The organism is Saprospiraceae bacterium (genome assembly GCA_016716185.1).
In the GTDB taxonomy this organism is placed as follows: domain Bacteria; phylum Bacteroidota; class Bacteroidia; order Chitinophagales; family Saprospiraceae; genus Vicinibacter.
The window spans coordinates 1-57,671 of the sequence record JADJWV010000001.1; the positions used below are offsets into that span (position 1 = coordinate 1).

Annotated in this window: 40 protein-coding genes, 2 pseudogenes and 1 CRISPR repeat array (1 of these 43 running past the window's edge); of the genes and pseudogenes, 16 read left to right on the forward strand and 26 right to left on the reverse strand. The window is 38.7% G+C overall.

What is annotated here, in order from left to right; translation table 11 throughout:
- The 15 genes and pseudogenes from IPM34_00005 to IPM34_00075 form a co-directional block, all read right to left on the reverse strand.
- Positions 1-1,111, reverse strand: a 1,111-nt coding sequence (locus IPM34_00005) for a hypothetical protein (GenBank protein ID MBK8953927.1), incomplete at its 3' end; no start/stop codon positions are given.
- Positions 1,112-1,169: 58 nt separating this feature from the next.
- Complete coding sequence (locus IPM34_00010) at positions 1,170-1,757, reverse strand: AraC family transcriptional regulator (protein MBK8953928.1); 588 nt, start codon at positions 1,755-1,757, stop codon at positions 1,170-1,172.
- Between the two features lie 840 nt (positions 1,758-2,597).
- Entirely contained in the window at positions 2,598-3,410 is an 813-nt protein-coding gene (locus IPM34_00015; GenBank protein MBK8953929.1) for a hypothetical protein, read from the reverse strand.
- 2 nt (positions 3,411-3,412) lie between these two features.
- Positions 3,413-4,294 (reverse strand): annotated as a pseudogene (locus IPM34_00020) (DUF488 family protein).
- A gap of 84 nt (positions 4,295-4,378) precedes the next feature.
- Positions 4,379-4,633 (reverse strand): hypothetical protein, encoded by a 255-nt coding sequence (locus IPM34_00025; GenBank protein ID MBK8953930.1) that lies wholly within the window; start codon positions 4,631-4,633, stop codon positions 4,379-4,381.
- The gene (locus tag IPM34_00030; GenBank protein MBK8953931.1) at positions 4,630-4,878 is read right to left on the reverse strand and encodes a hypothetical protein; all 249 of its coding nucleotides are present in this window, start codon (positions 4,876-4,878) and stop codon (positions 4,630-4,632) included. The genes IPM34_00025 and IPM34_00030 overlap by 4 nt, the downstream gene beginning before the upstream one ends.
- The gene (locus IPM34_00035) at positions 4,875-6,839 is read right to left on the reverse strand and encodes a restriction endonuclease subunit S (GenBank protein ID MBK8953932.1); all 1,965 of its coding nucleotides are present in this window, start codon (positions 6,837-6,839) and stop codon (positions 4,875-4,877) included. Before IPM34_00035 ends, IPM34_00030 begins: the two co-directional genes overlap by 4 nt.
- Positions 6,836-8,260: pseudogene (locus IPM34_00040) on the reverse strand (N-6 DNA methylase). Before IPM34_00040 ends, IPM34_00035 begins: the two are co-directional and overlap by 4 nt.
- Before the next feature lie 7 nt (positions 8,261-8,267).
- Positions 8,268-10,667, reverse strand: a complete 2,400-nt coding sequence (locus IPM34_00045; protein ID MBK8953933.1) for a DEAD/DEAH box helicase family protein — start codon at positions 10,665-10,667, stop codon at positions 8,268-8,270.
- A 460-nt stretch (positions 10,668-11,127) separates the two neighbouring features.
- Positions 11,128-12,837 (reverse strand): DUF262 domain-containing protein, encoded by a 1,710-nt coding sequence (locus IPM34_00050; GenBank protein ID MBK8953934.1) that lies wholly within the window; start codon positions 12,835-12,837, stop codon positions 11,128-11,130.
- A 145-nt stretch (positions 12,838-12,982) separates the two neighbouring features.
- Complete coding sequence (locus tag IPM34_00055) at positions 12,983-14,056, reverse strand: tyrosine-type recombinase/integrase (GenBank protein MBK8953935.1); 1,074 nt, start codon at positions 14,054-14,056, stop codon at positions 12,983-12,985.
- A 1,327-nt stretch (positions 14,057-15,383) separates the two neighbouring features.
- Positions 15,384-15,947, reverse strand: a complete 564-nt coding sequence (locus IPM34_00060) for a DinB family protein (protein ID MBK8953936.1) — start codon at positions 15,945-15,947, stop codon at positions 15,384-15,386.
- Between the two features lie 16 nt (positions 15,948-15,963).
- Positions 15,964-16,521: a thioredoxin family protein gene (locus IPM34_00065; protein MBK8953937.1), complete on the reverse strand. Its 558-nt coding sequence runs from the start codon at positions 16,519-16,521 to the stop codon at positions 15,964-15,966.
- 70 nt (positions 16,522-16,591) lie between these two features.
- Positions 16,592-17,269, reverse strand: a complete 678-nt coding sequence (locus tag IPM34_00070) for a M15 family metallopeptidase (protein ID MBK8953938.1) — start codon at positions 17,267-17,269, stop codon at positions 16,592-16,594.
- Positions 17,270-17,317: 48 nt separating this feature from the next.
- Entirely contained in the window at positions 17,318-18,436 is a 1,119-nt protein-coding gene (locus IPM34_00075) for a hypothetical protein (GenBank protein ID MBK8953939.1), read from the reverse strand.
- A gap of 148 nt (positions 18,437-18,584) precedes the next feature.
- Between IPM34_00075 and IPM34_00080 the strand changes: the two genes are divergently transcribed.
- Complete coding sequence (locus IPM34_00080) at positions 18,585-19,769, forward strand: M20/M25/M40 family metallo-hydrolase (GenBank protein MBK8953940.1); 1,185 nt, start codon at positions 18,585-18,587, stop codon at positions 19,767-19,769.
- A gap of 559 nt (positions 19,770-20,328) precedes the next feature.
- Here IPM34_00080 and IPM34_00085 read toward each other — a convergent pair.
- The gene (locus IPM34_00085; GenBank protein ID MBK8953941.1) at positions 20,329-21,939 is read right to left on the reverse strand and encodes a choice-of-anchor B family protein; all 1,611 of its coding nucleotides are present in this window, start codon (positions 21,937-21,939) and stop codon (positions 20,329-20,331) included.
- A gap of 30 nt (positions 21,940-21,969) precedes the next feature.
- Here IPM34_00085 and IPM34_00090 point away from each other — a divergent pair, with 30 nt between their 5' ends.
- The 3 genes from IPM34_00090 to ccsA all read left to right on the forward strand — a co-directional run bounded on the left by IPM34_00090 (position 21,970) and on the right by ccsA (position 26,279).
- Positions 21,970-22,572: a DNA-3-methyladenine glycosylase 2 family protein gene (locus IPM34_00090; protein MBK8953942.1), complete on the forward strand. Its 603-nt coding sequence runs from the start codon at positions 21,970-21,972 to the stop codon at positions 22,570-22,572.
- A gap of 6 nt (positions 22,573-22,578) precedes the next feature.
- A complete protein-coding gene (locus IPM34_00095; GenBank protein ID MBK8953943.1) occupies positions 22,579-23,046 on the forward strand; it encodes a hypothetical protein in 468 nt (155 codons plus the stop codon).
- A gap of 107 nt (positions 23,047-23,153) precedes the next feature.
- Positions 23,154-26,279, forward strand: coding sequence for a cytochrome c biogenesis protein CcsA (gene ccsA / locus IPM34_00100; GenBank protein ID MBK8953944.1), 3,126 nt, complete (start codon positions 23,154-23,156; stop codon positions 26,277-26,279).
- Positions 26,280-26,430: 151 nt separating this feature from the next.
- Here ccsA and IPM34_00105 read toward each other — a convergent pair whose 3' ends face one another.
- The 7 genes from IPM34_00105 to IPM34_00135 form a co-directional block, all read right to left on the reverse strand.
- Positions 26,431-26,613 (reverse strand): hypothetical protein, encoded by a 183-nt coding sequence (locus tag IPM34_00105; protein MBK8953945.1) that lies wholly within the window; start codon positions 26,611-26,613, stop codon positions 26,431-26,433.
- An 83-nt stretch (positions 26,614-26,696) separates the two neighbouring features.
- Complete coding sequence (locus IPM34_00110) at positions 26,697-27,143, reverse strand: hypothetical protein (protein ID MBK8953946.1); 447 nt, start codon at positions 27,141-27,143, stop codon at positions 26,697-26,699.
- 57 nt (positions 27,144-27,200) lie between these two features.
- Positions 27,201-28,847 carry a hypothetical protein gene (locus IPM34_00115; GenBank protein MBK8953947.1) on the reverse strand — a complete coding sequence of 549 codons (1,647 nt, stop codon included), beginning with the start codon at positions 28,845-28,847 and terminating at the stop codon, positions 27,201-27,203.
- A complete protein-coding gene (locus IPM34_00120; protein MBK8953948.1) occupies positions 28,844-34,306 on the reverse strand; it encodes a hypothetical protein in 5,463 nt (1,820 codons plus the stop codon). The genes IPM34_00115 and IPM34_00120 overlap by 4 nt, the downstream gene beginning before the upstream one ends.
- Complete coding sequence (locus tag IPM34_00125; GenBank protein ID MBK8953949.1) at positions 34,285-36,138, reverse strand: cytochrome c family protein; 1,854 nt, start codon at positions 36,136-36,138, stop codon at positions 34,285-34,287. Before IPM34_00125 ends, IPM34_00120 begins: the two co-directional genes overlap by 22 nt.
- A gap of 66 nt (positions 36,139-36,204) precedes the next feature.
- Entirely contained in the window at positions 36,205-37,554 is a 1,350-nt protein-coding gene (locus IPM34_00130) for an NAD(P)-binding domain-containing protein (protein ID MBK8953950.1), read from the reverse strand.
- On the reverse strand, positions 37,542-38,411 hold the full coding sequence (locus IPM34_00135) for a hypothetical protein (protein MBK8953951.1): 870 nt from the start codon (positions 38,409-38,411) through the stop codon (positions 37,542-37,544). The genes IPM34_00130 and IPM34_00135 overlap by 13 nt, the downstream gene beginning before the upstream one ends.
- 188 nt (positions 38,412-38,599) lie before the next feature.
- Here IPM34_00135 and cas9 point away from each other — a divergent pair, with 188 nt between their 5' ends.
- The 7 genes from cas9 (at position 38,600) to IPM34_00170 (ending at position 47,163) form a co-directional block, all read left to right on the forward strand.
- Positions 38,600-42,082 carry a type II CRISPR RNA-guided endonuclease Cas9 gene (cas9, locus tag IPM34_00140; GenBank protein ID MBK8953952.1) on the forward strand — a complete coding sequence of 1,161 codons (3,483 nt, stop codon included), beginning with the start codon at positions 38,600-38,602 and terminating at the stop codon, positions 42,080-42,082.
- Positions 42,079-42,270, forward strand: a complete 192-nt coding sequence (locus IPM34_00145) for a type II toxin-antitoxin system HicA family toxin (protein ID MBK8953953.1) — start codon at positions 42,079-42,081, stop codon at positions 42,268-42,270. Before cas9 ends, IPM34_00145 begins: the two co-directional genes overlap by 4 nt.
- A 9-nt stretch (positions 42,271-42,279) precedes the next feature.
- Positions 42,280-42,492: a type II toxin-antitoxin system HicB family antitoxin gene (locus IPM34_00150; protein ID MBK8953954.1), complete on the forward strand. Its 213-nt coding sequence runs from the start codon at positions 42,280-42,282 to the stop codon at positions 42,490-42,492.
- A 52-nt stretch (positions 42,493-42,544) separates the two neighbouring features.
- Positions 42,545-43,447, forward strand: a complete 903-nt coding sequence (gene cas1 / locus IPM34_00155; GenBank protein MBK8953955.1) for a type II CRISPR-associated endonuclease Cas1 — start codon at positions 42,545-42,547, stop codon at positions 43,445-43,447.
- Between the two features lie 36 nt (positions 43,448-43,483).
- Positions 43,484-43,789, forward strand: coding sequence for a CRISPR-associated endonuclease Cas2 (cas2, locus tag IPM34_00160; GenBank protein ID MBK8953956.1), 306 nt, complete (start codon positions 43,484-43,486; stop codon positions 43,787-43,789).
- 150 nt (positions 43,790-43,939) lie between these two features.
- A CRISPR array of direct repeats spans positions 43,940-45,658; the repeat unit is 46 nt; unit sequence GCTGTAGCAAATATAATCAAAGAACAAATTGAAAGCAATTCACAAC.
- 120 nt (positions 45,659-45,778) lie between these two features.
- Positions 45,779-46,549 (forward strand): hypothetical protein, encoded by a 771-nt coding sequence (locus IPM34_00165; protein MBK8953957.1) that lies wholly within the window; start codon positions 45,779-45,781, stop codon positions 46,547-46,549.
- A gap of 2 nt (positions 46,550-46,551) precedes the next feature.
- Positions 46,552-47,163 (forward strand): outer membrane beta-barrel protein, encoded by a 612-nt coding sequence (locus IPM34_00170; GenBank protein MBK8953958.1) that lies wholly within the window; start codon positions 46,552-46,554, stop codon positions 47,161-47,163.
- 42 nt (positions 47,164-47,205) lie between these two features.
- On the opposite strand, the gene IPM34_00175 is transcribed toward IPM34_00170, so the two are convergent.
- Together IPM34_00175 and IPM34_00180 are read right to left on the reverse strand one after the other, a co-directional pair.
- On the reverse strand, positions 47,206-48,489 hold the full coding sequence (locus IPM34_00175; protein ID MBK8953959.1) for a hypothetical protein: 1,284 nt from the start codon (positions 48,487-48,489) through the stop codon (positions 47,206-47,208).
- A gap of 41 nt (positions 48,490-48,530) precedes the next feature.
- Positions 48,531-49,349, reverse strand: a complete 819-nt coding sequence (locus IPM34_00180; GenBank protein MBK8953960.1) for a mechanosensitive ion channel — start codon at positions 49,347-49,349, stop codon at positions 48,531-48,533.
- Positions 49,350-49,780: 431 nt separating this feature from the next.
- Here IPM34_00180 and IPM34_00185 point away from each other — a divergent pair, with 431 nt between their 5' ends.
- From IPM34_00185 to IPM34_00205, 5 genes are all read left to right on the forward strand, one after another.
- A complete protein-coding gene (locus IPM34_00185) occupies positions 49,781-50,212 on the forward strand; it encodes an Rrf2 family transcriptional regulator (protein ID MBK8953961.1) in 432 nt (143 codons plus the stop codon).
- A 13-nt stretch (positions 50,213-50,225) separates the two neighbouring features.
- The gene (ric, locus tag IPM34_00190) at positions 50,226-50,960 is read left to right on the forward strand and encodes an iron-sulfur cluster repair di-iron protein (protein MBK8953962.1); all 735 of its coding nucleotides are present in this window, start codon (positions 50,226-50,228) and stop codon (positions 50,958-50,960) included.
- Positions 50,961-51,179: 219 nt separating this feature from the next.
- Entirely contained in the window at positions 51,180-54,083 is a 2,904-nt protein-coding gene (locus IPM34_00195; protein ID MBK8953963.1) for a CHAT domain-containing protein, read from the forward strand.
- 172 nt (positions 54,084-54,255) lie between these two features.
- Complete coding sequence (locus IPM34_00200; protein ID MBK8953964.1) at positions 54,256-55,425, forward strand: acyl-CoA dehydrogenase; 1,170 nt, start codon at positions 54,256-54,258, stop codon at positions 55,423-55,425.
- A gap of 332 nt (positions 55,426-55,757) precedes the next feature.
- A complete protein-coding gene (locus tag IPM34_00205) occupies positions 55,758-56,843 on the forward strand; it encodes a site-2 protease family protein (GenBank protein MBK8953965.1) in 1,086 nt (361 codons plus the stop codon).
- Positions 56,844-56,943: 100 nt separating this feature from the next.
- Here IPM34_00205 and IPM34_00210 read toward each other — a convergent pair whose 3' ends face one another.
- Positions 56,944-57,671: the final stretch of a caspase family protein gene (locus IPM34_00210; GenBank protein MBK8953966.1), read on the reverse strand. 1,288 nt of this gene lie beyond the right edge of the window; the window shows 728 of its 2,016 coding nt (coding positions 1,289-2,016); its start codon lies beyond the right edge, outside the window; its stop codon occupies positions 56,944-56,946.

Below are 57,671 nucleotides of genomic sequence, written 5' to 3' on the forward strand. Positions count from 1 at the left end.
ATTGGATAAGTTCTACTTTGGATTGCTGAGAAAGTAAAATCATTGATTTAACAAATAAAGTGTCAACGCTTTCCCAATAGTCAAATCCATCTCTCGAATAAACAAAAGCGCTTGTAGCAACAGGGTCTGTAATATCAACCATTTCAAAATTTGTTGCTTTGTAGCACCACGATTCACCGATAACTAACTTTTTATTATACACATCGGCAATTGAATCTATCTTAAAAGCAATGTTATCAATGTAATTAAAATGTGGTGGGTAAATATGATAATCTATGTAATCAATGTTTGTTTGTGCAATTTCTTCAAAGAACTGAATATTGTCCCATGTTCCAGCACCTGCACCTATTAAGGTTGATGAAACAGCCAAATTAGACGTAAAAAAGTTAATTAAAGAAATCGTGCTGTCAACGCTATAATCAATTAAATTAAAGAGATTAATCTCTTGCGTTTGAGGTTCCATTTCCAAAGTGAGATAGTCGGGTTGCAACGAATCAAGTATAGTTTGCATCATTTGTAATTTTTCTTGCTTATAACGAACTAATTCCAATGTGTCATCAGTTGATGGGTTGCCGTCAGGGTTGTAATAGTGCTTTTGGATGTCTGAAACCATTTTGGGTTCTCCAAAAGCTTCATCAACAAATGCTGCTTGGCATCCAATTATTAGCTTAAATCCTTTCTGTTTTATTTTTTGTGCAACGGTCATATAAAAGTCTAGATAGTACGTTGAGTTAGTGAATGAATCTACAAGCATAGGATATTGAACTGTTAAGTCAACAGACTTAAACCCAAGAGTGTCAAATGCCATAAGCATAGTATCAATTTTTGCATATAATGCATTCTGGTAAAGAATATTAGGGTACGGATAAGCTGTGTCTGGTGTAAAAAGTGCATAACCGCGGTTGCTGTTTGCAAGCATTAAATTACCTGTAAAATCAGTACAGTATTGTTGATTGTCCCATTTGTTAAGGATTTCTGAATTAACTTGATTAAGTTTTAAAGTTAATTGAACTTTTGCCGTATCCCATTGAGCTGGAACTTGACCATTTAATGTTAGCGAAATTGGGAATAGAAGCAGTAACGCTAATTTTTTGTAGATTTCTTTTTTCATTGTCATTAATATTTTAAAGATTACAAAGCAAAAGTCTGTTATTGTCCTATGAAATCAGTCATAGTTTATATTCCGAGACCTCTTTTCCCAAATTTTTATACCTTGAAGCATAGACAGAAGGCGTTACTCCTTTAAATTTCTTAAATGCCATATAAAAACTATTTTTGTTGTTGAAGCCAGAGTCATAGACAATTGCTAAAATTTTCACATCAGGATCTTTGGCAATTAAATCACAAGCATATTCCACTCGTTTTTGGTTTATAAAACTGTTAAAATTAAGTCCTGATTTCTCATTTATGACTTGTGAAACTTTTTGAGGAGAATAATTAATCAATTTTGCAAACTGTTCCAATGTAATTTCAGGATTGGTAATAACTTCACTTTTTTCAGATGTTGCCATTATCTTATTTTCGATATCTTGTTTTTCTTTGTCATTTAAGGTTGATTTGATGTATTTAGATTTTTGAATTTTAAGTATTTCTATGATTTGTGGTTGTTTAAATACCAAAACGACAGTAACTAAAACCAATAAATTTAATACAGATGAAATAATGAAACTCTCAAATTTATAGTTGATGTTATGCCAAAATCCAAATAAAATTACAAATGCAGCCAAGACTGTCCAAAATGACAGATTGACCTTCATAATTGGAGAATTCAAGTTCTTCAGGGTTTTGCTAAGAAATTTGAGCATTAGGATTGTGTAAACACTAAACGCGATAATATATATTGTCTGGTTAAAATGATGCCATTGTGCAATTAGCAAAAAAACTATTGAAAGTACTTGAATTGAGTATAAAAACCTGTTGTTATATCTTTTTTCATTGGAAAAAATATGATACAAGAGCAAAATGTTAGCTGGCATTAAGTAAGATATAGGGAAGGCGTTACTGTAATCAGGAATCCAATTACACCAAACAAAAATTGAATAAAAATGGACGGTTGAACTAATAAGAATGAAATAGCTTAAAAGACGAACATTACACTCTCTTTTGTTTCTTTCAAGATAAAGACTCAAAGTTGTAATGAGTTGTAAAAATGCAACCAGTAAACTAAAAATAAAATATATTTTATATCCTGTCACGTTCTATGTTTTTGTCATTCTAATATAGCCACTAACGGTTTGCAGCTATACGCAGGCAGGGCATTTTACCACTAAACTTCCTACGAAGAACTGAACTTCAAATATACCTCTTTCCTGTCCTACGAAGCACGAAACCCCTGCTTGCGTATAGGTGATGTTGGGTGCTGGTGTTCTGTCCGCTCGTCTTTGTAAACCATTGTCAATGTTCGGTTTGAGTGTCATTGTCTGTTTGCTTTTTTGTCTGTCTGGGTCGGGTTGTGCGTTGCGTTTTTTATTTTTTTTGAAGGGTCGGGATTTTTTAAAAACAATTTTTCTTGCGTTGGCTTTGCAAGCTCTTTGACATAGCTTTGGTTTGAGCGTTGGCTCGTGGGGCTTTGGCAATGTGCTTGCAAATAGCGTGGGCTAAAACAACTTTCCTTGTAGGTCAATTTTTGGTTGAAATGTTCCAATAATCATAAACGGATTTAATGAAACGTGATGATGTGCTTGGGTTGTCCCTAAAAAGAAATGCAAGTCTTTTGTTTTAGCAAAGTCGTCAAAATATTTTTTTCTTACATCTGCAATTGCTTTTTGTTCGTCTCCTTCGTGTCGAGCAAGGCAATTCCAATAAAGCTGTCCTGTTTCCCAATCTTCAATCATCATATTACTCTCTTTTCCTTGATTGTCGATTATTTTAAACTTGAATTTGTAAGGTAGTTTCTGAACAACCTCAAATTTACCTTCTTGATTAGTTTCAAATAAATTGAGTTGGTTCAACTTAGCTAATTTGTCTTTGTCCCATTCTCTTTCAACTGGCTCTGCGTAGAAATCCAAAATCTCTGTTGGTTTAAATACTGCCAATGATGTGCAAATATTTTTGTCCTTGGCTTCTGCTATCAATTCAGTTAGGTTGTAATAAATTTTCCCTAAGCAGATTTTCTTGCGTTCTTCCCAATTACTTTTGGTGTCAATGTGTCCAACTACATTTATCTCTGTGTCAATACTTTTAGGTCGATAACTTTCAGGACGGAAATCGCTTGTGTTTTTTACCAAATCAACTTCAATCCAATCATATTTTTTGTATTGTTCGTTATATGACTTTTTTCGGAACGGAACAGGGTAAAGACGTATCCAAGTCCCATCTTCACGAAACCCTGCTGTGCAAACCAATTCATCATATTTTGCCGAAAGTGTTGGATAAGTCTTTACAGTAATGAGAACTTTTGTTAGTGCCATTTTTAAATATGTTTTACTTCATAGTCAAATGCAGGAAGTTTTTCTATGGCTTCTGCTAAATGTTTACGATGGCACTGGCAAATATTAGCTTCAAAACAAGTTAGGGCAATACGCTTGTGTTCTTTCAATAAATCTAATATGTGTAATTGCGAATTGGTTGTTTTGGATAGATTGTTTTTACGGTAAATGGAAAAAAGTTTATCGTAATCGCTTTGTGTATTTAATTCTTGTCTTTGTTCTGATTGTATGCCAACTTCAGGAATATGAACATACTGTATGCCTAAGCTTCCGCAATATTTTTTTAACTGACTTTTGCTAAAGCCAAATTTCATACTTAATGGATTGTTCCGTACATCAACCAAAACTTTAACATCATTTTTAAGCAAACGAACCAAATATTCTTCCAACGAAATACCTTCATAACCAATAGTAAAAGCACGGTCTTATTTGCTCTTGGTTTGGACTTGTTTACTTTTTCCAACTCCTCTTTTGTTAAGATGTTTTCGGCAGCTTCACTCTTGATGGCGTAAAAGGAAATTCAAGTAAGTGTGTTTCATTAAAGCCGTTGCACTCAATTTGCCATAATGAGTTTTTACTTCCTGCAATAGTTTCAAGTCGGCAGGTTTTAGTTGTTTCAGGTAATCGGTTGAGTCTTTTTTTGTAAAGGACTTTTCATCTTCTGTTAAAAATCCTCTTGTTACCATTGCGGTCATATCTGCATTTGCAGAATAAGAGTAACAACCGAAGCGATAGGGAATAAAATCGTATTCACTTTTTACCTGTCTTTGGGTAAAAAGAAAAAGTAGTTTCTGTAAACGAATTTTATCTAATTGTCCGTCAAACAGTTGCAGTATTGCGAGTATTATTTTTCTTCGGTAAAACACTGTGCAAAGTTAAGAATATTAAATTATTGATTGTATTTAATTGAGCTTTTTCCTTTAACCTAAAATTGTTAATAGCGGACTTGTTTATTTTCCTTTAAACATTTCGCTTATTAAATATCCAATTAGTAAAACTGCCCCTACTGCCAAAGCGGCATTAACAATTTCATCTGTATTCGATTTATTTCCGTTGGCTAAATACTCATTATACTGATTTTGAGAAATTTTTCCATTTCTGTATAAGATAAGCATATACTCGTCTTTTTCTTGCTTTGTGGCAAGTCCTGCTCTAAGTCTGTCGCCTAAGTAGGAAAGTCTTTGAAAGTCTATTGTGTTGCTCATTTCTTAATTCTTTTTTGGTTCTGAATAGTTTCAAATGCTTCCTTTAAAAGAGGAAATAAGTCTTTTAGTTGGTCAATGGTCTGTTGTTGCAAATTATCTCTATGCTCTAAGTCTTTCATTTGCATTTTTAGGTCATTAACTTGGTCTTTAAAACTGTTTACTGTTTTAAAATGCCAATATATAAAACCACCCACAACCGAAATTAGAGTAAGTAGTCCTAATATTATTTGTAATGTTGGGTTCATTCAGTCAATATTTTATCATTTTTACTTTTGCTTTTAAGAATCAGTTTTTTATCCCAACCTTGTTTCAAAATCAAATCAATACATTCTTTTGTTTCTTCGGGTGTGAAGCTATCGGCTTTAGTTGGAAATTTCGCTTTTGGTGTTTTCCATAGCTTCATTGCTTCTCTAATAGTTGCTAAATCCAAAGACTGTGTATCTGAAATTACTTTAGAAACTGTGTTGAGCAATTCAATTAGTTTACTTCTTTCTTTAAACGGGAAAGTCGCATAAATTTTAAGTAAATCTTTCATTGATTGCTCTACTAAATCCAATTCAGGTTTATGATATTTTGGATTGAATAAATTTTCCGATTTTTCTCCAAGTGCTAAAACTTCATAACCCTTATTACCAACTTTCTCTTTTTTGAAGTATTTGTCTTTGCCGTTAATCAGTTGCCGTATTTTGTTGTCATAGGTTCCGTAATGCCAATTTTGAAATTGAAAGTGAGTATTAATTCCATAGAGTTTTTCGAGATGATAAAGGTCTTTGGCAATTACCATTTCACCCTGTTGCATTTTGTGTTCATTATGTTGCTTAACAATATGCCCGATAATCTGCTTTTGATAAAAGTCTAATAGGTTCTTTTGTGAAAAGTATGTTGGTCGTGGCTCTGCAGCAATGGCTAAATCTTCTTGTTTTACTTCAATTGTTTTTGGCTGCAATGCTTCTTTTAATGCCGTTTGGTAAAGCAAGGTTGTATATTCCTGATTGACTTTTACGCTTGTTTCCAATTCATCACACAAATTCATTAATTCCTCTATTTTGGAAACTATGCGTTTTTGTTCTGATAATGGTGGAAATGCAATGAAAAATTCGACTAAATCTCTTTGATATAAATGGGGTGTTGTTGCCCCCATAATTCTAGAATTAACTATTTTCTGAAAATGCTCGCTTAATAAATAATAATAAAGGAATTTTAATTGAACTTGCTTTGATGGTCGAATTAGAAGTAAAGATGAGTTTATTGTAGCGGGCTCCTGCAAATCTTTAATTATTCCAAGTTTTCCTATACCCGCACCATCCTTACATATCAAAATATCACCATTTCTAAGCATTATCTCAGGACTCTCGTCATATCTCTCTTTTGAAATATGATAAGCCTGTGAATAATCAACGTAATCTCCATAGTTAAGTGAATAAACGGATAAAAAAAGTGGGCCATTTTTTTTGTATTCACTTGCTGTCAGTCCTTTCCAACCAATTCTACCATTCAATTCTGCAATTTCTCCAAGTCTGCACCAAGACCAGTTTGAAGGAGTTTTAAATGGAACATCAGCCAAATTTATTTTGGGTAATGCTTTCTCTTTTTTGCCTGATTTTGCCTTCTCTACTTTTATCTTTTCAAGAAGTTTTGATGCTGGTTCGTCTTTTGGGTTTTGGGGAACTAATTTACCTTGCATTGCATCTTTCAAAATCTGCTGTCGCAGTTTTTTGATTAACTCTAACTGGTGTGATTGTTCATTTATTAATTCATCCTTATATGAATTGCCCACTATGAACTTTGATTTAACTTCAAGTTGTTGTTTAATGTCAAAATATGGCAGACGATAATTTCCAAAAGACTTTAATCCAATTGCTTCTTTTGATGTTCCTGCTTTAGTGTTTCTTACAATATCATCTTTCAAAACATTGAAAATAATATGATAAAATTGCAAGTCAATTGGATATTTCTCTTCATTCTTTGGGGTAAGAATAAAGCACAAATCGCTTGATATAAACTTGCCATTTACATAATGCGTTCTGCCTAATGAACCTGATGCAGCAGCAGCAAAAATTAATGCTTCACAGTCATATACATATTCATTATGAGTTTTCCATTCAGAAGAAGCTGTAATGAAAGTGTATTTCCCTGGTATGCACTTAGAACTTTGTAAAGTCCCTTTTTCAAACTGAAATAAATCTGATATTGGAACCAAACTCATTTAACCGCCTGTTTTAATTGGTTCAACAAGTTATTGCTTTTAGCAAAACTCTTATCTAAAAGTTGCATCAATTCCTGTGTGTTGTTTTCGTGTTCTTCCTCTTGTTTGGTGGGGTTCTTAATATCCAAATCATAATTACGCTCAATAATGGTTTTGATATTTACTTTCCAAGCTACCTCACTTTCTTTGCGTTTGTTCCACCATTTTTTAATCGGTTCAAGCTCTTTTATTTGAATTGGTTTAGTTTTGCTATATGCCTTTTGTCCTACAGGTAAACGATGTTCATAATACCAAATGTCTTTAGTAGATTTTCCTTTTTCAAAAAACAATAAGTTGGTTGCAACCGTTGCATAAGGTTGAAAAACTGAATTTGGCAACCTAATAATCGTGTGTAGATTGCAATCTTTTAATAATTTCTCCCTAATTCTTTGTTTTACACCTTCACCTGTTAAACTCCCATCAGGTAAAACAATTCCTGCTCGTCCTTCATTTTTCAAAAGATGAATCATCAAAATCAAAAAGAGGTCTGCACTTTCTTTAGTTCGGAAGCTTTGAGGAAAATTGTTTTCGTTGTTATTGGCTACTATTCCCCCAAATGGCGGATTTGCCAATATTACATTTACACGGTGCTTCTCAGTAAAGTTGCTCAAAGGTTGGTCTAAAGCATCACCAAATCGAATATTCGGCACTTCAATATCGTGCAAAATCAAATTGGTAGTTGCCAACAAATAGGGAAGTGGTTTATACTCCCAACCAATAATATTTTCTTCAATGGATTTTCTTTCTTTAACTGAATTAGCTTGCTTCTTCAAGTGTTCAATGGCACAAGTCAAGTAGCCACCCGTGCCGCAGGCAGGGTCCAATATTTTCTCGCCAATTTGGGGGTTGATAATATCGGTAATGAATTGTGTAATGGCTCGTGGCGTGTAGAACTCTCCACTTTTACCTGCACTTTGCAATTCTTTTAATATATTTTCGTAAAGCTCACCAAAAGAATGGCGGTCTTTGGCAACATTAAAATCTAGCTCATTTAACTTGTTCAATACCTTTCGGATATTGATTCCGCTTTTCATATAGTTGTGATTGCCCTCAAAAACCTCACGAACAATTAAAGCCCTTCGGTTTCCCGTGCTTACATCCACATTTCTCAATGCAGGAAACAGTTCTCGGTCAACGAACTCTAACAATTCATCACCTGTCATTCCTTCATCATCACCTGCCCAAGCATCCCAATGAAATTTTGAAGGAATCGGAGATTTGTATTTGTCATCTAAGATTTCAAGTTCCTTGTCTTTGTCTGAAAATATTTTTAAAAATAGCATCCACCCCAATTGTTCAATGCGTTGTGCATCACCGTTCAATCAAGTGTCCTGCCACATTATTTTTCTTATGCTATCTATTATGCCTGATATATTTCCCATTTATCTGTTACGCTATTTTATACAGTTCTTTTTCTAATTCTTTCACGGCTTCAAGGTATTTTTCCTTGCTGCCAAACTCATTGATAATTTCGATCGGTGAACCGAAATCAGTAAGCGGCTTTACTTTTAAAACTTCAATGCTTTCAATGTTTGTAATGCCTTCGTCTGCATACTTGTCAAGTAGGGTTTCTAAAACTTTTCTTGCCTGTTCACCATATTTTGTAAAGTAGTTTCGCTTTTTAACATTGTTGGCTCTTTCTTTTCGTGTCAATGGTGGTTGGTCAAAAGCGATATGACAAATAAGGTCGAACAAATCCACTTCTTTGTTTACGGCTTCTGTCAATGCTTCAATTAAAACCCCTTGCTCTTGCAATTCTGCTACAATAGCTTCTTTGCGTTCAGTTGTGTTCCATTTGTTTAAGAAATCATCTAATGAGGCAAATTGTCCTTTAATAATTTCTTTGGTGTGGTCTTTTAAACTAGTGGTAATTGGTTTGCCGTTATTATCAAAATACAATTCCCTACTCACCAAAACAGAAACATCAACTCCGTTTACATAGATTTTTTGACGGGGTTCTTTAGCAACCCAATTTCCGTTTGGCATTGTGCCATCAGGATAACGAATTTGTGCCTTTTCAAATTTTATTTCTTCTCCTGTTTGTTCGTCTAAAACTGTGAAGGTATTTTCTTCTTCCTCAATCACTACCAATGATAAATCTTCATCTTGTGAAACTGGTTTAACTCTAATCGGGTCGCCATCAAAATCTTTATCGGCAAACAAATCTGTTACATTTCTAAAATCAAGAATGGTGAAATAGAGTTTGTCAAATTCTTCATTGATACGTGTTCCCCTACCAATGATTTGTTTGAATTTGGTCATTGATTTTATTTCGCTGTCCAACACAATCACTTTACAGGTTTGAGCATCTACGCCTGTTGTCATCAATTCAGAAGTGGTTGCAATTACAGGATATTTTTCTTCGGGGTTTATGAAGTTGTCCAATTCTCGTTTCCCTTCGTCATTGTCGCCTGTAATCTGCATTACATATTTGTAGTTTTCTGCTACCAAATCGTGATTGTATTTGGCAATGGCTGAACGCATTCTTTCTGCGTGGTCAATGTCTGCACAGAAAATGATTGTTTTAGCGAAGCGGTCAAAACCTTTCAGAAATTCGGTTACTTTTTTTGCAACGGTGTCTGTTCGTTCATCAATAACCAAATTCCTGTCGTAATCTTTACGGTTGTAAACACGGTCTTCAATTTCGTTACCGTGTTTGTCTTTTTTTCCTTGTTCGGGTCGCCAACCTTCAAAGTCAATGTTTAAACCAATTCTTACCACTCGGTAAGGAGCAAGGAAGCCATCATCAATTCCCTGTTTAAGCGAATAAGTGTAAATTGGGTCGCCAAAATATTCGGTATTGCTTGTTTCTTTGGTTTCTTTTGGAGTAGCTGTTAAACCAATATGCGTAGCGTTATTGAAGTAGTTTAAAATTTCTCTCCAAGCACTATCTTCCTTTGCACTTCCTCTATGGCACTCGTCAATAACAATCAGGTCGAAAAAGTCAGGCGAAAATTGTTTGTAGATATTTTTATCTTCTTCATTTCCCGATAAACCTTGATAAAGCGACAAATAAATTTCATAACTTTTGTCAATCTGCCTATGTTTTACCACAGTCATTTTATCCTTGAAGTGTTTGAAATCGCCTCTGCGTGTCTGGTCAATCAAAGCATTTCGGTCGGCTAAAAACAGAATACGTTTTTTTGCTCCGCTTTTCCAAAGTCGGTGAATGATTTGAAATGCCGTATATGTCTTTCCTGTTCCTGTTGCCATCACCAAAAGCAATCTGTTTTGTCCTTTGGCAATTGCTTCAACTGTTCTATTTACAGCAATTTGTTGGTAGTATCTTGGTTTACGGCTTGTTCCATCAAAGTAATAGTCTTGTGAAGCAATTTTTTCAGCTACTGGAGTTTCAATACCCTTGTATTTTTTATATTTCTCCCAAAGTTGTTTAGGCGTTGGGAAGTTTTCTAAATCAAGTTCTGTTTCAATGTTTCCATCTGTTGCTGTTCTGTCGTGAAATAGAAAACCATCTCCGTTGCTACTGAATACGCAAGGTATATCAAGTATTTTAGCATAGTCCAAAGCTTGTTGAATACCTGCTCTTACTGAATGATTATTGTCTTTGGCTTCAATAATTGCAATAGGAATATTCGGTTTGTAATAGAGAATGTAGTCTGCTCTTTTGCCTTTGCCTCTTGCTGTCAGTTTACCCCGAACAAAGATTTTACCGTCAGTGAAAGAAACTTCCTCCAATAGTTGAATTTGCTTATCCCAACCTGCTTTCTCAAGTGCAGGAGTGATAAACTTGGTGCAAATATCTCTTTCTGATAAACTCTTTTTACTCATTTCCTTTCACTACATAAAAATTTGGTCAAAATACGAATTATTGTCGGTGCGTTGGCTAAAAAGTGGCTCTTTTGGTTTTGCGAAGGGTCGGCTTGCGGGTGGGGCAAAGCCAAATGTGCCACTTGCGGGCTGGCTAAAATTGTTTTTAAAAAATGTGCGGTGGGAAAAAAATAAAAAACATAGGGTCGGCAATGAGTGTCGGCTTACTCGTTGTCCGTTTGTAATTTCGTTTCTATATCTTTGGTCACCTGTCAAAATGGTTTACTTTTTTATTTCTGTCACTCGTTTATTTGTCGTGTCGCTGTCTTAATACACTTGCACCCAACGGGCCGCGTATTGGCGATGGGCGGGATTTTTAGCACTGAACTTTATACGAAGAACGAAAGTTGAATTTTGCATTTCCGTTGATACGAAGCCGTTCAGCCCGCCTATTGCCAATACGATGTTATCGGTTCGGGCATCATATCTTCCATATTTCCTTTGCGTTGTCATACAAGAATTTAGCTCGCTGTTCTATGGCTTGTTCGTTCCATTCGTCATAAAGCAAATAGTCGTTCATCGTTTCAAGTCCAGCTGAGTAATTGCTTAAACCTTTTTTGTCCTTTTTACCTTTTCGTTTTACAGTCCAGTTTGCATCTCGGATTGTTGAGTTTAATGCTTGGGTAATTATCGTTAAATTTCCTAATGTCAATAATTTACGATTTCGTTTTATTCTGTCTTCGTTGTTTGAAAGTTTACCCCAATTATTTTCCCATTTTTTAGGCATTAAATGTTCTAAACTGTATTTGTTTAATCCTAAAAGTTGGGTTGATTGTAGTCTTCTGTTTCTGATTTTAGATTCAATGAAATATAAAATTCCTGCTGACTGTTTATTAACGAGTTGAGCTGTGTCAAATCCTGTTTTTAGTTCTTCGTTTGTAGGTAAGAAGTTTACTTTGTCGGATTGTCCGTCTAAATAATCAACAAATTGTTGTTTCGTTAAAATTTCATTATTGATTAGTCTATCCGTAAATAATTGATTGTAATTTTTGGTGCTTGCGTGTACAACCATTCTACGCATTACATAGGTTTCAATAAATTCAAAAAGTTCGTTTCTGTCGTTGTCGTTAGAAACATTTTTAAGAATATAAAGTACATAAGGAATAAGAGTAGAAGTATCAAGTCCAAAAATTATAGCGTTTATTCTTTCAATTCCAGAATTTTCTGAAAGTTCATCTTCAATAATTTCGTAATCAAAGTTTTCTTGAAAAATTAAAGCATAATCTTTAATTTCTGCTAAAATTGATTTTTTGTCATTGTTTAAATATTCTTTAATGAACCTTTTGTAAGATTCAAAAAGTTGTTCAACTTTTGAAAATTCAATTTTATCTTCTGTTTTTACATTCAGATTTTTATCTTGTATTTTGATTTGTAAATACGAAAAGAAAAACAAATCAATAAATTCTCTTTTCAACCTACCTGCTGTAATTTCCCTATCCCAATAGTTTTTTGTGTCTTCGTCTTTTTCAAAAACATTTTTCCAATAAGTGTTGTATGTTGAAATTTCATCACGATTGAAAAAATAATTTTTTAAGAGTTCTGCTGTTGTGAGTTTAACACCTAACGAATTGATAGTGTCAAAAATTTGTTGCTCATCTTCGTTTTCATCAAGGTCAATTCCAACAAATAAAATTTTAGCTAAAATATTATTGATGTCTAATTTGTCTAAATTTAGATTTTGATTGAAGTATGTGTAGGCTCTTGTTATATTATCAGTGCCATTTAACTCTTTAAGTTCTGACAAGTTCATTATTAATTCGTAAGCATCAATATCATTGTGATTGTGCTGAATTGCAATTAAATCTCTAAGTTTAAACATACGGTTAAACTCATAATCATCTTTTGTTTTTAGAGCTAAAACTTTGAAAAAAATTGAGAGTGTTGTCAAACGCTGCTGTCCATCAATTAAAGTTCTTTTGTCTCCAACTCTGTTTCCTGTGTTTGTAGGTTGTTGTTTTAGAATAACAGAGCCTAAAAAGTAAGGTTTATTTGTTTGGCTAACGTGTTCCATATCTTCGAGAAGTCTTTCCCATTGGTCTGTATCCCAAACATAAGCTCTTTGAAAAAATGGAATTTCTAAAACTCTATTTCCGTTAAAAATGTCATTGATGGTTCTTTTCCCTGCGTCCATATATTTTTTATCTCAATTTTGTTTTTGTACTGTCGTTCTTGCCTGACCGATAACTTGTTTATCTCCGCTATAAACTTTCTGCTAGCTGTCCAATTAGGTTGGCTTTACGAAGGTTTTTATCGTTTGTATACAAAAATAATCAATTCTATAAATCCTCATAGGGTGTTTTGATTTTTGATATGCTCAGCTCGCTAACATGGGTGTAAATCATTGTTGTTTTGGGGGAATTATGTCCCAGCAGGACCTGTATATATCGCAAATCTGTCCCGCTTTCAAGCAGATGAGTGGCAAAACTGTGCCGCAACCAGTGCAATGTGACGGGTTTCTTGATTTTGGCGCGCCTTACTGCTGCTTTTAACACCAACTGCAAACTTCTGGCAGAATAGGGTTCTCCCTGAAACTGTCCTTCAAACAACCAGGTTTTGGGCCGATACATTTTGTAGTATTCCCTTAATTCAAGAATCAATTTGTCGGAAATAGGAATGCAACGGTCTTTTTTGCCTTTGGCTTGCCTGATCAATAGAAAATTTCTCTTCGAATCCACATCTCCCAATCGCAATTTAAGTAATTCATTACTCCTCAAACCACAGGCATATATGGTGGTCAACATCATTTTGTGTTTCTGGTTCCTGATGCCGGCCAAAAGAGTTCTGACTTCCTCTTTGCTCAGAACATTGGGCAGCTTGCGCTCTCTGAATGGCCGCTCAATCTGCTCCACCTGGATTTTCCTGTTTTCGATGCGCTCAAAAAATAATTTCACCGCATTCACCACCTGGTTCTGATATGAACTAGAAAATTGGAGCCTGATGATGTATTGATGGTTAAACAGGATTAAGTCATCCATGCTAACTTCGGCCAATGGCTTTCCCACCCAATTCAAAAATGTCGCTATCGCCTGACAATAGGTCTTTATCGTGTTGGGAGCATATCGCTTTTGTTCCAGATATATACGGAATAAAGCAATCTCGTTTTGGGCTGTCTTGCCGGATTCAGACGTATCTGTTGCCGACGGCAATTCAGGCTCAGATCGCAGTTGTTTGATTTCCTTCAAAAATTGCCTGGAATCCGCATAAATCGAATGCTGCCTGAAAAATTCCTTCAAGTCCTGAAAACCGGATAGTTGATATTCCAGATAATAACATCCTTGCGTTTTACTATACCTGGATGCCTTCCAATGTTTTGATCCTATCCAAAATGTATAAACATGGCTTGAACTCAAGCCCTATACAATCCATTTCCCTATGTTCAAAAAACCTGAATCTGACCTGGTATTTTGATTCCTTAAGGGCAAGCTGAGCATTTTCGTCAAAATGCACGGGGTGTTCTTTCATAATAAGTTATTTAAACCGCGATCACTCGCAGCGGGTGTTTCATCTAATTGACCTTCAGTTTTAAAACGGCTTCGCCTTGCCCAGTCCCATATCAATTGGTGGAAAGGGCATAAATTTTAGGGTGCTGCCGACTTCCATTCGTCAAATAAAAAATGGCCTGCCTGTTGACCTGCCACTTACAGATGTTAGATCCGATGATTTTCGAAGTCGGTTGGCCAGATCAAAATTAATGAAAATTATATCCCAGATAAGGATTTTGTTAAAATTTTACTTCGCTGGTATTTAAATTTAAATGAATAAATTCAGCGATAAGAGGCAACTGAATAACTTCATATTGACTATCTCTTTTTTTCTAAAGAGCATTTTCTTTTGTCTTGATATATGCCTACATAGATCAATATCACCGGAGGGTGTATAAATTCCGACACAGCTTATAAATATTCAACTCTCCTTTACTGAAGATGCATATTATTTTAACCGCAAAGAGCGTAGAGAAGACGAAAAGAACGCGGAGTATTCCAGAATCGCATTAAATGTATTTTACGCTATTGGTTTTCTAATTTGTGCCATCTCTCTCCGAACTTTGCGATAATCTTTGTGCACTTAGCGGTTAAATAAGAGACCTTCTATTTTATTCTGATCTCCTTTTGATAATGTACTTATTAAATGTACTCGCCTGACTGAAATAATGAGACATAATTTAGGGTCAGGTAAAATATATGGGGATTAAGTTGAAATGAAGCAATTTTGGCATCTGAAATAAATAAAATCAGTATGTCCAATTAGTAAACAGATCAGAAATTCAGATCGGCCTTTTTCATTTTAGCGTTAAGAAATGAAAACATATATAATAATAACAGGTCAGCCGCTTCGCGGGTTCCTTCACTTCGATGTCCTTTGTGGACATCGATAGGCCTTACGGCGTAATCGTTCAGTCATGTATCAAGACAAAAAAGAACAATGAATCTTAGGAATAAGAGAAAGTCAATTAGATAATTTTGGGCTTTTTGAATCCGTGAATTTATTTAAGAATTGACGTCAAAGCTGATTTCTCCCCATATTTTTGATTTGATCCATAATTTATAAAATCATTTCATTCTGACGTAGATGCTACTCACGAACACAAAGAAATTTATTTGTAAGTTGTGAAGTATGGCGCGTAAAAAATCAAAAATGAAAAAGGTCGGATAAAATACAGAATTTGAAGAATTCAAATTATTGTTGCTTTTGGTTCGCTTTCATTCTCATGGCCTGATTGAGATGTCTCCATTCGTGCTCGATGATGATGTTCCAGGCATCTTCAATGCGATATCGAATCAAGCCATTCGCCGGAGATGCGATCACCAGCCCTTTTTCTATCCAGGCAACGCTCCACTCCAGATATGTTTTAAGCAAGCCCTGGTGGTGTTCAAAGTCTTCTACCACGGAACCCGGTTTCGAATATTGAACCGGCTCCCAAATGGAAAAAGTTTTCATTTTATGATCTCCGCTGCGTTTGACCCTTTTGAGAATCCAATGACCCATTTTATGGGCAAACCATCTGGAAATCAAATTTGAATTCTGAGAATTGTTTTTATTACGGAGTGCTTCGAAACCTGGAAAATAACTTTCATTGACGACCATAAGGTGTTTTAAATTTTCTGCAATGCTCCAGGTACCAGGCCCAGCTCTTTGATTTAACAAATCCGGAGGCATCTTGCCGAAATGTACATTTACGAATCGGGTAATCTCATCGATTTCTGCACAGCCATTTCGTACAAATTGATTCGAATCAGTCATAATTTCCTCTTGATCCCTATTTCTTCCATTTGATGTTGCATCCCATACTTGGATATTGCACTTCATCGACTGTCTGTCCGTTTAAAACAGCATCCAGTGCTTTGCGTAAATCTCTGCCTGTAACCGGAATACCTGACTGCGGACGGCTTTCATCCATCCTGCCGCGATATACCAATTTCTTGTTTCGGTCGAACACATAAAAATCAGGCGTACAGGCCGCATCGTAAACTTTGGCAATCTCCTGAGTCTCATCGTACAAATAGGGAAATTTAAATTCCTTCGTCAAGGCCAGTTCTTTCATTTTATCCGGCCCATCCTGCGGATAGGAATCTACATCGTTGCTGCTAATCGCTGCAATAAAAATATTTTTCCCGGAATAGTCCTGCAGTAATTTCAGCAATCCATCCATAATATGAACCACATACGGGCAGTGATTGCAAATAAACATAATGAGGTATCCATCGCGATTGGTCTCCGAAAAGAGATGCACGATTTTTCCGCTCACGACATCCGGGAGTGCAAAATCGGGTGCTTCGGTCCCAAGTCTGAGCATATTAGATTCTGTCAATGCCATTTTAAAATTAGATAATTGTTAGTTAAAACTAAAGGATCAATTCGGGGCTCAAACAATCTATCTAAAAAACTTATTTTTCTGAGATAAGTTCACTGCAATGATTCACATTTTTGATGTATTCAAGCAAATTGATTTGGTTGAAAATTTCCGATCCTAAAAACGGTCCGATTTGCAAGTGATCCAATTGCTTGATTTGGGTTGACCAGATCTGATAAGAAATCGGTTCATAAGACCAATGCCATTTTTCTTCGCGGAACCCACCGGGTCTTAATGCATTGTATGCGGTGTATGTCTGACAAAAACCAAATTTCCCGGCATGAATAAGCAGCCATTGGTAAGTTCTGAATCCCTCTTCTGTATCAAAATAATCAGGTTCAACCGAATTGATATCGATATCCGTACCCCAATGATGCCTGGAGAAACCGGGAGGAGCCGTGTATTCCAGAATTTTTTGGGCTTTGGCCATCGGATCATTGGTAAATATATTCAAATCCATGCCGTCTACCGGCAGGCTTCCCTGCCATTTGCCTTCCCAGATTTCCTGCTGCCGCTCATAACTCCGGAATGCAGATACAATGGATAACTGAATTGAATCTTTAGTCGCAAATTCCTTCATCCGCAAAAAAGCAACATAAACATCCAACTGAAGATACAAAAGATCTTGATCCAAATCCGATTTGAATTCGATAAATTCGTCTCTGGTAACAGGATCAAATTTGCCCGAGATCAAAAAGTTATCTATATTCATGAATTTCGGATTGTTTATAAATTTATTTCTGCGATTGCAGAATATTTTTTATTCGTATCGGATCATCGATTCGATGATCTTCTTTCTTCTTTCTGCTTCTTCTATCTTGATCACATCTTCCAGGGTATATCGGTGTTCAAGTGATTTGGAATACCCGCCCGTATTGTCAAACAAATAAAAAACGTTGGTCAGCCATTTTGAAGTATCCGGTTCCTGTGATGGCGAAGTTACATATTCTTCAATGATTGGTGATCCCAATATATACGGAGAGTTATCCATGATGTAAGCCAGCTTGGTATGCGCATTTCTCAAACTTGCATAACTTCCATAATTCTCCAACTTGTAACATTCGGTAGATTTTATGGTATAAGAAGTATACCCTGTATAATTTTTCATGGCTTGTTCCACAGGCAAGGCTGCCATGATAAGTACCTGCCCCAATAAGGCATCCCAGTCGAAGATCAAACCCACTGGCGGACCTGCAGGTGTTAAACCCATAGAGTCCAGGAAATTGTAGACTTTGGGTAAGTTCTTTGCATAATACTGTGGAATTTTGGTATTGGGGATGATGTCGAGGATTCCGAAATAATGTTTCTCCGTAAAGCTTGTTTTCTGAATTCCAAATTCAGTCTTAACAAGACCTTCAACGTAAGTCTTGATTCCATTCAAATCATTTTGTAGAGTCTCGTCGAGCATGGCTGGAAAGCCCAGATACCAGGCCCTTTTCAAAAAATCAACGCGACCCGGGATGCGTGCATTCAATTTCAGGAACAGGCTTTTCGTGCCTTCTGGAATGATTTGCCAGTTGAGGTGTAGCTGTGAAGGCAGCTTGGTCGATTTTATCTTGGCGGTGATGAAACTATCCTGAAATGATTCCTCAATCTCAACATAACCTTCGTCAAGTTTTCCCCCTTCAAAAGTAAAATTGGCACCGATATACCTTTCGCGTCCGCCTTTTTCTAATTTAAAGTACTTATCGCCTTCTCCCCAGCTGATCCATCTCGGCCAATCTCTGATGTCGTTGATCGCAAGATATGCCATTTTGTAAGGTCCGTCAATTTTGACTTCGCCCACAAATTTGTAACTCGCCGGACCAAAAAAACAAGCCAGGAAGTAAGCAGCAAACACTAAAGCCAAAACAGCGGTTATCAACCATTTACGATTCATATTCTAAACTTAGGGCCGTAAAATTACGGTTTTGAACCCGCATGTGGTTAGTTTGTTACTTAGCTTTGCGCTTCATTTACAAAAAATCCACTTCATGTACCTGCCTCATTTCGCATCTCCGTCTCAAATAAAGAATTTCATCATCTTCATGTTATTGAGTTTCAGTTCGATGAGCTTTGCTCAATACGATCCCCATTTAAATATAAAGGTCGATGTGGTTTACCTCTCTTCTGATTTACTCGAAGGCCGTGAAACAGGGAGCCCGGGCGAAACTCTGGCCGCTGAATACATCGCTCACAGAATGAAACAAATTGGTCTGAGTCCGAAAGGCAACGACGAATGGTATCACGAATTTTCTTTTTCGAAAAATCCACATGGTGGTGCCCAAATGGATGGAAAAGGGAAAAATGTCCTTGGTTTTCTCAATAATAAAGCAAAGAAAACGGTGGTCATCGGTGCCCATTACGACCATCTGGGTTATGGGGCCATGGGATCGAGAAGCCCCAATGAAAAAGCCATCCACAATGGTGCCGACGACAATGCAAGCGGAATCGCTGCCATGTTATGGCTGGCAGAAAATCTGAAGCAAGAGAAAAAATTAAAATTCAATGTGCTTTTTATTGCATTTTCCGGAGAAGAAATGGGACTGTTGGGATCGAAAGCCTTTATGGAAAATCCCACTATTCCACAGGAAAGCATGTTAGCCATGATCAACCTGGATATGGTGGGCAGGCTGAATCCGGAAAAAACCATCGCCATCAGTGGAGTAGGAACATCACTGGAATGGAAATCTCTTTTGGATAAGTGCAGAATGCCCGGTTTTACTTTTAACTACAGCGAGGGAGGCATAGGTCCATCGGATCATACTGCTTTTTACCTGAAAAACATTCCTTCGATCCATTTCTTTACAGGACAGCATGAGGATTATCACAAACCATCCGACGACAGCCATCTGGTCAATTACGACGGAATCAGGGAAATCGGAGAGATCATCTGGGGTTTGATGATCCATTTGTCTGCAGAGCCCAAACTGACTTTCCAAAAAACCAAAGATGAAGACAAACAAAAAGCAGCAGCCTTTAAAGTCACCATGGGTGTCATGCCCGATTATGTATTCAACGGAGAAGGCATGCGCATCGATGCAGTATTAGACAACCGGCCAGCCCAAAAAGCCGGGCTGATGGGCGGCGATATCGTTATTAAAATCGGCACCTACGAGATCAAAGATGTATACCAGTACATGGAAGCCCTTTCAAAATTTGAAAAAGGCCAGAGTACAGATGTCACTGTGAAAAGAAAAGACGAAACGGTAGTGAAGCAGATTACGTTTTAACGGGTCAGGTAAACTATATGGGGATTAAGTTGAAATGAAGCAATTTTGGTATCTGAAATAAATAAAATCAGTATGTCCAACTAGTAAACAGAGCAGAAATTCAGATCGGCCTTTTTCATTTTAGCTAAAACTGACTTAAAAAGTGTTAAGAAATGAAAACATATATAATAATAACAGGTCAGCCGCTTCGCGGTTCCTTCACTTCGATGTCCTTTGTGGACATCGATACGCCTTACGGCGTAATCGTTCAGTCATGTATCAAGACAAAAAAGAACAATGAATCTTAGGAATAAGTGAAAGTCAATTGGATAATTTTGGGCTTTTTGAATCCGTGAATTTATTTAAAAATTGACGTCAAAGCTGATTTCTCCCCATATTTATGATTTGATCCTTTTTAACCCACAGGTAAGACCGTAAAGTAACACATCCATTGATTTTGCTAAATGCCCTTAAACTGAATGGTCCCGGAATTCGAAAAGGATATAAATTTTAATACTAACAACTGTTAGTTTTTTGAATCCCCGATAGATACTGCTGATCAAACAGATTTAACCTTCCTTTATTCAAACCATAATTTCTGAAGATGGATCCTTCCTTCGATATCCATAATTTCCAGAATGTGGTATCCATGATATTCTTCTGACTGCAATAAATACGGAAATGTAAGCTGTTGCTTGCATAACAATTCTCTTCCATCTACATTTAAAACCCTGAGCTGCCTGATCAAATCAACCTGACAAAGGGCAATGATGTACCCGGATGCACGATCGAATTCAAAACAGGAATTTGAAAACGTCGCAGATTGAATTTTAGAATATTGGTACTGGCCTTCGCGCTGCCACTTAAACCGGTAATAATACACACCCGGTTTTTTCAAAACATCTGTATACGCTCTATTCAAATTATGTGTTGAACTCATTGCGAGGTCTTCAAAATGCAGAGAAGAACCTGCCCGCTGCAATTTGAGATCCGATATACACTCCTTGTTTGAAATGCCCCAGTTGATTTCAACTTTGTTTGATTTTTGATGCAAACTAAAATCGACTTCACATAAACTCAATTGAAAATCCAGGAACAAAACAAACAATCCATTCTGGATGTCGGATGCCAGAATGCTTCCCGATGGCAAATAAGGATAAACACCCCATGCCCCTGCATAGTTCTGGTTGTAATTGGTGTTGGATGGTTCTGTGTCGTAATAAGCTACGATTTCAGGATTCAATGGATCACTGCAATTAAACACCACAACGCCATCGTGATAGTAACTTACAAAAGCATAATCCCCTAAAAAATAAGGATTGTGGGCAATGCTCGCCGTATCAACCGGAGCTTCGAGTGCCGATCGGAATAATTTGATTATGCGCGGATTCAAACGATCGCTTACATCCACCATTTTTAAACTGGTATTGTGCGTTTCGTCGGCCCAGATCAGATAACGCCCATTTTCGTGCAACCACGAACTGTGATTGTATCCTTGTTGCGGATAAATTTCAATAGATGACAATTCTGTATAAGAACCCGTGGGTTCTATTTTGTAAATATAAAATCCGTTAAAGCCATGTGAACAATACGCCGTATCGTTTCGCACAAAAAGATCGTGCACATAATGGCCGGGTAAATCAATTTTTTTGACCAGCCTCGGCATCGTGGGATTCCCCTGAAGGTCCATCATGATGAGGTCGACAGGACCAGAACTGTCTCGCGCACCGGCAATAAAGAGATGTGCCGTTGCTGTATCTATGAACAACATGTGAGAAGTCAACAAATTTGCCTGATCTCTGAAAACAAAGGCAATGGAATCCGGCGAATTTTTCAGATCAAAAATGCTCAGACCCTCGTTGGCTGCGTCCGTAATGGCATACAGATAGTTCTGATAGGTTTTAAATTCTCTCCAGATGGTCCTGAATCCTCCTGCAAAACTAAAGACCCTACGAATGTTGAATGGGTCCGTGACTTCGTAAATCCATATGCTGTCCAAAGTCCCGATGATTGCGATCTCCTTTCCATCCGGGTAAACATAACCCCAGACATCGTTGTAGGCGACTCCGCTTTGTTGAGGCAATTGATCGTCGTCGTAACGCGAAGCCAATTCCATATTTTTATAATTTTGGGCGGAGAGACTGTTCAAATAATGGCCGAACAGTATTATAAAAAGAATGAATAATCTCATGTGTCTAACAAAATTAATTCAATTTTCCATATGAATGCCCAAAAAATACTCTCTAAAGATCCAAAAATGAAAATGCTCGTCGACAGCATTCCTGCAAGTGATTTGCATGTACCGGGTCAAAAATCAGATCTCAGGGAATATCTCGTGAGTTCAATCATCTCACAACAGCTATCAACCAAAGTTGCTGCTGTCATTTTTTCTCGATTTATAGATCTCTACGATAAAAAATTTCCATCGAACCTGCAAATCATCCAAACGCCCTCCGACAGTCTGAGAGGTATCGGCTTGTCCGCACAAAAATCACAGTATATCAAAAATATCGCTGAATTCTTTGAGACCCACAAACTACAGGATCAAGCCTGGCCAACCATGTCTGATGAAGAAGTCGGAGAACTGCTAATAAAAATAAAAGGAGTCGGTAAATGGACAACAGAAATGGTACTGATGTTTGGGCTGTGCAGAGAAGATGTTTTCTCTTCCGGAGATTACGGGATCCAAATGGCTATGAAAAAATTGTATAAGCTCAATCTGGAAGGCAAAGAATTGCAACAGAAAATGCAACGCATCGCTGAAAAATGGAGGCCCCACCGTTCGCTGGCTTGTATGTATCTTTGGGCCTGGAAAGATCAATAAAATCAAATGATTACAAATCAGCAACTCGATGCCTGTGTTTTGAAATTTCAGAACCAGCCGAAAGACATCGACAAATTACTGGATGAACTGCAAACTGACCAGGTCATGCTCATGGACATCCTTGTTGGAAGCCATGCAGAAGTTCTGACCGAAGAGGAACTGGATTATTTATTGTTTTTATTTTTGGTATTGTACGCCACTTTCAAACAGGAAATCCAATTACCCGTATATAGCGAAGAAGAAATAATACTTGCAGAAGAATGGAGCTGGAAATTTGTCAATGAAGAAAATGATTACGACAAACTGGTCGAAATTTTTTACTGGGAACTGCCCAATGAGGAGGTGATGGAATTTATCGATCTGAGCATTGCCCCCGATGATGAAAACGAGATCGCAATTACACCCACGGGTCGCCTGATTTTATTGGCTGTTTTAACTGCCCTATCCAAATTATTGTTAACGACAAAATCCTGAACCATTGCTATCGTAATTTTGTTTTTAAACACATTTGCCCGATGACGAGGTCAGATCGTGTTCATTGACAGACTTCTTCACTCCGCATCCAAAATATTTTTGTAACCATGTTTTTTATCAACAAGCTGTTCCAGGTCATTTTCTCCACCAGAGCCGCGGGATTGTACATGCTCTTGTTTGCTGCTGCTATAGGTGTGGCCACTTTTATAGAAAACGATTTTGGAACGAGTTCTGCACAAAAACTCATATTCAAGGCCAGGTGGTTTGAATTTCTTTTGTTTTTATTTGGATGTTGCCTGATCTACAATGTCATCAAATTCAAATTCATCCAACAAAAAAAATGGGGAACGCTCATGTTTCACCTGTCCATGGTCATCATTCTCATTGGATCGGGTATCACCCGTTATTTCGGTTATGAAGGAATGATGCATATTCGCGAAGGCGGATCGAGTAACACCATCTTGTCTTCTGATACGTATCTGCAACTCCATGCGAATTTGAAAGGATTGCATTATAAAACGGAAGACCGCGTTTTGTTTGCAAGCAAAGGATCCAACACCTACAAAAAAGGATTTTTACTCGGAAATGAAAAATTAGATATCGAGTTGCAGGAATTCATTCCTAATCCTGCCGAAATACTCAAGGACGACCCGAAGGGATCTCCTTTTCTGAAAATTGTAATGGGTGGCGCGCAAGGTCGCGAAGAATCTCTTTTGAAATACAACAATCCAAGAACGCTCGGTGGAACTTTGTTCAACTTCGGCGATCGGCCCATGGAAAATGCAGTCAACATTCGTTTGGCTCAGGATTCCCTTCTGATCTCACATGACGCATCTTTCACTCAAATGGTGATGGCAACTCAACAACGCGATACCCTGGCAGGCCACCAGGAACACCTTTTGCGTTTCAGATCACTGTACGCCTCGGATGCTTTCACTTTTGTGGTGAGTGAATTCAATAAAAGTGCAGTGGTCGATGTTGCGTCTACAAATCAGAAAATGAGCAGCGAAAGCATGGCTGCACTCAAACTGAAAATGACGGTCAACAACCAGCCTACAGAATTTTACATTTCGGGAAGTGCCGGCAATGAAGGAAATCCCAGAACTATCAGTTTACCAGAAGGTGAATTCACCTGGAGTTACGGAGCCAGACAGATCCAACTGCCATTTGAATTAAAACTCCGGGATTTCATCATGGATCGTTACCCGGGAACCAACAGTGCTTCTTCTTATGCAAGCGAAGTGACTTTGATAGATCCGGAAAAAAATTTGAACAAGGATCTCAGGATCTATATGAACAACATTCTCGATCACAGAGGTTATCGGTTTTTTCAATCTTCGTTCGATAAAGATGAACTGGGCACTTATTTAAGTGTCAACAAGGATGCGCCGGGGACCTGGGTCAGTTACCTTGGCTATTTATTATTGACTTTAGGAATGCTGATCAGCCTGTTTGATAAAAACAGCAGGTTCCAGTATTTGAGCAGAAGGATAAGAGAGCTGCGGGTTAAAAATATGGGCATCTTGTTTTTTTGCATGCTGCTGGTTCCGGAACTCTTTGGTCAAGCGTCTGTTGCACAGGTGCAGGCCCAAATTCCTGTGATCGACAAAGCACATGCCGAATTATTTGGCAAGCTCATCGTTCAGGATGTAAACGGAAGGATGAAACCGATGAATACCCTGAGTCTTGAAGTCCTTAGAAAATTATCGCGCAAAGAGACCATGTTCGGAATGGATGCAGAGCAGGTGTTCATCAGCATGTCGGCATTTCCGGAGGTGTGGAATAAACTACCGGTGATTAAATTAGGTAAACACGAAAAAATCCTAAACCTTTTTAAAGGAGCTACGGGTTTTGTATCCTATCTTGATTTTTTCAATGCAGAAGGCAATTATATTTTAAAAGAAGATGCGCGCGATGCATTTAATAAAAAACCCGTCGACCGTGGCGTTTATGAAAAAGAACTGATCAAACTCGATGAGAAACTGAACATCACGCACATGGTATTTTCAGGAAGTCTATTGAAATTATTTCCTGTAGAAAATCATCCCAACGATCATTGGGATGCACCTTCCGGCCAGCATCTCCATCAACAACTGGATATCAGTGCTGAAGCTTTTCCCGATAGATTTTACAAAGCCTATATCGAACAGGTCAGGGAGGCTGTTCAAACAAACAACTGGTCGATACCCAATTCTTTGTTACAGGAATTGAGCATGTATCAGCAAAAATTAGGTCAGGAAATCATCCCATCCCAGACAAAATTAAGTGCTGAAATTTTGCTCAACGATTTAAATGTTTTTGGAAAACTGAGCAAGTATTACGGTCTGATGGCTTTGGTTTTTCTTGCGCTTCTATTTACAAATGTCTTTTCTCCAGGCAAGTCTTTAAGGTTTGCTTTAAACATAAGTTTGCTATTCCTCCTGGCAGGATTTTTATTCCAAACTTTTGGATTGGGATTGCGCTGGTACGTATCGGGTCGTGCCCCCTGGAGCAATGGATACGAGTCGATGATTTACATTGCCTGGACCACGGTATTGGCTGGATTGTTATTCTCCAGAAATTCGCTGGGCGGACTTGCGGCCACCAGTCTTTTATCTTCCATTGTTTTGATGGTTGCAGGACTGAGCTGGCTGGATCCTGAAATTACGCCATTGGTCCCGGTGCTTAAGTCTTATTGGCTGACGATACACGTTTCTCTTGAAGCAGGCAGTTACGGCTTCCTGGTTCTTGGAGCCTTGATTGGCGCACTCAATTTGATTCTCATGATCCTGACCACCCAAAAAAATCAGCAGCGCATAGACCGCATCATCGATGAGATGAGTTACACCAGTGAAATGACCATTATGGGAGGACTGGTCATGCTCAGCACGGGAACCTATCTGGGTGGAGTATGGGCCAATGAATCCTGGGGTCGCTACTGGGGATGGGATGCCAAAGAAACCTGGGCATTGGTTTCCATTCTGGTGTATTCGTTTATTCTCCACATGCGTTTGATTCCAGGACTGCAAAGCAGATTCGCCTACAATACGGCGACCTTATTTGGATTTGCATCCGTGATGATGACCTACTACGGAGTGAATTATTATTTGTCCGGATTGCATTCCTATGCGGCAGGTGACCCGGTCCCCATTCCGTCATTTGTCTATTATCTGGTCGTGATATTAGTGGCCATCAGTCTTGGAGCTTATTGGCGTAATAGGAGTTTTGAAAAAAGAAGTCAAGAAGTCCGTTAAAAAGAAACAGCTTCGTTTGAATATTATAAGTGCTTCACAAAACCTCGCTACCAAGGTTTAAACATTTTTCTTACCGCGGGTTTGCATGCAGGATTGAGGAGTTGTTCAAAATACTTTAAAAATAAGGTATCAGGAGTTTTTACCAATTCTCTTATTTTAAAATGGCTTCTTCCATGATTACATCATATTTATAACCTGCACCAAAATCTTTGTTTAATGTTATGACCCCTTCAAACGCAGCAGCCTTTCCGGGTTCTATGACAGCCTGACTGGTGATAGTTAAATTGGCTTTTGAACCGGATTCGTCTTCGAGATGAATCCAGTTTTTCCCCATGATCTGGTAATTGATTTTAATACACCGGCCGCTGACCAATATTTTTTTGCCCTGGTATTTTTCCGGATTGGAAAAAAGATCCGCTAATTTAACCGAGCCCGGTACAATTTGAATTTTTCTTTACTTACTTCTCCACTTCCTTTTTGAATTTGCTCAAACAAATTTTGGCTCTGTCCGCCAGCTAATTTTATATTGGACACCAACAACAATTCATCAAAAGTCCGATCCAATTCTGCACTGTGAAAAGCCCTCATTGTGAGTCCGCCGGTGTACACAATTTCAGCTCCTTTCGAAACATCTGCCTTTGAAATAGCAATCCATTTTTTTTGTTCTCCTTCCAGGATTTGCAGATAGGTGTACTTGCTTGTTTGAATCACCTCCTCTACGAAGGCTTTATGTGAAATTTCCGTTTGTGGTGTAGCTGTCATTCCGGTTGATTGTCCGGTTCCAACAGGCTCCACGACCTTGGGTTTTGTATCACAGGAAATGATGGCAAAAGCGAAGAGTAGTATTGAAAGGAAATGGTTCATATCATTTTATTAATATCTGTGCAAAGTTAACATTCTCAAAAGAGATTTATGCAGAAATCAGAAACGGTACATGGCCCTTGCGTTGATGCGGAGGTAGTTGGAAAACTGATCAATCGTTTCTTCCGCATAAACACCCAGACTGTGTTTTTTTCCAATCCGCCAATTGACACTCACTCCGCCAATGTGTTGCGTGGCAGTATAGGCATACAGCGAATAATCGTAATTCACCCATCTGTAATACAGCTCGTTAAATAATTTCCCTTTCAAAAAATCTTTATTCAGGTGAATTCCAATAACCTTTGAAACGAGAAAACTGTTTTTTAAATAATTTCCTGATAAACTCAACATACAATTCAGCAAAGGAACCCGGCTGTGCGAACAATAGGCATTAAAATTCAGGGATTCGTTGGCCCCACTTTGCTGATAGCGGTAATTGCTTCCAAAATTAAGCGAAATGTATTTCGCAGGTTGAATTTGAAACTGAAGTCGCAATCCTTGTCTTGTTTCATCCTCCAATAATCTGTCAATATCATTTTTGTAGGTTTCGTAGTAAATGATATTGGATCGGGCATCATAAGACAAGGACAAATTTACGCGTCTTGAAAAACGATAACGCCCCATCAGATAGATATTGGTAAGTTTAAAAACCGTTGTTGCTTCATTGGGAATATTCTGGTATAAATCGTATTCGGCCGAACAGAATAAACTCAGATTTCTAAAAAGGGTACTCGAATGCTGAAAATACATGAAACGCCGATCAATATTGCCGTTTCTGCGTTGCTCCATCAATGAAAGCGTCTGTTGACTGTTTATTTTTTGATCGACATTCCAGTTGTAATGAATAAATACACCTGCCTCCGGGTAATTAAAATTAAATCCATAGTCTCGTAAATCCGGCCTTGAACCTACAATTGCACCGGCTTCAAAATGGTTGAACTTCCATTCAGCCTGCACACCATCAATAGCGCCCAGACTGGATACTTTGTAGTTTATTCGCCTGCCAATGCTGATTTTGAATTTATCTTTTATCTCGTAACTTCCGGCAAGACTGTAAATTTTCAGAGCGTCATTCAGATTATCTGTTACTCTGTGCCATTCTCCCAAACGATGTCTGAAAGTGACATAAGACTCTAAAGAAAAGTGACCGTTGACCAACTCATTTCCCTGCACCGAAAATGTATATTGGAATCGGTGGGCATTGGAAGCTTGATTCGACCCAAATCCCGAATAAGATGCGGCGGAAATTCGCCCTTTCCATTTGGCGGGTGTTCGAAGAGCACTGTTTTTTTCTTCCGCTACCGGCTTGGTTTCTGTTTCCTGACTGAGATCCGGAATCCTGTTAACCTCTTCCAAAACATCGCTCTTTTCATCGATGAAATTGGTTTTTTTGAAAAATATGGGACCTGTTTTTTTGAAATCGAGAGAATCCAGAGGCTGACAAACACAAGACGTAGAAGATTTATTCAATACCTTTAAAACGGGTTTCCAATCATTTGTCGATGCAATAAAAAGTGTATCCCCAACTTGAATGGCTTTTGTGGATTTAAATTTTACATAAACATTTCTGGCCGAAGTGTAACTTACATTTCCTGCATTTGAAGTGTCCATAACTTGCGCTGCAAGGGTATAATGCAAACTCACAAAACCCAGGACCAGCAGAAATTTTGACCCAATGATTTTATGATTTAAAACGGCCTTCATCATTTTTTACCCATTGGGTGACAAGAATAACAGGCAGCACTGTTGTAAGAATATCCGGATACTCCATTGTGGTCGTCATCCACTTCATTTTTATTGTTGTGTTCGTGACAATTGATACAACTGAAAATATTATAATTGTTTGGATTGGTGTGACAATCTGAACAGGTATTCCATTCATCCTTATGTTTTCCAGTATAGATGGGGAAATACATTCCATCGTGATTAAAATTGGAGGGAACCCAGGCATTTACTGTATGACAAAGCTCACAGTTGGTTGGGAATTGAGCTACCTGATGGTCGGGATTGTTGGTATTGTTGTAGTCATCGATGTGGCAACCCGAACATGTGTTGGGTGTGTTGTTGTAATTGCCGTTGTGACATAGATTGCATTCATTTTTAATTGTCAGATGCGCCCCTAATAAAGGATAATAGGAATCATGATTGGGCATGAGTGCAGGTTCCCAACCCGGGTTGGTTGTGTGACAATTTTGGCATTCCTGTGGAAATCCCAGACTGACGTGATTGGGGTTTGTAGTTTGATTAAAGTCGCTGAGATGACAACCCTTACAAGTGTTAGGTGTATTTCCATAATTTCCATTGTGGCATAAAATACATTCGTCCTGAATGATGGCATGGCCTCCGGTAAGTACATAATAATTGTTGTGATCGAAATTGGATGGAATCCATGCTGTTTCTGTATGGCAACTTGCACAATCCTTCGGAAATTGTTGCGCCTCGTGATCGGGGTTTGAAGTTTGGTTGTATTCAGTCAGATGGCAGCCTACACAGGTATTTGGAGTATTGTTATAATTCCCGTTGTGACACAAATTACATTCCATGGCAATAAGTTGGTGTGCCCCATTCAGTGGATAGTAGCTGTTGTGATCCGGAAACAAAGCGGGAGCCCAACCGGGATTTGTGGTATGACAATCTGCACAATCCTTAGAGAGGTTCAAATTTTTATGGCTTGGATTGGTGGCCCCGTTGTAATCTTTCAAATGGCAACCTTCACAGGTGTTGGGGGTGTTGTTGTAATCTCCATGATGGCAGACAGCACAATCGTTGGCAATGCCTTGATGCGCGCCTGTTAATGGATAATAGCTGTCGTGTATAGGGAAAAAGGCCGGTTCCCAGCCGGGCTTGGTTGTATGGCACATTGCGCAGTCCAAAGGAAGAGCCAGCGTATTGTGATTTGGGTTTTTGGATTGTTGGTAATCCTTCAGATGGCAGCCATCGCAGGTGTTGGGTGTGTTGTTGTAATTGCCTTTGTGACAGGCTGCACAATCTCCGGAAATTTCCAGATGTCGCCCGGTAAGTGGGTAATAGCTGTCGTGTTCAGGAAATGTTGCCGGTTCCCAGCCTGGTTTGGTCGTATGACAAACCGCACAATCATACGATAAGCCCAGGGTATTGTGATTCGGATTTTTGCTGTTGTTGTAATCATTCAAATGACAGGCCTCACAGGTGTTGGGTGTATTGTTGTAATTTCCTTTATGGCAGGCTGCACAATCATTTGCAATTTCAAGATGTCTGCCGGTCAATGGATAATAGGCATCGTGTTCGGGCATCAAAGCGGGCTTCCAGCCAGGTGTGGTTGTATGGCATTTTGCACAGTCCATGTTGAAACCCAGGCTTCCGTGGTTCGGGTTAGTGGTCCCGTTGAAATCACCCAGGTGGCATTTTTCGCATTCCATGGGTGTGCCTTTGAAACCATTCAAATGACAAGCTTTGCATTCCACGGTCAAATGCGCTCCGGTTAATGGAAATGCAGTCGAATTGTGGTCAAACATATCGTCTTTGCTTCCTGTGGGATGACAGGCAAAACAAGCCTGGTTGTTATAGAAATATCCTGAAACACCCATATGCTTTTCGTCGGTTTCAGGATTCATATGACAAGAAATGCAAACAAATTCTTTATAGTTGCTGGGATTGGCGTGGCAATCTTTGCATTCCATCCATTCGTTTTTATGTTTGCCACTGTAGATCGGAAAATGCATTCCGTCGTGATCAAACGTAGATGGGACCCACGCATTTTCAGTATGGCAGGAAGCACAATCAGTTGAAAATAGTAAGGCTTTGTGATCGGGATTTTTTGTATTGTTATAATCCTCTGTATGACAAGCCGAACAAGTGTTAGGTGTGTTGTTGTAGTTACCCTGGTGACATGCCGCACAATCCGAAGCGATTTGCTTATGTGCCCCATTCAGCACATAATATTGATCGTGTTGCTCAAACTTAGCTGGTTTCCAGTCTGGATGGGTAGTATGGCAGGAACCACAATCCATTGGCAAGCCCAGATTGATGTGGTTGGGGTTTAAACTTGCATTGAAATCATTTTGATGACAAGCTGAACATTCGGTTGGAGTTCCTTTGAACCCAGACTGATGACATGAAATGCATAATGTTTGTGCATGGGCTCCGGTCAGCGGAAACGTCGTTGTGTTATGATCAAATTTATCTTCACCATCTCCGGTAGGATGACATGCAAAACAAGCCTGATCCTGGTAAAAGTATCCCGTGACCATTTGGTGTTCATCATCGGTTTCTTGCTTTAAATGACAGACAACACAACTAATAACTTTGATATCAGTCGGATTGATATGGCAATCCCTGCATTCCATCCATTGGCCTTTGTGTTTGCCGCTGTAGATCGGAAAGTGTTGGCCATCGTGCTCAAAAGTTGAAGGAACCCATTGATTTTCCGTATGACAAGAAGCACATTCTGTTGAAAATTTAAGTGCAAGATGCGCCGGATCCAGCGTGTTATTATAATCTTCGATGTGACATCCCGAACAGGTGTTAGGGGTGTTGATGTAATTTCCTTTATGGCAGGAAGCGCAATCTAAAAGTTTGTGGGCGCCATTGATCTGGTAGATCTGATCGTGTTGATCAAATCGCGCAGGTTGCCAGTCCGGGGCTGTCGTGTGACACTCGATACAATCCATGCTCAGTCCCAAATTATTATGGTTGGGATCGGTACTGTTTTCGAAATCCTGAAGATGGCAGGCCGCACATTCTGTGGGAGTACCCTTAAATCCCAGACTGTGGCATAATTTACAATCGGTAGTGAGGTGCGCCCCGGTGAGAGGGAAAACTGTACTGTTGTGGTCAAACCTGTCCAATTTGTCACCGGTAGGATGGCAGACAAAACAAGCCTGGTCATTGTACCAGTAACCCTGTACATTTTGATGTTGCGGATCGGTTTCATTGCTCAAATGGCAACCTGTACATTTAAACTCCCGGTAATTCGACGGATTGAGATGGCAATCCTGGCAACTCACCCACTCGCCCTGGTGTTTGCCTCTGTAAATGGGAAAATACATGTCATGCTCGAAGCTCGATGGGCTCCATGCCTGTTCTGTATGACACATGCTGCATTCCATCGGAATTCTTTGTTGCGCGTGCGGAGGAGCAACAGTCTGGTTATAATCTTCGACGTGACAAATCCTGCATTCGGTCGAAGTATTGATATAATCGCCTTTATGGCAGGCATCACAGTCCATTGCAACGGCACTGTGCCCACCTTTTAATTCATAATACTGGTTGTGGATATCGAAACGCGCAGGTTTCCAATCGGGATTTGTGGTATGACAAGCCGCGCAATCTTTACTGAGACCCAGCTGGGTGTGGTTGGGGTTTATACTTTGGTCAAAATGCTGCGTATGACAGTCGGCACACAAATGGGATGTTCCTTTAAATCCCGTAAGATGACAATTTTTACAATCGACCTGAAGGTGAGCCCCTGTAAGAGGGAAAGCAGTCATGTTGTGATCGAAATGATCGTCTTTACTACCGTTGGGATGGCAGGCCAGGCAAGCGTAGTCCTGATACCAGTATCCCTGTACAGTGCGATGTTGTTGATCAGTCTCGTTGCTCAGGTGGCAACCAGTACATTTGAATTCGAGGTAATTGGATGGGTTTGTATGGCAATCGCTGCAGGCCATCCACTGATCCCGATGTTTTCCTGAATATATGGGAAAATGCATTCCATCGTGATCAAACGTTGAAGGGACCCAGGCCGATTCGGTATGACAGTTTATACATTCTGTTGAAAGTCTTTGCTGAAGATGCGGAGGGTCTGTTGTGGAGTTATAATCTTCGATATGGCATGCCGAACAGGTGTTGGGTGTATTTGTGTAATCACCTTTGTGACAGGAAGCACAATCGTTTGAAATAAGTTGATGGGCTCCTTTCAAAACGTAATACTGATCGTGTATGGGAAAGGTCGCAGGCTTCCAGTCCGGTTCTGTTGTATGGCATAACTTACAATCGTTAGGTATATTAAGTTTTGTGTGATCCGGATTCAAACTCGCTGAAAATTCGACGGTGTGGCAATCCACACAAATCGTTGAAGTGCCATTAAATCCTTTGGAATGGCACTCTACGCAATTTACATCCTTATGGGCACCGGTCAAAGGAAATGCAGTGCTGTTGTGATCAAATACGGTCAGTTTATCACCTTTCGGGTGGCAGGCGAAGCAAGCCTGATCATTGTAGAAATAGCCATTTACTTTATCGTGTTCTTCATCGGTATCCGGATTGGTGTGGCAAACCGTACAAGAGAATTCTTTGTAATTTGAATTATTCAAATGACAACTGGCACAATCTTTCCATTCACCCTTGTGTTCTCCGCTGTAAATGGGAAAATGATTTTGATCGTGTTGGGTGTAATTGACCGGTCTCCAATCGGGAACCAGGGTATGACAGTCCAAACAATTAGTTCCAAATCCGGCTGTATTGTGTTTTGGATTGGTGCTATTATCGTAATCGTCTTGATGACAGCTTAAGCATTCGGGTGAGGTCTTTGAATAATCCGGATCCGTATGGCAGGCTTTGCATTCGTTGAGATTATGTACACCTGTCAATGGAAAAAAATCATGCTGAATAAATTGAGCATTCCATTTGTTGGAAGCAGGATCATGGCAGGCAGCACAATCATTGCCGTATCCTGCCTTTTGATGATCCGGATTGGACGTTTGTTCGTAATCCTGACGGTGGCAATTGATACAATCATTGCCAATGCGATCAAATCTCAACTCCGTTTCTGAAGTATGACAGGCACGGCAATCGGCAGCGAGATGTTGCCCCAATAAAGGAAAACCATTGGCTGTATGGATGGGTTGGATGTCGTTGACAATCCAGGTCTCTGTGTTGTGACAGCGTTGACATTGGTCACCCACGGTGTTTTGGTGAGGATCCTGGTGGCAACTGCGACATTCTGACTTCAGCTCTTCAAAAACGAGATTTAAATGGCATTGTTTGCAATCGAAGCTGACATGCCGACCTTCCAATTTAAATTGCGTTGAATCGTGGTTGAAGACCATGGTTTTGCGGTCAACAGTCCAACCTGTGGCGGTGTGGCATTGGGCACAATCGAGTTTTAATTTAGGGCCGTGGGGTGATTGTCCGTAAACAAAACCCATAATGAACAACAATCCGGTCAGCGATGACAGTCTTTGCACTCCAATTTATTCAAACGATAATGAATATATGTTTTACCATCTTGGACAATAGCTTGATGACAGGCTTTGCATTCGATTTCTGCATGCCTGCCTTCTAACTTAAATCTGGCAGAATTGTGTTCAAATTTGGAGGGCTTCCATTTCTCATAGCTGTGGCATATTTGACAATCGGTTGTCCCGTTTTGGTCAAACTGCCGGTTATGGATATCCTCGTGACAGCCCACGCAAGTTCGATTCAAAGTTATTAGGTTTTTATAAGGATTCCCAGTTTCTCCCTGCTTTAATTTATGGCACTCCATACATTTAACACTTTTATGACCCCCTTCCAGTGGAAAACCTGTCAAATGGTGTTCAAAATCAATCGTTTGCCAGCTCTCCTCGCTATGGCATGCCTTGCAATTTTTTCCTGGATAATACTTCTCCGGAATGTAAGGTTCGTGTACATCCTTGTGGCAATCCCTGCATAACTCTCCGATATTTCTAAATTTCCAGGTTTTATCTTTCAAATGACAGGAGGAGCAGGGTATTGCCTGATGAGAGCCTTCCAGAGGAAATTTTGAAGCATTATGTTGTTCAAGGCTGTATGAGCTTCCTGAAAATCCCTGCACGGTGTGGCATACCCCACAATCTCTGTAGAATTCGGGTTTCGTAAAGATGCCTTCGTGGTAATCTTTATGACAATCAGCACAATTTTGATGTGGCAAGGGAGTCGTGTAACTTGAAATATGACATTTTTTGCAATCCACCCTGGCGTGTCTTCCCTCCAGCTTGAAATTGGTGAGCGCATGGTTGAACTGGTCGAGTTTTAACTGGGCTTTGAAACCATTTTCATTGTGACATTGGGCACAATTTTCTCCAAATTTTCCTTCGTGCACATCTTTGTGACATCCTGCACAGGCTGCGACTGAAATATTTTGACGATCCTGAAATAAAGCAATCGGAGAACGATCCAGATCGTGGCATTTGCTGCATTGCGTATGTTGGTGTTTGCCTTTTAATGGAAATGCAGTTTTATGATGATTGAAGTTTTTGCCACCGGAAAATTTAGAAAACGATTCTTCCGTATGGCAATCGTTGCAGGTATTGATGGATTTCTTATGAGGGTTTGAATGACAACCAACACAGGTTTGAAAAGATTTGATTTCAAACAACCGCTTTTTAGGATCTGCAAGCTGCATGTCCTTATGGCAAGCTTTACAATCTACGGTCTTGTGTTTACCGCTCAATTTGAATTTGGTCTTCTGGTGATCAAATGCTACGGCAGGCTTGAAGGACTCTGTATTGTGGCATTTTGCACAATCTTTATCCAATGTACCCCGATGTACATCTTCATGGCAACTGATGCACTTTGAATCGAGACCCAGAAATGTTTTTGATTTCTTCTTTAATACCGGATCTTCAATAGAAGCTGTTTTATGACAAGCATTGCAATCTATGCGCTGGTGTTTCCCCGTAAGTTCAAATCCACTTAACGTATGGTCAAATTGTTTTTCATTAAAACGAATGATTTGAAAATTTCGCCCGTGATGGTCGCTATGGCATTGAATACAGGTTTTTGACCTTACTTCCTGACTGTAATGATAACCCTTTCTTTTATCAATTCTAGCTTTGATCTCTTTGTGACAATCCAAACATTTTGCATCCGAGACTTTTTCACCTATCGTATGACATTTCGTGCAATTGAAATTGCCTTCCAGTTCAGCGTGGCCCTTGAATAAATCACCCGGAGACAGTTGAGCCATTAAAATACTGGAAAAACTACATAAAAATGTTATAAGCCCATAAGGTTGGGTAATCCATAATAGCCAGAAAAGGGCATTTCTCCGTTTCAAAATCACATTTTCAGTTCAAATATGTTACAAACTTTTAAACTTCTGCAGTTTTTATTCACTTCTTCCTTAAGAATGTTTCTTCATTGTATATCCAAATCGCTTGCTGATTTGAATTCCTGCTTTTTCCAAAAACTGTGTAGGCAACTCACCACCAGCAAAAATATATACGAGGTCGTTTGGTATGTGCAAAAGCTCTTCGGTGTTGCTCTGTTTTAGTTGGACCTCCCTTTCCGAAATTTGACTTACCTGGGTGTTTAATAAAACTTCAATCACTTGAGTTGTCATAGCCGCTTTTATTTTTTCTGCATTTTTCGGCTTTAACCTGCTGAATTGCTCAGACCTGTAAGATAGCGTTACCTTATTTTGTTCAGCCAACAGCAAAGCGGATTCAATGGCAGAGTCTCCACCTCCTACGACCAATACTTTTTTTCCTGAGATATTTTCAGGTTCCAAAAGCCGGTAAGCTACTTTTTCCAAATCTTCACCCGGAACGTTGAGTCTTCTCGGAGTTCCCCTCCTTCCAATGGCGATTAATACTTTGGATGTGTAGTAGACATCCCCTTTTGCAGTCAGGACTTTAAATTCCTTTCCTTCATTTGAAATGGATTCAACTTTGGTAAACTCCTTAATATGAATATCGTTTTTCGTCAAAACGTTAGTCCACAAATCCAAAAGCTGCTTTTTATTCGTGTCTTTCAACATGACTTTTCCGTGCAGCGGAAGATCCATGGGGTTGGTCATAACTACTTTTGCTCTTGGAAAAGTAAAGACCGTACCGCCTAAACTATCCTGTTCGAGCGTAATAAAATTCAATTTATGTTTTTTAGCAGTGAGAGACGCCGCAATTCCCGCCGGACCGGCGCCTATGATGACCACATCCCAATCAGCTTTTTCTTTTACAAATCCCTCTTTAAGCATGTTTTCAATGGCACTTGTTCCCTGTTCGACGCTATTTTTAATCAAACCCATTCCTCCCAATTCACCGGCGATATAAATACCGGGCACATTGGTCTCATACGTTTGGTGAACATGAGGTAAATCGACACCTCTTTTCTCCGTCCCAATGACCAGTGTGATGGCTTCAACCGGACATGCATGAAAGCAGGCTCCATGTCCAACGCAATTTGAAGCATTGACCAAAGTTGCTCTGCCGTTTACAATACCGAGAATATCTTTTTCCGGACAAGCTTCAATACAAGCACCGCTTTTGATGCATGTAGTCGTATCGATGACGGGGTGTAAGGAAACCGGTTCGAAAATGCCTTCTTCCTTTGCTTTGGCAATTTTAGCCTTGTACCTGGCTGTCGTCTTTTTTTGTTTAAGCAAATAAATGGAAACGACCAATATACAGAGTCCAAATACACTTCCGTAGATAATGAGCTTTTCAATAAAAAGATCCGTGATCAGAATATCCATCGGTATCCAAACATAAGGGTGATTACGACATGAACGACCATGATGATCAGCATGATAAATGCAAAAGGCAAGTGCGCCACGTGCCAATAACGGAACAATCGTTGCATCGTATGTAAACGGTCAATTTTATGATTCAAAGCTATCTCCTTCTTAAACAAATTGATAATCCTATGGTGCTCATTTTTTTTAACACTTAATTCACGCAATACGTTTCCAACTTCCTTCAACTTACTGCGGTCAGCCTTAAATTTCAAATACCATCTCTCCCATAGTGATTTCCCAGAATAGTCATCCTTACCTCTCCAAGAACCGGTCAACAAGCGAACATGGTTCTCATCGATATGAAATTGCTCCTGCAATACCTCAGACATATTTAATTTCAAAGCATTGGCCTCTGCCAGACTCAATTCTCTACCCTCAATAGTTCTGGGTATTTGGATATAAATAAATCGCCCAATGACACCACTGGCAACCACGGCAACCATACTCCAAAAACTGACGGAGACCAGTCCGCCAAATTTAAAAGCCGTATGAAACAATACCAACATAGGTCCCAGTGAACATAAAAAGATATGGAACTCCAGCCAATATTTGAGCCTGCCTAAACCCGACATGGCCTTCACCTTTTTGCGTGCGATGTAAGAAAATACACCAATCAAAATCAGCAACGTCCCAACGATCCCATACCCATGCCCGAACGGACCACTGGGTTTGAGCATAGCGTGATCCTCGTGATAAAACCTTTCAACAACAGGAGTTTGGTAATAGGAATAACCTTTATAGATCAGCCAGCACAAGACGATGATGTTTATGGCGACCAGCGTTGAAATGTAAATAGTGTGTGTGGACTTATTCATTGCTTACATTAAAAACTTGCGGAATACATAAAATATTTCAGAAATGTGTTACTATTTGATTGCAAATAAAATAAAAAAAGGCGAGTGTGACCCCACCTTAAATGTTTTCACAACGGAATGATCCTTATTGTGAATTGCTTCAATTTGTCCTGTAAAATTAATATTTTTGAACAACAAACCAACTCCATATGACAAAAATTTTAGGATTGGATTTAGGTGTGTCTTCTATCGGATGGGCACTTGTGGATATAAACAAATCAAATTCTCAAAATAACAAGATCTTAGGCCTGGGAAGCAGAATTATCCCCTTGTCCGCTGATGAAAAAGATGCCTTTGAAAAAGGCCTTGCCCAAACAAAAAATAAGGATCGCACGCTTAAAAGATCCGCAAGACGTAATCATTTCAGATATAAGCTAAGAAGGGAATTCCTAAGAGATAAACTGAATCAATGCGGAATGTTACCTGATGCTTCCTACTTTAAACTCACATCGATTGAATTATATGGTTTACGATCAAAAGCCATTAATGAAAAAATTTCACTTCAGGAATTAGGCAGGGTTCTCCTCCACATCAACCAAAAAAGAGGCTTCAGAAGCAGTCGCAAAGATAAAAGTGAAGAAACCAATAAATCCGAATATAAACAGGCAATTGAAGAACGAAACCGAAAATTGGATGGCTCCACTATAGGTCAATATTTTTATTCGCTGCTCAAACAAGACCCCAAATTCAGAATTAAGAAAAACATTTATTACAGGGCCAATTACGTAAATGAACTCAATGAGATTTTAAACAAACAAAGTGAGTTTTATCCGGATATAATTACATCCAGGTTTATCGAAGAAATAAGAGATGAGATCATTTTTTATCAACGAAAATTAAAATCACAGAAGCATCTTATTGGAGGTTGCGAATTTGAATCCAGATCCTATAAAAACAAATCGGGTCAGCTCATAAAGGTTCCCGTGAAAGTTTGTCCGGTAAGTTCTCCTTTATTTCAGGAATCTAAAATTTGGCAAACCATCAATAACATTCAAATCAAAAGTATAGCAGATAACAGCTTTATAGAACTCGAGGATGAAATGCGATACCAAATTTATGACTATGTATATTTAAGAGAAAAAACGAATTGGGAACAAATCCTCAAACAATTGGGTATAAGTAAAAATGAGTACCGAACAAATGTCAGAAAGGAAATCACAGGTGATGCTACCCGGATTGCCATTCATAAGGTGATTAAAGAGTTTGATATATCATTGGAAGAAGATTTTTTCAAATTAGACCCTAATGATCCATCGAATGAAATAGAAAATCACAAAGTGATGCGTCTGTGGCATATTTTATATTCCATCGAAGACCCGGTGGAAACTACGAATGCTCTTATGAATCAATTTGGCTTTAAGCCGGAACTTGCAAACAAACTGAGCGAAATAAAACTCAAAGATGGTTTTGGCAATTTATCGTCCAAAGCTTTAAAGAAAATTCTACCCCATTTGAAAAAGGGCAATTTATACAGCGATGCATGCAGTCTCGCGGGATATAATCACAGCAACAGTGAAACCAAAGAAATAAGAACATCTAAAGAATTGAAGTCTATTGATCAATTAGCACTTGTCGAACGAGGATCTCTTCGAAATCCGGCTGTAGAAAGAATTCTGAATCATCTGATCAATTTAGTTAAGGATATTTATAATCAACTCGGGGCTCCTGAGATTATCAGAATTGAGTTGGCAAGAGAATTAAAGCAAAATGCCGAACAGCGCAATCGAACTTTTAGAAATAATAACCAACGCGAAAAAACACATGATAAAATCAGAGAAGAACTTTCAAATTATTCTCTTTTCTCGGGTAAAAGGATTTCAAACCGCGATATCGAAAAATATAAATTATGGGAAGAATTTGACAAAAGGTCACCATATCAGCCCAATAAAGAAATAAGTTTAGCAGAATTGTTTAGCAATGACTATGAAGTTGAACACATCATTCCCAAAGCCCGGCTATTCGACGATTCATTTGCCAATAAATGCATTTCACACGTAAGAGACAACAGGGACAAAGGCAATGAAACGGCCTTTGATTTTATGAAACAACATAGGGCATCGCTGTTTGAACAATATTGTCACTTTATACAGGACTTTTACAAAAGGAATGAAAAAATTAATAAGGTCAAATTTGAGCGATTGATGACTACAAAGGAGAATATACCTCAGGATTTTATAAGCCGGCAATTGAGAGAAACTCAATACATCACGAAAAAGGCCAAAGAAATTCTGAATGAAGTAAACAGGGAAGTATGGATTACTTCCGGTTCTGTAACGGATTACTTAAGACATATTTGGGGATATGACAATATCATTCATGATTTGCATTTTCCTGCATACAAGGAAATAGGTCAAATCGAACAAATTAAAGTAAGACATGACCATGAAATCAAAACCATTGATAAAATCATCAATTGGTCGAAACGCCTAGACCACCGCCATCATGCGGTAGATGCACTGGTCGTTTCATGTACCGATCAAAGCATGATACAGTCCCTGAATACTCTAAATCAATACCTGGAACAAGGTGTAGGCGAAACCCGAAATGAAGCGCTTAAAAGGTCAGGCAGAAAATTCGAAGCACCATTTTCAACACATTCCGTGAGCCAAAAAGTTGAAGAAATTCTTATAAGTTTCAAACCAGGAAAAAAAGTAGGAAGTTATTCAAAAAATAAAGTTGGCGATTTCAGAATTGGCAAGAAACACCTTATACCCAGAGGAAGTCTGCATGAAGAGACGGTATATGGAAAAAATAAATACTACGAAAAGCTTCCGATTTCCAAATTGAAGGAGAACGATCTTGAACGAATCGTTTCGAATGAAATACGGCTTAAAATTCAAAATCATATTGATGCAAATGAGGGTCAATTTAAAGCTGCCTTCTCTAAAAAAGGCTTAGAAAATTTTATACAATCACATCCCAAGTGCGAAGAAATTTCTTTATTTAAGTATGAGTTTGTCACTCGTTATGCCCTGGATCAGAATTTTAAAGTTAAAGATTGCGACTCCATCATAGACTTGAGGGTTCAAAAAATAGTACGCGATAGGCTGGCTTTATTTGGTGATAATCCCAAAGAAGCTTTTAAAGAAATTCAAAAAGAAGAAAACAGACTCTGGCTTGATAGAGCCCGGAATCTATTTGTTGAAAAGGTCACTTGCAAAACGGGATTGAACGATCTGGAATGGGCATCTAGAGGTTTTGTCAAATCCGGAAACAACCACCACATAGCCATATACGAAGACGCAAATGGCCAACTGAATGAAGTTTGTGTGAGCTTTTGGGAGGCCTTTGAACGCAAAAAACAAGGTGGTCAGGTTATTGAAAAAACACATCCTGAATTCGGGCAGTTAAAGATTTCCATGCAGCAAAACGAGATGTTTGTTTTTGGTTTGGAAAAGGAGCAGTTAGAAAAGGCAATTAAATCAAAATATAATTCTTTGATATCGAATTATTTATACAGGGTGCAAAAAATTGCATCAAAAGACTATGTCTTTAGAAAACATTCAGAAACAAATATAGATGACTCTACGAATGCTAAATTGATGAACAAATTTATTAGGGTAAAAAGTCTTGGCAATATGAAAGGCATAAAAGTCAAAATAAATCGCATAGGTGAAATAAGCTTACTGTGAAAATTAGAGAAATTATCAAATTGATTGAACAGGATGGATGGTTCCGCTGCAGGCAAAAAGGGAGTCATGCCCAATACAAACATCCTACAAAAAAGGGTCTGGTAACCATCCCCATTCACCGCTTATCCAATGATATCAGCATTGAAATGGAGAAAAGTATTCTTAAACAAGCACAAATTAATCACTAAATTTGGACGATGTTACAATACACAATCATCATTCAAAAAACACCTGACCATGGCTTTGGGGCCTACGTACCGGATTTGCCGGGCTGTATTGGCATGGGCGCCAGCAAGAAGGAAGTCATTGAGAATATCCGCGAAGCCATCAGCTTTCATTTGGAAGGGCTAAAGGCAGAAGGTCTCGAGATTCCGGAGCCAAGCTCAGAAGCACTTTCCATTTCAGTTTAAGTTTATTTAGAATTGGTATTATTTTGGATAGCTTATCATAGGCAGATTACCTATGATCAAAAAAACCATTTGTATCACCAGCCCCTCCTATCTGAAAACTAAAGACAGACAGCTGCACATTGTAAATTCTGAAAACAATGAATTAAGAGGAAAAATTCCCATTGAGGATATAGGATATCTGATTCTCGAGCATCCCCAAATCACCATTTCACATCCTTTGATCAGTTTACTATTAGAGAATAACAGCGCGATCATTACCTGCAACAACCAGCATATGCCTACCGGCATGTTCTTAAATCTGGATGGAAACACCATCCAAAGCGAGCGCTTCAAAGCACAGATTGAGGCATCAGAACCTCTTAAAAAACAATTATGGCAACAAACGATTCGGGCAAAGATTGAAAACCAAAAGAAAGTGATGAACATTTGGGGTTTGGAGTCTGATTATTTGCAGGTATGCAAAAACAATGTCAAAAGCGGAGATTCAGATAATCAGGAAGCAAAAGCCAGTTATTACTACTGGAGGAGATTGTTTGAATTAGAAGATGGATTTAAAAGAGAACGCTATGGGGATCCGCCCAATCAACTCCTCAACTATGGTTATAGTATACTTAGGTCTGTCATTGCCCGGGCGCTGACGGGTTCAGGTCTGCTCCCCACTTTGGGGATCTTCCATAAAAACAAATACAATGCCTATTGCCTCGCTGATGATATTATGGAACCGTACCGGCCTTTTGTCGATAACCGCGTAAAACTTATGTTGTACCATTCCATGGACATAGAAGCAGACATCAGCAGGGACCAAAAAAATAACTTACTCCAGATACCGGCGATGGATGTTGTCATCGACGGAGAAAAACATCCGCTCATGATAGCTGCGCAACGAACGAGTTCCTCCCTGGCTAGATGCTTCACCGGGGAGATCAAAAAACTCATTTATCCGGAATTTAAATGACGACTCTTGAACGACCGTTTAAATGCATATAGAATCATGTGGGTCTTAGTCTTATTCGATTTGCCAACAGAAACCAAAGAAGAACGAAAGATTTATTCCATTTTCAGAAAACAAATGCTCAAAGATGGTTTTGTCATGTTCCAGTTCAGCATTTATATGCGCCATTGTCCGAGTAGAGAAAATGCCGATGTACATGTAAACAGGGTCAAAAAGATGCTGCCTTCCAAAGGGCATATCGGAATTCTTTGCATTACCGACAAACAATTTGGCAATATGGAAATCTTTTATGGTCGCAAAGAAGCTCCCAAACCTCAATTATACCAACAACTGGAATTGTTTTGAATTGGCAAAATGGGGGTTTCTCACTCTAAAAACAGGCAAATCACTAGTTTTTCCAATGAAAATATTTGCTACAACGCCCATATTTCAGGCTATCCCAAGAACTATGCTGTAGCAAATATAATCAAAGAACAAATTGAAAGCAAAAGAAATGCTGTAGCAAATATAATCAAAGAACAAATTGAAAGCAATTCACAACAATTGAAATAGAGGAAACAGAAAAATTGATGCTGTAGCAAATATAATCAAAGAACAAATTGAAAGCAATTCACAACTAGATGGTAAAGTTACCACATTCCAACAATGCTGTAGCAAATATAATCAAAGAACAAATTGAAAGCAATTCACAACGGCGGCATGAGGCATATTGGCTACGATATTGCTGTAGCAAATATAATCAAAGAACAAATTGAAAGCAATTCACAACACAGCCGTAACATTGGAGGCTGGAACCGGAGCTGTAGCAAATATAATCAAAGAACAAATTGAAAGCAATTCACAACGCACTTGCTCAAAGTATTTCCGATTCTCTTGCTGTAGCAAATATAATCAAAGAACAAATTGAAAGCAATTCACAACAGTTCAAACACGGTGCATTTCTTAACTCCTGCTGTAGCAAATATAATCAAAGAACAAATTGAAAGCAATTCACAACATGATTTGGAAGCTTTGGCCGATCCTGAATGCTGTAGCAAATATAATCAAAGAACAAATTGAAAGCAATTCACAACACACTGCAAGTCTTGAGAAAAATTGCGCATGCTGTAGCAAATATAATCAAAGAACAAATTGAAAGCAATTCACAACAATAAAAGTTAGTCTTTCTTCAATGTGTTCGCTGTAGCAAATATAATCAAAGAACAAATTGAAAGCAATTCACAACACTTCGTGAATCAATCATAGATACCTTTAAGCTGTAGCAAATATAATCAAAGAACAAATTGAAAGCAATTCACAACATTCAGAGAGGAGGAGGAAAAACTAAAAGCGCTGTAGCAAATATAATCAAAGAACAAATTGAAAGCAATTCACAACAAGAATTAAAGAGAAGGATCATTGACCTAAGCTGTAGCAAATATAATCAAAGAACAAATTGAAAGCAATTCACAACTTTGGATATGGTAGAATTTCATATGATGATGCTGTAGCAAATATAATCAAAGAACAAATTGAAAGCAATTCACAACATTCATAAAAGAGAAATTCACAAACCTTTTGCTGTAGCAAATATAATCAAAGAACAAATTGAAAGCAATTCACAACAGCGATGGTGATAAGGGAGATATTTCTGTTGCTGTAGCAAATATAATCAAAGAACAAATTGAAAGCAATTCACAACACTGCCGGAACGATTACATTTTACCATAAGGCTGTAGCAAATATAATCAAAGAACAAATTGAAAGCAATTCACAACACTTGAATATATGGAAGGCGAAGGGAAAAAGCTGTAGCAAATATAATCAAAGAACAAATTGAAAGCAATTCACAACGGACATTCGCCCTCCGTTGGCTCCCGGCTTGCTGTAGCAAATATAATCAAAGAACAAATTGAAAGCAATTCACAACCCCTGAGACGGAGTAGTACGCCCCAGTCGTGCTGTAGCAAATATAATCAAAGAACAAATTGAAAGCAATTCACAACAATGATGGTTGGTATCCGATAGATTTTACAGCTGTAGCAAATATAATCAAAGAACAAATTGAAAGCAATTCACAACAATAAATGAATACGGTCGCTACATTTAAAATGCTGTAGCAAATATAATCAAAGAACAAATTGAAAGCAATTCACAACAGCATTACGCTAAACGACCACGCTGGCACAGCTGTAGCAAATATAATCAAAGAACAAATTGAAAGCAATTCACAACGTTGGTTTATTCCAATGCGTTAAATTGGAATAACAATTAAATTAACAAACTAGGAAAACGGTTTTATTTTTATTATCGATTATCTTTGCATTAATGATGCAAAGTTGTACAAAGCATGATTTGGAAAAGGATACTGGATCCAATCCAGTATTGCAAAAGAGAGGTACCATTTCCGAAAAGTATAAATTCGATGGTGTATTGTTTGTCTTATATTTCAATGACAATGATACCAGCAGTGCTCCAAACAATACTTCTACTGCTGATTCGTTAGGGGCTGCGATTGGTGACACTGAATATAATTTGGCATACTATTCTGACGACCCGGATGTAGCATATATAGAGCCGGTTCCCAACTGGAATGAATCCGATACGACCCCTGAGGAGATTACTCCTGTTTCTTGTATGTTTGCTGAGTTTTATGAGCACAGTAATTATGGTGGATCTTCATTTTGTGTTGACAGTTATTTTGATGATCATGCAGATATCCTGGAATATGGCGTATTGTGTGGAGAAGGATATGGAGAAGGTAATCTTCAAAATCGGCCGTATGGATTAGCTGACAACTGGAATGATAAAATTTCTTCATTAAAAATGTTTGGAGGCGGAGCATCTAAAGCCTGGTATGATTCTAAGGGCTATACTGGTAATGGGACAACTGTAACATTTTATTTATTTAGGGATTCCGGATATCCAACTTCAGGTTGTAAATGTAAAAAGTGGACTAAGCATTTGCCTCCACCAGGATATTCAGCAAATGACTGGGACGTTCCTAATTTGAAAAAAGAAAGATGGGGATTTTTGTGTGCGGATTTGAATGACAGGGTAAGTAGTATCGCTATGATTGGTTGCAAATGTGCTGTTCAAGAAGCTTGCGAACTAATATTGCCTTAATCATGAATAATTATATAATTGCAATTTGCCTTGTTGCTTGTACAAGTGTTTACAGCCAGGTGTCGATTTGGATTTCTCCAGGAGTTAATTATAGTAATTTAGATCCAAGGCTATTTGACCCACTTTTTGCGAAGCAAGAAAAGCAAAATTTGAACTTTACATATTTTCCATATCTTGGAATTGGATTAGAGTGTAAAATTTCGAATAGCATAATTAAGTCTGGATTATTTATAAGTCAAAGAGGGTCAAATTTCAACACTAGATTTCCATTATTTCCAGATAAATATTTTAAAGTTACATATACATTTCTGGAAGTTCCATTTCTATTTGCATATGAGATTTTACAGCCAAATATTGGGGCTCAACTTGGAGTTGTTTTTAATAAAAGACTGGAGACTAATTCAGTTGAATATGATGAAAGAAATCGTTTATATGCTCTTGATTTAAGGACAGGAATTTTTTTTAGACCAGTTAAGAAAATTCAATTTGACTTAAATTATACTATAGGTAATTTTGATAAAATAGTATGGGATATTAGGAACAATTATGTCCATCAAGTTTTTAGTTTAGGAATTAGTTATAGAATCCTGACTTTTGAAAAAAAGAGGCATTGATTTAATTTAGAGGGTCTGTATCATAAAGTTATTGACCCTTTATTAAATTTCCGAATACAACAAAATGGCACTAAAAATTGAGTTGCAATTAGTAATTAAAATATCCAAGCTAGAGCCTGATCTTGTTTTAAATTGATCGAATTGGAATAGCAAATCTTTGGTTAAGTAATTAAACTTTGACCAAAACAAACTTTTCTCGTATAGTTTCCATTCTATTTCTTCCATTTCCAGAATTTCATCCAGGCTATAAAGTTCAATAATTTGAGCTGCAGTAAAGATGGATGATGCAGTGATGGAGTAGAATGTTGATTTTTTAACTTCTGACCTTATTTCCGGGTCACCTATTCCATTTGATGATAGGAAAAATTTTTCGTATTCTTTGGAAACTCCTTGATTAATTAACCCTAAGCGGGAAGTCAATGCCCAACGGATTTGAGTGAGCTGGATTTTGTTGTCATCAATCAGATCTCTTATATCCTTTGTTGAAAGATGAACGACAGCTTTTTTAATGATGGACATGTGTTCGCGTAAAGCTTCTTCAATTGCTATTTCAATATTAGATCTGGATTCGTTGATGATTGCCTGTAAGGCTTCTGTTTTGATCAGATCCGGATGAAACCAACCACGGTGCCGGTATTCAGTAACAAGAGTTCTGTTTTTTAGAAAATGCAAAAAGGCTGGTATTTCTTTTCTCAAATTGTCGAACCAGTATTTGTTGATTTTATCCGGTGGTATGGGATGGATTTTACGGACCCAAAAACGGACCTCGTCACCCGGAATGTAAGCAAAACTGGTTTCATCATTTGTTGATATCCCCACTTTGATATAATTGTCGATGATGTCTGCATCAACACCTTTGTGTTCAATTTTGCCTTTGTCTGATGTGACCAGGCTTTTAAGTTTTTCTACGGTTTCTTTTTTATCCAGAAACGCCTCATCGATATAAACCAGCAGTGATGAAGCAAACAGGGATGTAAACTGGCCGTTAAGCATCTGACTATTTATTGGTTTGACATTTTGTTGAAAAATGGCACCAATCCATTCCCAGAATTTTGTTTTACCGGTACCACGCTGTTTACTAACCAAACTTAGTATAGGAAGAAACTGCGTAGGATCGGTGTATAACAATTGGATATAGTCTAATCCCAGGTCATATTCATTGTAAATTTTACTTTCGAACTGAACAGTCCCGGTGCCGAAAATATGTTTTACAAATTCAATAGTCAGCGGACAATCACCAGCAACCGGGTAATGGCTCAGCTCAAAATACTTGTTGTAGTATTTCATGGCATGTCCATTTATTTCTGCAGTGGCAAATAAATTCAAAGAACAAATTGAAAGCAATTCACAGAAAAGTAATCACTTCATTATTTTTCAAGGGTGACAACCTGCTGAGGATATGGCATTTTAATACCATTGGCTTGAAATTCCTGCAATACAGACAGCCGCAAATCTCCAAGCATTCTTCCTACGGCTTGAACTTCATTAGACCAAAATAATAATTTAAGCGTAACGGAATAACTCTCAAATTCTTCTATCCGGGCATAAGGCTCGGGATGCGAAATGACTTTGGGATGCTTTTTAGAACAATCGACCAGGATTTTCATGGCTTCAATCACATCTGCCCCATGAACCTGAACCGTAATATAATGCCTGTTCACATTTTTTTGGTTAGACCAGTTGATGATTTCGTTTTTTGTGAGCCAGGAGTTGGGAATGATGATCTCCTTTTCTTCTCTTGTTTTTACCAGAGAAGTTCTAAAATGGATCGCAATGACTTCAACCCGCTTATCCCCAACCTGAATCACATTTCCCACTTTTATGGAGCCGTCTATTAACAAAATAATGCCTGAAATAAAATCATAAAACAATCCCTGCAAACCCAAACCAATTCCAATAAATAGTGCTGCAGAACTTGCCAATAGCATGGAGACATCAATGCCAAGCAATCGCAATGTAATAACCACATAAAAAAGATATAATAAGTATTTAATGACTGTAATCAATGTAAATTTCTGGCCTTCATTAAATCTTTGAACCCTGTTAAGCAGTTTTGCTACCGACATTAAAAATATCCAACAAGCCAAACCAATCGCTACAATGGTAAAAATGCTGGACACGGTTAGAGAGAAATTTTCCCTTGCAAATAATTCGTAATTGAAAAATCCACTGATTGTGTTGTTCATATTTTCTGATTCTAAATTTGTATTACATTGGTCATTGAAAAATAAAATGGGTAGTACAATAGACCTAAAATTAATCTTGAGCTTCAGTTAAAAGCAAGAATGTATCGATCCATGTAAAAATAATTCCAATTTTACAAATATTAAATTAATTGTATGGGAATTTACTTCAATGAGTTATATTCTTTCCTTATTTTATAACTATTTATGAATAGTCAGACACTTTCCACTCGTATTCTAATTTACTGGTTGAAGGAAGACAACCCGCCAGCTTATTTGGATAATAACATTTACAGAACAACATGAAATAGTTTTCATACAGCTTGCACACGCTTCAGACTTCAACTGATTTGAGAAATATGAATCAGAATAACGGACTATTTTGTCCGTTATTATGAAAAATGCAGTATCTTTGTACGCAAATTCGGAAAATGATGTTCTCCAAAGCTTGTGAATATGCCTTAAAAGCCAGTCTTTACATTGCCATGCGGTCAGAAGAAGAACACAGGGTGGGTCTCGTGGAGATTTCAGAAGAGATCCAATCGCCGGTATCGTTCACATCCAAAATTCTGCAAAAACTGGTTAAAGCGAAAATCATCGACTCGCAAAAAGGTCCGAACGGTGGATTTGAAATTAAAATGCATAGGGCTGCAAAAACCAGTCTGAGCGAAATTGTTGCCGCTATTGACGGAGATTCCATTTATAGGGCTTGCGCATTGGGATTCTTGCATTGCAACGAAAAAAAACCTTGTCCGCTGCATTTCAAATTCAAAGCATTGCGCGATGATCTCAAACAAATGCTTGAAGAAACCAGTCTTCTCGATCTATCCAAGGACATTCAGAAACGAAAAACTTTTTTAAAATAAAATACATATAAGCATGATCACACTGGACCTTTCTACACCCGCGACCGTTGGTTCATTTGTAGCACGGGATTACCGAACTGCAGCCGTTTTTCAAAAATATGGCATCGACTTTTGTTGCAAAGGCGGAAAACTTCTTTCTGAAGTTTGTAAAAACAAAAATATAAATGAAAATGAACTCCTCCGGGAATTGGAAGACGCATCAAAACAAACTGAGGGACAGCCTCTTGATTTTCAATCCTGGCCACCCGATTTGCTGATTGACTACATCGAAAAAAAACATCACCGCTTTGTCGAACAAATGATTGAAACACTTCCGCCGTTTTTAGACAAGCTTTGCAAGGTCCACGGAGCCCGTCATCCTGAGCTTTTTAAGATCACACAGGAATTTAAAGCTACGGCTGATGCGTTGAGCCATCATATGCAAAAAGAAGAAATGATTTTATTTCCATTCATCCGGAAAATGGTTTATGCCAGGCAACACCAGCTAATTGCAGAAAGGCCTCCTTTTGGAAGTGTCGAAAATCCAATTCAAATGATGCAAAGTGAACACGATCAGGAAGGCGAACGTTTCAGAAAAATATCAGAATGGACGAATGCCTATACACCTCCTGCGGATGCCTGCACCACATACCGCGTGGCATTTGCCATGCTGAAAGAATTTGAAGAAGATCTGCATATGCACATCCATCTTGAAAATAATATTTTGTTTCCTAAAGCCCTGACCATGGAATCTGAGCTGGAATGTTGAATATGTAATTTCGGATATTGTTCATCAACAGTTGCTGTGTGCAACTTTATTGTCGCCAAATCGCAAATTTTTCAACCGACATTTTATTATAGCATCCCTTGGAATGAAGCAAACGGCATCGGTTTCGAATAAGCAATTCATATCTTTTTTGCCCATTTAATAATTAAAAATTCTGAATCTACGGGATTTTTATAATTTCACTTCGCCAATACGAAAAGTATGCGACGTCTACAGCTCTTTTTATCCCTTCTATTCTTTTGTAATTTCATCCTTGCCCAATTACCAGATTCACTGATCCTGGAAAGACAACTCGACAGTTTACTTAAATTATCCAGGGACTTATGCGACGAGGGCAAGTTTGATTCTGCTCATTTGATCACTACGGAATGTGAATCATTCACAACACAACACTTTGGTTCAGTCTCTATAAATATGGGCAAAGTATATTATAATCGGGCATGGGCATTCGAAGAATCCGGAAAATATGAACAAGCTGAATCCTGGTATATCAAGGCTAAAGAAATCACAGCCACCATTAAAGGAACGGATAATATTATTTATGCCGTTAACCTGAATAGTCTCGGAGCACTTTATTTCCAAATGGGTCTGTACAATAAGGCTGAACCTTATTATTTAGATGCAAACCAGATGAAATTCAAAATTTGGGGTCCGGATAATCCAAGATACACAGGAGGTAAGCACAATTTAGGAATCCTCTATCACGAAATGGGGGAATTTGAAAAAGCAGAGGCTATTTTCCTTGAAAATTTGAATACCCAAGCCAGGGTTCTGGGAAAAAAAGACAGGCAGTATGCAGCCAGTTTGAATAGCCTGGCCATACTTTACGATGATATGGGCAATTTCGAAATGGCTGAAAAAAACTACCTGGAGTCAATTTTATTAAAAGAGGAAACATTAGGTGAAGAGCATCCCTCCTATTCCTATAGTATAGAAAATCTGGCGGATCTCTACCTGAAATTAAAAAACTATTCCAACGCAGAGAAATATTACCTTCAGGCGATCCGGATCCGCGAAAAAACCCTGGGAAATCAGCATCCTCATTACGCAACCAGCATTGATAACTACGGCTTGCTAAAAATGCGCTCTAACCAATTGGAAATTGCCGATTCACTTTTTTCCGTAGCATTGAATATTCGCAAAAATTCGGGAGAACAAATGCAGTTGGCCATTGCTTCGAGTTATGAGCATTTCGGTGAAATGCATAAGATTTCAGGCAACTATTCAAAAGCCGAATCGTTCTTCGAACAATCATTCAAAATCAGAAAAGACCATTTAAACCAAAAGCATCCGGATTATTTGAATTCATTGTACCTGCTTGCAGACATTAATGAACTCCAAAACCAATACACAAAAGCCGAAGATTTATTAAAAGAACTTTTTAGATTAAGTCAGGAGAAATTAAAAGAATCCACAGCTTTTCTTTCAGAAGCAGAACTCAATAAATACATGCAATCCTTTTTGGAAAGGGGACACAAATTATGTGAGATGATTGCAGAGCGAAATGCCCATGGAGAACCTTTAGGACAATTGACAGCCTTATGTTATGATTTCTTGTTATTCCATAAAGGCTTTGTAATGATTCAGGCAAGAAAACAAAACACCTATTTTACACAGAATAGCCAGGAAGAAGAGTCCGTCAGAACGTATAAATCTTTCCGCAGAAAACTTAATTCAGAATATTCAAAACCCCTGGCCGAACAATCTGAAATTGCTGAACTGGAAGCACAGGTAAATTTATTGGAAAAGTCGATTGCAAAGCTGATTTGGGATAAATCCGAATTCACGGAATTTCAGAATTGGAAAAGTGTGCAAGCAAAATTAAAGGCGGAGGATGCTGCATTGGAATTTCTGAATTTCCCAAAAATAGCTGATGTCAATCAATCCGGGGAAAGTTATGCTTGCCTTGTGTTGAAAAAAAATTCGGAATTACCTGTATTTGTACCCTTGTTTGAGAAGTCCACTCTGGATTCCATGTGGGGCGGCTTGATTTCTGAAGGCTCTGTAAACAGGAGGTTGGAATTTGTAAACGATCTGTATACCTATTCCGGCAGAGGTGCTATGCCCATGCAACAAAAGAAAACCAGTTTGTACGAATTGATTGTTCTGCCATTGAAAAATGAATTGAATGGAATAAAAAATATTTATTTTTCACCTTCTGGCCTTCTGCATCAAATAAATTTTCAGGCCATACCTATTTCAGACAATAGCTTTGCTTCTCATCCAAAAGTTGCAGATGGAATGACGGTTGCCGATATATTTAACATTTTTCAATTATCCAGTACCAGGAATATTGGCACTGGTGGCGAAAGAAAGAAAGAACAAAGCTCCGCGGCGTTATTTGGTGGAATTGTCTATGATTTAAAACCGGATAGCACTATTCAAAATGAATTAGTGGCTTCACGGGGAGAAGGATGGAATTATCTTCCCGGAACAGAAAGGGAAGTTTCTGTGGTTAAAGAATTGTTTCAGGATACCCGATTGGGGTATCGTGTTTATTCAGCTCATGATGCCAGTGAACTGAATTTTAAAAAATTGCCTGGCGATGGGCATCAATCTCCAATTTTAATCCATCTTGCAACGCATGGTTTTTTCTTTACCGATGGTTTAGCGAATTTATCTCCACAAGCACTGGCTTTTATGAACAGTCAAAACCCGATGATGCGTTCGGGGCTCATCCTTGCAGGTGCCAATGAAAGATGGACTAAAAACGAAGCTCAAACTAACAATTTATTGAATGGTGAAGATGGGATTCTTACCGCACTTGAAATAAGTCAAATGAATTTGTTAAATACAGATTTAGTTGTTTTATCAGCATGCGAAACCGGACTTGGAGCTATAAAAGCATACGAGGGAGTCTATGGGCTTCAGCGCGCTTTTAAAATTGCCGGAGTTAAATATGTCATCATGAGTTTATGGCAAGTTCCGGATAAGCAGACAGGCATGTTAATGACCCGTTTTTATAAATATTTATGCGAATGGTACCGCGATCATCCCGATACATTCGCAGTTGGAATTCCTCAAGCTTTTCAAAAGGCTCAAAAGGAGTTAAGAGATTTGGGACTTGATCCCTATCAATGGGCTGGCTTTGTCCTTGTAGATTAAATTCTATTTTCGGTTTACTTCAAATCCAATCCATTGCCAAACCTTTCATCGGTTCAGTGCATCGCACTTTGACTGCCAAAAGTTACTTTTAAAGTGGATTCCAATCGATTTCTCATTCTGAAACCTATCTTTAATGTCCACTATCTTTATCTTCGCCTTTTAATCAGAAATTATGTATTTTACTTTAACTGAAGAGCAGTTGGCCGTACAGGAGGCCGCCAGAGAATTTGCCCGCCGGGAATTATTGCCGGGTGTTATCGAAAGAGATTCCAAAATGGTCTACCCGAAAGAGGAAGTTCGCAAAATGGCCGAATTGGGCTTTTTAGGCATGATGGTCTCCCCGGAGTATGGTGGTGGAGGCATGGATACCATTTCCTATGTTCTGGCCATGACTGAGATCTCGAAAGTCGATAATTCCTGTTCTGTCATCATGTCGGTCAATAACAGTCTGGTTTGCTGGGGTTTGGAGAAAATGGGAACAGAAGAACAAAAACAAAGATATTTACCTAAACTGGCTACCGGCGAATGGATTGGAGCTTTTTGCCTTTCTGAACCCGAAGCAGGTAGCGATGCAACAGCTCAAAAGACCATGGCCGTAGATTGCGGCGACCATTACCTGCTGAACGGAACCAAAAATTGGATCACCAACGGAGGAAGTTCCAATGTCCATCTGGTTATGGCCCAGGCTGATCCTGGTAAGGGCAGCCGGGGAATATGTACTTTTATAGTCGAGACCTCCTGGCCCGGAGTCGTCATCGGTTCCAAAGAAGACAAACTGGGTATCCGTTCTTCCGACACACATACCATCATGTACAACGACGTAAAAGTGCCCAAGGAAAATCTTCTGGGGCCTGCCGGCGATGGATTTAAATTTGCCATGAAAACGCTAACAGGTGGACGTATTGGCATAGCTTCACAAGCATTGGGAATCGCCTCAGGTGCTTATGAACTGGCCCTCAACTACGCCAAAGAACGCAGCACCTTTGGAAAACCCATAGCTCAGCATCAGGCCATCGCCTTTAAACTGGCTGACATGGCTACAGAGGTTGAAGCTGCTAAACTCATGGTCCTCCGTGCAGCCTGGATGAAAGATCAGGGTATGGATTTTACTACCGCCGCTAGCATGGCTAAACTTTATGCTTCAGATGTGGCTATGCGTCAAACCGTAGAGGCCGTTCAGATTCATGGCGGATACGGCTTTGTAAAAGAATATCACGTAGAGCGCCTGATGAGGGATGCTAAAATTACCCAGATCTACGAAGGAACTTCTGAAGTGCAACGCATTGTTATATCCAGAGCGATTTTACAGGGGCAGTTGTACCAGCCGATGTGGATTGAATAGAAGGCGGAAGGCTTAAGGCGGAAGGCTTAAGGCGGAAGGCTTAAGGCGGAAGAAAGAGAGCTGGAAGTTCAAGGTTACTAACGAACGTTAGTTTTTGAAAAGGGGGATGTTGGATTTTTGTCCCGATAAAATAAAGGGAATTATTTCTTTATTAAAATATTATGCAATTTTATCGGGATTTTGACTTTTTGACTTTTTGACTTTTTGACTATTAAATTTTACAAATTATAATGCATTAACTATTCTCCATTAACTATCATCTAACATCTAACATCTATCATCTAACATCTATCATCTAACATCTATCATCTAACATCTATCATCCAAACTCAATGTTCGAAAAAGCCTGGTATATAGGTTCGTTTGCAAAGATTCCCGTAAAAATTCACTGGACTTTTTTACTGATTGTCTTATACGTCATCGGAACCGGACTTTCTGAGGGTGCATCCAACAAAGAAATTCTCATCGAGGTCTGCTTCATTCTTACCATGTTCATGTGTGTGGTTCTCCATGAATTTGGACATGCATTGACTGCCAAACGCTATGGAATTAAAACGGAAGACATCATTTTACTTCCAATTGGAGGTGTGGCAAGGTTGCGAAACATGCCTGAAAAGCCCATACAGGAATTGGTGGTAGCCATCATGGGGCCCATGGTCAATGTCGTGATTGCGCTGTTGCTTTTTATAGTGCTCAGCGCGACCATGGATTTTAATATTTTGAATTCCGGATTTCTGGAATCCATTCATTTTGGAAGCTGGTCGGGATTTTTACCACTGCTGATGCTTTCCAACATCATGCTGGTCTTGTTTAATATGATTCCGGCTTTTCCTATGGACGGTGGCCGCGTACTGAGAGCCTTGCTGTCCATGAATTTCGGAAGATTGAAAGCCACCCGCATTGCATCCCTGACCGGCCAGGCCATTTGCATTGTACTCATTGCTGTAGGATTGTATTACGGAGCCTATACGCTGGCTTTGATTGGTGTTTTCATTTTTTTCAGTGCCTCTCAGGAATATCGTTCAGTGGCTATGGATGCAGCACTCAAAAATAAAACCGTGAGAAATTGTTACCAAAAAGATGTCCCTGTACTAACCGAATACCAGGATGTGAAGTCTGCATATGAATTTATCATGCATTACCCCTACCAGTATTTTCCCGTCATCAACCTCCTGGGCAACTACAGCGGTTGGGTCTCATCTCAACAGATCAAAAACGGAATCAAACAAAATCCGGAATTGAAAATTTCCGACATTTCCCATAAAACTCTTTTGAGTATCCATCCGGATACTACCCTCACCAATGCCCTCTACAACATGCAAGGTTCTTCTGAAATGTTGCTCGTCTCCGAGAACGAACAGGTGTTAGGAACGATTGACCGGTTTTCGATTCAGCAGCTTATGTCTGGAATGGAATGAATGGCGCAAAGCTTAAATGCAAATAAAGCTTTTTAGAATGTATTCTTAGCATTATATAATTTACAAATAGCTTTGAGCTCCTTCGCTTTAAGCTTCCCTATCATTCCCTTACAAACCCTACGGGCATAAACTCGTCGTAATCGCCGGCAATCATGGGAGTTTGAACGTTACCGGTATATTCGCGGACATTTTTGTAGATGTATTCAAATAATTCCTTGAGCACTATGGTTTCATCGCCATCTGAATCAGCTTCGCCCTTTAATCCACGGATTAAAAAATGCGAAAACACGCCTTGCCTTAATCCCCCGTCCTCTAAAGAATATTCTTTGCTTTTGGATGACATCACAAAAGCTGTTCCTCCTTTGCTTTGAGCCAGGTCTTCGTAAAAATGCATGAGTGAAGAAGAGAAAGAACCCTTTTGTGCCAGTACACTTCCCGAATGGCAGGCATCGATGAAGCAGATTTTATTCTTTGCCCGGCTCTTGTTGATGATGTCTTTTACTTCATCGTGTTTAAGTATATTTTGGATTCCATCGTAATCGATAGGCAAAAATGTACCTTCCAGTCCATGACCTGAATAGTAAAGCATGACTACATCGTTTTCATCTGCACGCAGAAAAACCTGATTCAATGCAGTCAGGATGGCATTTCGATTCGCATCTTCGTCAATCAATACTTTGACCTGTTGGTCTTTTAAAGCACCTCCTTCCGGACTTTTCAAAAATGCATAAATTTTATACGCATCGTCGTCTGAGTATTTTAAAACAGGCATGTGCTCATACCTGGCGATACCGATGATCACTGCCCAAATTTTGACTTCTTTACTGT

Coding starts and splice junctions, on each gene's coding strand:
- IPM34_00010 (MBK8953928.1), bottom strand. CDS start 1,757: ATGAAGGTCAATCTGTCATTTTGGACAGTCTTGGCTGCATTTGTAATT.
- IPM34_00015 (MBK8953929.1), bottom strand. CDS start 3,410: ATGGCACTAACAAAAGTTCTCATTACTGTAAAGACTTATCCAACACTT.
- IPM34_00025 (MBK8953930.1), bottom strand. CDS start 4,633: ATGAGCAACACAATAGACTTTCAAAGACTTTCCTACTTAGGCGACAGA.
- IPM34_00030 (MBK8953931.1), bottom strand. CDS start 4,878: ATGAACCCAACATTACAAATAATATTAGGACTACTTACTCTAATTTCG.
- IPM34_00035 (MBK8953932.1), bottom strand. CDS start 6,839: ATGAGTTTGGTTCCAATATCAGATTTATTTCAGTTTGAAAAAGGGACT.
- IPM34_00045 (MBK8953933.1), bottom strand. CDS start 10,667: ATGAGTAAAAAGAGTTTATCAGAAAGAGATATTTGCACCAAGTTTATC.
- IPM34_00050 (MBK8953934.1), bottom strand. CDS start 12,837: ATGGACGCAGGGAAAAGAACCATCAATGACATTTTTAACGGAAATAGA.
- IPM34_00060 (MBK8953936.1), bottom strand. CDS start 15,947: ATGACTGATTCGAATCAATTTGTACGAAATGGCTGTGCAGAAATCGAT.
- IPM34_00065 (MBK8953937.1), bottom strand. CDS start 16,521: ATGGCATTGACAGAATCTAATATGCTCAGACTTGGGACCGAAGCACCC.
- IPM34_00070 (MBK8953938.1), bottom strand. CDS start 17,269: ATGAATATAGATAACTTTTTGATCTCGGGCAAATTTGATCCTGTTACC.
- IPM34_00075 (MBK8953939.1), bottom strand. CDS start 18,436: ATGAATCGTAAATGGTTGATAACCGCTGTTTTGGCTTTAGTGTTTGCT.
- IPM34_00080 (MBK8953940.1), top strand. CDS start 18,585: ATGTTATTGAGTTTCAGTTCGATGAGCTTTGCTCAATACGATCCCCAT.
- IPM34_00085 (MBK8953941.1), bottom strand. CDS start 21,939: ATGAGATTATTCATTCTTTTTATAATACTGTTCGGCCATTATTTGAAC.
- IPM34_00090 (MBK8953942.1), top strand. CDS start 21,970: ATGAATGCCCAAAAAATACTCTCTAAAGATCCAAAAATGAAAATGCTC.
- IPM34_00095 (MBK8953943.1), top strand. CDS start 22,579: ATGATTACAAATCAGCAACTCGATGCCTGTGTTTTGAAATTTCAGAAC.
- ccsA (MBK8953944.1), top strand. CDS start 23,154: ATGTTTTTTATCAACAAGCTGTTCCAGGTCATTTTCTCCACCAGAGCC.
- IPM34_00105 (MBK8953945.1), bottom strand. CDS start 26,613: ATGGGGAAAAACTGGATTCATCTCGAAGACGAATCCGGTTCAAAAGCC.
- IPM34_00110 (MBK8953946.1), bottom strand. CDS start 27,143: ATGAACCATTTCCTTTCAATACTACTCTTCGCTTTTGCCATCATTTCC.
- IPM34_00115 (MBK8953947.1), bottom strand. CDS start 28,847: ATGATGAAGGCCGTTTTAAATCATAAAATCATTGGGTCAAAATTTCTG.
- IPM34_00130 (MBK8953950.1), bottom strand. CDS start 37,554: ATGGATATTCTGATCACGGATCTTTTTATTGAAAAGCTCATTATCTAC.
- IPM34_00135 (MBK8953951.1), bottom strand. CDS start 38,411: ATGAATAAGTCCACACACACTATTTACATTTCAACGCTGGTCGCCATA.
- cas9 (MBK8953952.1), top strand. CDS start 38,600: ATGACAAAAATTTTAGGATTGGATTTAGGTGTGTCTTCTATCGGATGG.
- IPM34_00150 (MBK8953954.1), top strand. CDS start 42,280: ATGTTACAATACACAATCATCATTCAAAAAACACCTGACCATGGCTTT.
- cas1 (MBK8953955.1), top strand. CDS start 42,545: ATGATCAAAAAAACCATTTGTATCACCAGCCCCTCCTATCTGAAAACT.
- cas2 (MBK8953956.1), top strand. CDS start 43,484: ATGTGGGTCTTAGTCTTATTCGATTTGCCAACAGAAACCAAAGAAGAA.
- IPM34_00170 (MBK8953958.1), top strand. CDS start 46,552: ATGAATAATTATATAATTGCAATTTGCCTTGTTGCTTGTACAAGTGTT.
- IPM34_00180 (MBK8953960.1), bottom strand. CDS start 49,349: ATGAACAACACAATCAGTGGATTTTTCAATTACGAATTATTTGCAAGG.
- IPM34_00185 (MBK8953961.1), top strand. CDS start 49,781: ATGTTCTCCAAAGCTTGTGAATATGCCTTAAAAGCCAGTCTTTACATT.
- ric (MBK8953962.1), top strand. CDS start 50,226: ATGATCACACTGGACCTTTCTACACCCGCGACCGTTGGTTCATTTGTA.
- IPM34_00195 (MBK8953963.1), top strand. CDS start 51,180: ATGCGACGTCTACAGCTCTTTTTATCCCTTCTATTCTTTTGTAATTTC.
- IPM34_00200 (MBK8953964.1), top strand. CDS start 54,256: ATGTATTTTACTTTAACTGAAGAGCAGTTGGCCGTACAGGAGGCCGCC.
- IPM34_00205 (MBK8953965.1), top strand. CDS start 55,758: ATGTTCGAAAAAGCCTGGTATATAGGTTCGTTTGCAAAGATTCCCGTA.